Source organism: Enterobacter cloacae complex sp. IR5422 (assembly GCF_049238165.1).
Classification (GTDB): Bacteria; Pseudomonadota; Gammaproteobacteria; order Enterobacterales; family Enterobacteriaceae; genus Enterobacter; species Enterobacter roggenkampii.
This window is the reverse complement of sequence record NZ_JBMKHT010000012.1, coordinates 1-57,219: the sequence shown is the minus strand read 5'-3', so window position 1 is coordinate 57,219 and position 57,219 is coordinate 1. Positions and strand designations below refer to the sequence as shown.

Below are 57,219 nucleotides of genomic sequence, written 5' to 3'. Positions count from 1 at the left end.
AGCCGTCACCGCCGATAACCACCAGGGCGTCCAGTCCACGTTTTTTCATGTTCTCGATAGCCACTTCACGAACGTGTTCATCACGGAATTCCGGGAAGCGCGCAGACCCAAGGAAGGTACCGCCACGGTTGATCATGTCAGACACGCTGTAACGGTCGAGCTGAACCATACGGTCTTCATACAGACCCAGGTAACCATCATAGATACCAAAAACTTCCAGACCTTCCGTCAGCGCCGCGCGGACAACCCCACGAATTGCCGCGTTCATGCCCGGCGCATCACCGCCGCTTGTCAACACACCGATTTTCTTAATCATGACTACCTCTGAACTTAGGAATGCAAAATTGAAATCTGTTGCCGGAAGAAACTTATCGACCAACGAATACTGCAAATAGTATATCAATCCCTTCCAGCTGAATTGATTCAGGTCAGACCAAATGGCGGTAATTTATACACAAAATGCTGGCCTGGCTCACTTTTTTACAACGAATTACGAAAGCCCAACATGTCCGGGTACAACCGAGCAGGGATCCTGGTGAATGATGACGTCTGAACCAGGAAAACGCTGCAAAATCGCCTGCTCGACCTGCTCAGCAATCACGTGAGCCTGAACCAGTGGCAGGTTGTCTTCCATTTCAATATGAATCTGAATAAAGCGGGTCGGCCCTGACTGCCGCGTTCGAAGATCGTGTGCACCGCTGACGCCGGGCCAGGCGGTCACGATAGAAAAAATTTCATTACGTTCTGAGTCCGGGAGGGCGCGGTCAAGCAGCGATTGCACTGCTTCATACCCCATCCGCAGGGCGCTATATAAAATATAGATACCAATCCCTAACGCAAACAACGCATCGGCCCGATGCCAGCCATACCAGGCCAGACCGAGCGCAATAAGAATAGCCCCATTCATCATAACATCAGATTGATAATGAAGCATATCCGCCCGTACGGCCTGACTTTGCGTTTTGCGAACGACCCAGCGCTGGAACGTTACCAGAACAAGTGTGCAAATAAGTGCAACGACCGTCACAACGACGCCGACGCCAGGATCGTTCATCGGCGTCGGCGAGACGAGATGCTGTATGCCGGTGAGAAACAGGAACAGCGCAGAACCGGATATAAACATGCTTTGCGCCAGTGCGGCCAGCGACTCCGCTTTACCGTGCCCAAAGGTGTGCTCTTCATCCGCTGGCTGCAGCGAGTAACGGACGACCAGCAGGTTGGTCAATGAGGCGGCAATGTCCATCAGCGAATCCACCAGCGCCGCCAGAATACTGACCGAGCCGGTATACCACCAGGCAAAGATTTTAATCAGTAACAGGCTGGATGCCATGACGGTCGCCGCGATGGCGGCCCGGCTGACCAGTCTTCCATAGGATTGATTCATAAACGCTCCTGTCATGTCATGCCGCTAGTATAACGGAAGCATGTGGAGTCGAAGGATGAATAAACGGTTAACAAACAGAATGTGGGGCAAAAAAAACCCCCACATCATGTGGGGGAAGACAGGGATGGTGTCTATGGCAAGGAAAACAGGGTTTACTGGTTACTACGGGTACTGCTATTGCTACTGAAAAACGAGGTTTCTGAGCTTCGCTGCATCCGTGCAACCTCACGCAGCTGATCCATACGCTGCTGATGTTTGGTGTTCAAAACCGCTTGCTGCTCCGGCGTTAGCAGGTGGAACATCTGGTTGCGGACCTTCGCCATCTCTACCTGGCGAGCAACCTGTTCCTGTGCCATTTTTTCGGCCTGAGCGCGCACAGCGCTTTCGTCAAAATTTTCTGCGGTGACAAGGCGATGCATTGTCTCCATTTCGCTAACATTAACAGGGGGCTGGTCGTGTCTCGCCCTCTGCATCAGATCTCGCATCTGTTGACGCTGATGTTCGGTTAAACTTATGCCGTCAAACATATGGCTTTGGCTGCTGTTCTGCGTTGCGCCCTCTTGTAAGGGACCGTTATCGCTGATGATAGCTACAGCAGCCTGGCTAAACGCACTGAACGCCAGCGTTGAGGCCATGACGGCAGCGGTAACTTTGCGCATCACTTGCTCCCAAAATCTTTCGTGTCGCGATTCAACGAGAGACAGTCTACGATTCAGGCTGCAAACATGCGTCAGGGGGTGTAAAACAACGTAAAGTCATGGATTAGACAGCCTTGATGTCGTAATTTCTGCCTCGGAGGTATTTAAACAATGAATAAAATCCTGTTAGTTGATGATGACCGAGAGCTCACATCCCTTTTAAAGGAGTTGCTCGACATGGAAGGTTTCAACGTCCTGGTTGCCCATGATGGCGAGCAGGCGCTGAGTCTCCTTGACGACAGCATCGATTTACTTTTGCTCGACGTGATGATGCCGAAGAAAAACGGCATTGATACGCTGAAAGAGCTTCGCCAGACGCACCAGACCCCCGTTATCATGCTGACCGCGCGCGGCAGCGAACTCGACCGCGTACTCGGCCTTGAGCTGGGCGCAGATGACTATTTACCGAAGCCGTTTAACGACCGCGAACTGGTCGCCCGTATTCGCGCGATCCTGCGTCGTTCCCACTGGAGCGAGCAGCAGCAGAATACAGACAACAGTTCACCGACCCTTGAAGTCGACTCCCTGAGCCTGAATCCGGGCCGCCAGGAAGCGAGCTTTGATGGCCAGACGCTCGAACTCACCGGCACCGAGTTCACCCTGCTGTATCTGCTGGCACAGCACCTCGGCCAGGTGGTATCGCGTGAACATTTAAGTCAGGAAGTGCTGGGCAAGCGTCTTACCCCGTTTGACCGCGCCATCGACATGCACATCTCTAACCTGCGCCGTAAGCTGCCGGAGCGTAAAGACGGTCACCCATGGTTTAAAACCCTGCGTGGTCGCGGTTATCTGATGGTTTCCGCTTCATGATAGGAAGCTTAACCGCCCGCATCTTCGCCATCTTCTGGTTGACGCTGGCACTGGTTTTAATGCTCGTACTGATGTTGCCAAAACTCGACTCACGCCAGATGACGGAGCTGCTCGACAGCGAGCAACGTCAGGGCGTGATGATCGAGCAGCACGTGGAAGCCGAGCTGGCAAACGATCCGCCAAACGATTTGATGTGGTGGCGCAGGCTGTTTCGCGCTATCGACAAGTGGGCGCCGCCCGGACAACGCCTGCTGCTGGTGACCAGCGAAGGCCGCGTGATTGGCGCCGATCGCAATGAAATGCAGATCATCCGCAACTTCATTGGCCAGGCAGATAATGCCGATCACCCCCAGAAGAAAAAATATGGCCGCGTAGAGATGGTGGGGCCGTTCTCCGTCAGAGATGGCGAGGATAACTATCAGCTCTACCTGATTCGCCCCGCGAGCAGCTCCCAGTCCGATTTTATCAACCTGCTGTTTGACCGCCCTCTCCTGCTGCTGATTGTCACGATGCTGGTCAGCTCGCCGCTGCTGTTATGGCTGGCGTGGAGCCTGGCAAAACCCGCACGTAAGCTGAAAAACGCCGCCGACGAAGTGGCGCAGGGCAACCTGAGGCAGCACCCGGAACTGGAGTCCGGACCGCAGGAGTTCCTGGCCGCCGGGACCAGTTTTAACCAGATGGTGAGCGCGCTCGATCGCATGATGACGGCCCAGCAGCGCCTGCTGTCGGATATCTCGCACGAACTGCGTACCCCGCTCACGCGCTTACAGCTGGGTACCGCCCTGCTGCGTCGCCGCAGCGGAGAAAGCAAAGAGCTGGAGCGCATCGAAACCGAAGCGCATCGTCTGGACAGCATGATCAACGATCTGCTGGTCATGTCGCGCAATCAGCAGAAAAACGCGCTGGTGAGCGAAACGGTGAAAGCCAATCATCTGTGGCATGAAGTGCTGGATAACGCGGCGTTCGAAGCAGAGCAGATGGGCAAATCCTTCACCGTTAACTTCCCGCCGGGCCCGTGGCCGCTGTACGGTAACCCCAACGCGCTGGAAAGCGCGCTGGAAAATATCGTGCGTAACGCCCTGCGCTACTCGCACACGAAGATTGAGGTAGCGTTCTCGGTGGATAAAGACGGGATCACCGTCATCGTCGACGACGACGGTCCTGGCGTCAGCCCGGAAGACCGCGAGCAGATCTTCCGTCCGTTCTACCGCACCGACGAGGCGCGCGACCGGGAATCGGGCGGTACGGGACTGGGGCTGGCGATTGTGGAAACCGCCATGCAGCAGCACCGCGGCTGGGTGAAAGCCGACGACAGCCCGCTGGGTGGGCTGCGGTTAACGCTGTGGCTACCGTTGTATAAGCGTTCGTAGCTGTTAGTGCCGGGTGGCGGCTTCGCCTTACCCGGCCTACTTTTTACGGAGGTCTATTTACCCCACAATCTCCGGGAATTATCCTCTATCTTGCTGCTTAAACGCCGTTTCTGCATCGTTCTTGTCCAGCTGGTCGACAGCCCCGCTGCCGACAGCAGGCGATGATACTGCTCGTCATCAAACGGCATATGCCACGCAATGGCGCAGGCGTCGTAAACAGACACCTCACTCAGGCGTGATACCAGCTCAAGCGGCGCATCCGCTGAAACCTGCCCAGCCAGCACCACCCGGTACAGCCAGCCGGTTTTACCCGCGCTTTGCATCTGAGCCGACATGTCATGAATGCCGAAATGGTAGTTGAGCTTGAAGCACGGCGAGCGCGGCTGCGTCACCTGAATCAGGGCATCGCCCCAGCGGTAGATATCACCAATAAACACGTTCTTTTCGGTGAGCCCTTCAGTGGAGAGATTTTCACCAAACGCGGGAGCAACGAAGAGATCCGCCTGCTCGGGGAACTCCGCCTTCCAGTACTGATAGTGCTCGCGCGGATAGTGGCACAGCGCGCGCTCCGGCCCGCCGTGGATCTTCTTTTCGGCCTGCTCGTCACCCGCAAGCCCGAGGTCGGTTAACGTCAGCTCACCGTCGACCTGAATTTTGGCGATGGCGCTCGGGCGGCTGCCGTCGTACTCCCTTACCTTGCCTGTAAATACATTCACCGGATAATGCATCGCTGCCTCCATTACGCAGATACAAAAAAAGCGAGCCATCAGACTCGCTTCTCACAGGCGTCAATGCAACCTTATTTTTTAGCGGCGAAACGCGCTGCTGCTTCGTCCCAGTTCACCACGTCCCAGAACGCTTTAATGTAGTCCGGGCGACGGTTCTGGAATTTCAGGTAGTAAGCGTGTTCCCACACGTCCAGACCCAGGATTGGGAAGCCGGATGCGCCAGAGATCGCTTCACCCATCAGCGGGGAGTCCTGGTTCGCGGTAGAAACCACGGCCAGTTTGTCACCTTTCAGTACCAGCCACGCCCAGCCAGAGCCGAAACGGGTTGCAGCGGCTTTCTCGAACTCCGCTTTGAAGTTGTCAACGGAACCGAAGTCGCGCTCGATAGCCGCTTTCAGGTCGCCCTGCAGGGTAGTACCGGTTTTCAGGCCTTTCCAGAACAGGCTGTGGTTAGCGTGACCGCCCGCGTTGTTGCGCAGCACGGTTTTCTTGTCCGCTGGCAGCTGGTCCAGCTTGGTGATCAGCTCTTCAACAGGCAGGTTAGCGAACTCAGGCAGGCTTTCCAGCGCGGCGTTCGCGTTGTTCACATAGGTCTGGTGGTGTTTAGTGTGATGGATTTCCATCGTCTGCTTGTCGAAATGCGGTTCCAGTGCGTCGTAGGCATACGGCAGGGATGGCAGTGTATAACTCATAATCCTCTCCATTATTGTCGGGCGGCACAGCTGTTAATGCCGCGTAAGCAGTTGGTTCATTATAGTTAATTAAATGATATTGAAAATGATTATCAATGCCGTAGTTTTTATAAGGTTATTCATTTTTTGACCAACGCCGGAATAGTGAATGGGTTCAGGGTGTTAATGGACTTCTAGCGCCTTATTGCCCGCCGCTATCTCCTCCCTGCTGCTGAGCGTAAACGCCGACACCACCGTAATCGCCAGCACGAAACAGCCCAGCATCAGGTACGTCTCCTGGAAACCGATCCGGTCATACATATTCCCGGCAAACGCGGAGAGAAAAATCGCCGCCGACTGTTTCGCGAACTGGAAGCCAATCAGATAGATAGTCGCCGAAAGACGCGTATCAAACACCCCGGTGATGTACTTGAAGGCCCCTACCAGCAGGAACGGTACCTCCAGCGCGTGCAGCATCTTCAGGGCAATCACTTCTACGGCGGTGGTGGCAAACGACGAGCCGATAATGCGCGTCGCCATAATCACCCCGGCGATCAGCAGCGTGTTTTTCGCGCCGATGCGGTTAATGATCCACGGTGAACAAAACATGATGATCGCATTGCAGATTTCCCCGGCAGTGGTCGCAAAACCAAAGGCGCGAGTGCCCTCCTGCGGCGTGGCGAAGAACGTTTTGAAGAAGGTAGCAAACTGCTGGTCGAAGACGTCGTAGACGCAGGCCACGCCAATCACGTACAGAATAAACATCCACATTCTGCGCTGACGGAACAGGCTAAAGACCGTTTTCGCGGTGATCTGCGGCTGGTTGGCACCCAGCGCATTCATCACCTGCGCCGTCTGATTGGGTCTTGGCTTTGCGACCACCAGCAACAGCATCAACAGCAGCGCCGCCCCCGAACCCATCCAGAAAACATACGACGGATCGATGCCGAACAGGATCCCGCCCGTTGAGGCGCACAGCCCCCAGCCGAGGCAGCCAAACATGCGCGCCTTGCCGTACTCAAAGAAACTGTTACGGCTCACGCGTTCAATGTAGGCCTCAATGGCCCCTGAGCCCGCCGAAAAGACAAAGCCGATATAAATGCCGCCGCTCAGCGCGCCCAGCCAGATGTTGGCTTTCAGTAACGGCGCAAAGACGTAGAGGAAGAAAGGGGCAAACAGGAACAGCAGCACGGAGATGATCCACAGCAGGTGTTTTTTCAGCCCCAGTTTATCCGAGATCACCCCAAGCACCGGCTGGAAGGCAATGGCCGAGAGTGAGATGCAGGAGAAGACGATGCCGGTATGGGTTTTATTGAGGCCGATGATATCCGACAGCCAGATCGGCAGGAACGGAAAGCAGGTGGCCATGATGAAAAAGTAGAGAAAGAAGAACAGCCCGAAAATCCAGAAATTAGGGTTGTCTTTGTGGGTACAGGTTGTTGTGTTCATTATTTTTATCCTCAACGGAGGGCCAGTTTCCCGGCCCGTCACCTTTACACGCGTTCCACGCCAATCAGGATGGCGCTTTCCGGATCGAGAATCGGCAGCGCAATGCCCGCCTGCATCAGCCACTCACCGCTCGCCGTTTGCGGCGTTTCCATCCATGCCGGCAGCTTGCGCATGGTATGGCCTCCCTCACCGGTGATGCGAATCTCAGGGTGATCGAGCAGCGAAATACGATACTGCGCGCTGGCCTCAAGCCCCGGCATGCGCAGCGGCATCATCAACGTGTAGTCCGGCATGGCGAGCTGGCTCACGATAAACAGTCCCTGCGTTTTATCTTCGCTCACAATACCCTGTGCCAGCGTAGTGGCATCCGGCATATCCACGCGCCAGTGGGTGCCCTGATGGATAACCTCGCGCCACTGCTTATACAGCGCGGCGTAACGGCGATAACCTTCGCGCTCCTGCTCATCAACGGTGAGGGGATCCAGTTCCAGCCCCATATGGCCAAACAGGGCCGTCAGACCGCGGAATTCAATGCTGTGCTGGCGGAAGGTGGCGTGGCATTTATGATGACCGATATGCGCCCCCATCACCTCCGGCGGGAAGAAGTAGCTCATGCCGCGCTGGATAGCGTTGCGCTCCAGCGCATCGTTGTTGTCCGAGGCCCAGAAGCGGTGGCAGCGCGTCAGCACCTCATAATCAATTCGCCCCCCGCCGGAGGAGCAGGATTCAAATTCGACGTGCGGGAAACGCTTGCCCAGCACGTCCAGCAGGCGATAAAACTGGCGGGTTTGCGCGTCGGCGGCGGCCTTCCCGTCGTGACCCGGCTGTACCAGCTCACGGTTCATGTCCCACTTCACGTAGTCGACCTCATGTTCACCCAGAAGCCAGCTCATGCGCTCCACCAGGTAATCAAACGCCTGCGGAATGTTCAGGTTAAGCACCAGCTGGTGCCGCCCGGTATGTTGCCTGTAACCGGGCAACGCCAGCACCCAGTCGGGATGCGCACGATAAAGATCGGAATCCGGGTTAATCATCTCCGGCTCAACCCAGATGCCAAACGCCATGCCGAGCTGTTTCACATGGCTGATGACCGGCGTGAGGCCGTTCGGGTACTTCTTCTCGTCCAGATACCAGTCACCCAGCGCGGCGTAGTCGTCGTTGCGACCTTTGAACCAGCCGTCGTCGATGATAAAGCGCTCCACGCCCAGCGCGGCCGCCTCGTCGGCCATGCGCATGATGTAGTCCGGGTCGTGATTAAAGTAGATGCCTTCCCAGGTATTGAGGTGGACCGGGCGCGGTTTGTTTTCGGGGAAGCGGATAACGTTGTCGCGAAGGTAATGGTGAAACTGCTGGCTCATGCCGTTCAGGCCCTGCGCGGAGTAGCTTGCATACAGGCGCGGCGTCCAGAGCGTGCCGCCCTCCTCAATCGCCATTTCGCCCGGCAGGTAGAGGGCTTCAGCCTGCAGATAGCGGCGGCCGTCGGTTTTGGCTTCCGCACGCAGGCGGTGGTTGCCGCTCCAGCCCAGATGCACGCCCCAGACGTCGCCGTGCATTTCGCTGAATGACGGCTTACCGGCAATCAGCGCCGGGAAGTGCTCGTGGGAGGTTTTACCCCGGCGGTTTTCAATCACAAAGCTGTCGTGCTCAAGCGTCACGCGGTGCGGCTGAAATTCCCGGATCCAGCGCCCGTGGAAGGCCATCACCTCCCGTGCGCGTTCGGCCACGGGTAGCGTTATGGCAAAACGGTCCACCTGCCACGCCTGCGCTTTCAGGTTGGTTAAGCCGTGACGCACCGCCAGCACGCCGCTGGCGTCCAGCGTCAGCTCGCTGGTCAGCCGCAGGCCCGCATGTTCATCTTCTGCCGTAATCGTCAGGGTTTGGCCCTGCTGCTGGACGTCTGTGGTGCTAAAGAGAGGTGAACCGTCCCGGCCCAGACGATGCCCTTCAATACCGGGCGACCCAAACAGGCCGTGCCCCAGCTCGGCCATCAGCGTGACCGGAGAATCCACATCCAGCCTGCCGTTGGCAACTGGCCGGGAAAGGGTTTCTGCATTCTGCGGCGAAAAGTACTGAAGATGCGGCCCCCAGTAGATAATTTCAGCGAACGGGTGGGTTTTTATCACCACATCCACCGTCGCGCTTTCGAGTCGTAAAATGGAATCTTGCATCAGACATCTCCTGTCATGGGATGCCTTGAGTTTTGATCCGAAACGTTTCGGATACAAACCAAAACGTTTCGGATTTGTGATCGGGTTTAGAAAATAGAGAGATTCAGGCCGTCTGGCCGGGAGAGAATTCGGGCTGCCAGAGCACCTGGAGCTGCTCGATCGCCTCGCCGTTGATCAGCTGGCGAACCATATCGGCAATCTGTTTCCCGACGCCCTGACGGGTGGACTGGATCACTGCCGCCACGTCAGCATCGACGATGCTGTCCTGCGGAAGCCCGTCATAAACCACCAGCGCAACGGCGTTCTCGCCGGTCAGGCGGCCCAGCTCCGCCAGCGCCATCGCCGCGCCGTCGCCGTGAGTGTTGCAGTCGGTAATGATGGCCGTGGGCGGCTGCGATAGCGAGAGAAGCTCTTTCGTGGTGCCATACCCCACCCGGCGTGAAGGGGGCATGGCGCGCAGCCATTCGCTGGAAAGCCCGGCTTCCCGCAACGCGTCCAGATAGCCCTGACGACGCTGGGTGATGAATGCCTGATTGTTGCTTTCGCCCAGCAGGGCAATGCGCTGATGGCCTTTTCCGATCAGCCAGCGGGTCGCATTGTACGTACCGGCATAGTTGTCGAAGTCGAACCACGCGTACGGCTGCGGCAGCTGGCTGCGACCAAGCGCCAGAAAGGGGAATCCGGCGGCCTGCAGTTGCTCAAGACGGGGATCGCGATCCAGCGTGTGGGCCACGATCAGCGCATCCACGCGGCGGCTTTGCACCATGCGCATATAGCTGTGTTTATCGGCCAGATCGTCATCGGCAATCAGCAACAAATCGATTTCATGTCGCGCCAGTTCGTGGCTAATTTCGCCGACCATGTCCATAAATACGCTGTTATTGAGCGGAACAGGATGGACCGGGAACACCAGCCCAACGGCGTCAATTTTGCCCATCTTCAGGCGGCGGGCGAAGGTGTTAGGCCGATAGCCGCGTCGCTGGGCCTCCGCTTCTACGCGAGCGCGCGTCTCGTCAGAAACGTCGTCATATCCGTTAAGGGCGCGGCTGACGGTAGTAACAGAGAGCCCCAGTTCTTTAGCGATGGCTTTGAGCGACATGATTTTCCCTATCTTCGTTAGTTTTGTTCCGCCACCAGCAGCGCGTAAGTGTCTGGCTCCAGGGCCTTGAAGATGTGCGGCTGGTCGGCGGGATAACAAATGTAATCCCCTGCGCCGAGCTCTTCCGCCGCGTCGAGCAGGCCGACCAGCGCCCGCCCCTGCGTCACAACAATATGTTCCACCGAGCCCGGCGGATGCGGCTGAGAAAGACGGTCTGCACCCGGTTGGGTCATCAGAAGATAGACATCGCGGCGCGCGCCGGGAGGGCATGCCGCCAGTAAAATGGCTTCATAATTAGCCTCTCCGGCGACCACTTTCGTCCCTTCACCACGGCGTATCACCTGCGTGGTCGGTAGCTGCGGCTCAAGCAAGCGGGCGAAAGGAATATCCAGCGCCACGCAGAGCGACCACAGCGTTTCCAGGCTAGGGTTACCGTTGCCGGACTCCAGCTGGGAAAGCGTGGATTTTGCGATCCCGGCACGGCGGGCAATTTCCGCCAGTGAAAGCCCGGTTCGCAGGCGTTCTCGCACCAGACTTTTGGCGATCAGGCTGATCGGCTGCGTCATATAACGGCCTCTTGTTCTATAAAACGAACGAATCGTTCGCCTTGAAAATCAGTTTCGTTGCGTTCATTATAATGGATACACGTTCGATATGGCTAAAATTGTATGAAGCATCATCTCTCTTGTCTGAAAGGCGACACCATAAAAGCAATCATTCTGGTCTGCCTCGCGGTGGGCGTGGTCGGGATGTCCTACGGATCGCTGGCAATGGCCTACGGTTTCCCGGTCTGGGTGCCGTTTGTGCTCTCCATTACCGTGCTGGCGGGCGCGTCTGAATTTATGTTTATCGGCATCGTGGCGAGCGGCGGCAATCCGCTGGCGGCCGCGGCGGCAGGTTTGCTGGTCAACGCGCGCCACGTGCCGTTTGGCGTGACGGTGCGTGAGCTGGTGGGCAAGCGCGGTTTGAGCCTGCTGGGCTGCCACATCATGAACGATGAAAGCGTGGTGTTTGGCCTGTCGCAAAAAACCGCCGAACAGCGTAAAGCCGCCTACTGGCTGTGCGGCTTAGGCGTTGCCATCATCTGGCCGCTGGGCGCGCTGCTGGGGGCCATGGTCGGCAAACTGTTGCCCGACCCGGAAACCATCGGGCTGGACGCGGTATTTCCGGCCATTCTGCTGGCATTAGTGGTTCCCGCATTTAAGAACCGTACCACGCTGATCCGCGCCTGCAGCGGCGCCGTGTTATCGCTGGCCGCCGTGCCGTTTGCCCCGGTGGGATTACCGGTACTGCTCTCTTTACTCGGTCTTGCCGCGAGGAAAAAATAATGGAAAACATGACGGTCTTTATTCTCGGCATCGCCATTCTTTCTGCCGGAACCTATTTAATGCGCCTTGGCGGCGCCAAACTCGGCAACCGGCTGGCGTTGTCGGAGCGTTCTCAGGCGCTGCTGTCAGATGCGGCAACGGTATTGCTGTTCTCCGTGGCGCTGGCGACCACCTTTTATGAGGGAGACCACTTCGCGGGCATGGCGCGCGTGCTGGGCGTGGCGTTTGCGGTGTTTTTGGCCTGGCGGAAAATGCCGTTAATCGTGGTCATTGTGGCTGCGGCGGTGGTGACGGCATTGCTGCGCGTGGCGGGCATAAACTAAAAAAGCGCCCCGGGGGCGCTCTTTCGACAGTGTGACTCGCTTATTTGTTCAGTTCAGCAGTCATGTGTACGCGGTTACCGGTGAATGCCTGGGTAATTTTGTACGAAGACGCGCCCGCTTCCTGAGCCTAAGCCGCGATTTTCGCTTCTGCACCATCAATGGTAGAGGCGGTTGCGGTCACAGTCTGCGCAGCGAAAGAACCGAAAGAAGCAGCCAGAGCGATTACAGCGACAAAAGTTTTGATGCTTTTCATGATTTAAACCCTTTCATTAAGTTGTTTAGGTAAGGCACCGTGCCTTGATGAGATAAATACTAGACCTCATCGCGAACAACTAAAAGCGGAAGGATTTGCCAATATCATTCAAAATTACTGATCAACTATTAATCGCTGAGGATGGGTATAAATCGTCGCCCTTCCCGGCTTGCAGAAGCCCACCAGCGTCAGGTTGCAGCGCTCGGCCACCTCCACCGCCAGCGTCGTTGCCGCCGACACGGCAAACAGGATCTCCACCCCGCACATCGCCGATTTTTGCACCATCTCATAGCTGGCTCGGCTGGAAACGAGCGCGGCGCCCTGCTGCCAAACCTCACTTTCACGTGCACGACGACCGAGCAGCTTATCCAGCGCCACGTGGCGGCCCACGTCTTCATGCCCACCGGCAATCTCTCCCGACGGCAATACCCACGCCGCCGCGTGCGTGCAGCCGCTGAGCTGGCCGATAGGCTGTACATCGTTGAGGTGCTCAAGCGCAGGGTCGAGGTGCGCCAGATTAAAGGTCTGAGTAAACGGCAGTGGTGAAACAGGTTTGCCAATATCGTTGAGCTGCTCAACGCCACACACGCCGCAGCCGGTACGCCCGGCCAGCGCGCGACGACGCTCTTTCAGCCCCATAAAGCGGCGGCTGGAGAGCTCGATTTGCACTTCCAGGCCGTTGCAGGCCTGCACCACGTCCATGCCATAGATATCTTGCGGATGCTCAATGATGCCTTCCGAGAGGGAAAAACCGATGGCGAACAGCTCAAGATCTTTCGGAGACGCCATCATCACCACATGCGAGATGCCGTTGTAAACGAGCGCAACGGGCACTTCTTCGGCCAGAAAATCGGGTATGGCATGAGTTATGTGGGGCGGTCGGTGTACCGACAGTTCCACTATGCCGGCAGGCAGGGGTGACGAGTGGGGATCACGGTTTTGTTTAGACACAGCGGTATTCCTGAACAACCACGGAAGCGAGCGTGCTATTGCAGCATAAACCACAGGCTGTACGCATAGTATGGATCAACTTTTCGACAACCATTCTCCTACTCATTTAGCAGGGGTGCAACCTGCCACCGGCTACACCGCTTTAACATGCAGAGCTGTTAACGTGATCGATATCACACTTTATAATCAACATGGTGATAATACGTTCACTTTGTATTAACGCCATTAGAACAGCTGTACCGACAATGTGGTATTCTGATGATATCCCTCGTGGAATTGAGGGATTAACGCAAATTTTTTCCTTTGCGGTCATTCTTCAACCGCGAAGTCAAAACTACATATGTAAGCAATGTCGAAACAAGGAGTGACCCATGCAGGTCAGCAGAAGGCAGTTCTTTAAGATCTGCGCTGGCGGTATGGCAGGCACCACGGCAGCGGCACTGGGCTTTGCACCCGGCGTAGCGCTGGCGGAAACGCGGCAGTATAAACTGCTGCGCACCCGTGAAACCCGTAATACCTGTACGTACTGCTCTGTCGGTTGCGGGCTGTTGATGTATAGCCTCGGCGACGGTGCTAAAAACGCCAAAGCGTCTATTTTCCATATCGAAGGCGACCCGGATCACCCGGTTAACCGCGGCGCATTGTGCCCGAAAGGGGCCGGTCTGGTGGACTTTATCCACTCCGAAAGCCGCCTGAAATTCCCTGAATACCGCGCGCCGGGTTCCGACAAATGGCAGCAAATCAGCTGGGAAGAGGCGTTTGACCGCATCGCTAAACTGATTAAAGAAGACCGCGATGCCAACTTTGTTGAGAAGAACGCCGACGGCGTCACGGTCAACCGCTGGCTCTCCACCGGGATGCTGTGTGCCTCTGCTTCCAGCAACGAAACCGGTTATTTAACCCAGAAATTTACGCGCGCACTCGGTATGCTCGCGGTCGACAACCAGGCGCGTGTCTGACACGGACCAACGGTAGCAAGTCTTGCTCCAACATTTGGTCGCGGTGCGATGACCAACCACTGGGTCGACATCAAGAACGCCAACCTCATTGTGGTGATGGGCGGTAACGCCGCTGAAGCGCACCCTGTCGGGTTCCGCTGGGCGATGGAAGCCAAAATCCACAACGGTGCGAAACTGATTGTGATCGATCCCCGCTTCACGCGTACTGCGTCAGTGGCGGATTTCTACACCCCTATTCGTTCAGGTACTGACATCACTTTCCTGTCAGGCTTACTGCTGTACCTGATGACCAACGAAAAATACAACCGCGAATACACCGAAGCTTATACCAACGCCAGCCTGATCGTGCGTGAGGATTACCACTTCGAAGATGGTCTGTTTAGCGGTTACGACGCCGAAAAACGCAAGTACGACAAAACCAGCTGGAACTACGAGCTGGATGAGAAAGGTTTTGCGAAGCGTGACACCACCCTGCAACACCCGCGCTGCGTGTGGAACCTGCTGAAAGAGCACGTCTCCCGCTACACGCCGGAGGTTGTCGAAAACATCTGCGGTACGCCGAAGGCGGACTTCCTGAAGGTGTGCGAGCTGATCGCCGAAACCAGCGCGAAAGATAAAACCGCGTCGTTCCTGTACGCCCTCGGCTGGACGCAGCACTCCATCGGCGCGCAGAACATCCGCACCATGGCGATGGTTCAGCTGCTGCTCGGCAACATGGGGATGGCAGGCGGCGGCGTGAACGCCCTGCGCGGTCACTCCAACATTCAGGGTCTGACCGACCTCGGCCTGCTGTCTCAGAGCCTGCCGGGCTATATGAACCTGCCAAGCGAGAAACAGACCGACCTGCAAACCTACCTGACGGCCAGCACGCCTAAACCGCTGCTTGAAGGCCAGGTGAACTACTGGGGCAACTATCCGAAGTTCTTCGTCTCAATGATGAAAGCGTTCTTCGGGGATAAAGCGACGGCGGAAAACAGCTGGGGCTTTGACTGGCTGCCGAAGTGGGACAAAGGTTACGACGTTCTGCAGTATTTCGAGATGATGCATCAGGGCAAAGTGAACGGCTATCTGTGCCAGGGCTTTAACCCGGTTGCCTCGTTCCCGAACAAGAACAAGGTTGTTGAGTCGCTGTCGAAACTGAAGTTCCTGGTGACGATTGACCCGCTCAATACCGAAACCTCGACCTTCTGGCAGAACCACGGTGAATCGAACGACGTCGATCCGTCGAAGATTCAGACCGAAGTGTTCCGTCTGCCATCGACCTGCTTTGCGGAAGAGAACGGCTCTATCGTCAACTCCGGGCGCTGGCTGCAGTGGCACTGGAAAGGCGCGGACGCCCCGGGCATCGCCATGAACGACGGCGAGATCCTGGCCGGTATCTTCTTACGCCTGCGTAAGATGTATGCGGCTGAAGGCGGCGCGAACCCTGAGCCTGTGCTGAACATGACCTGGAACTACTCGACGCCGGAAAACCCAGCGCCGGAAGAAGTGGCGATGGAGAGCAACGGTAAGGCGCTGGCGGACGTTATCGACCCGGCCACCGGCACCGTGCTGGCGAAGAAAGGCGATCAGCTCAGTACCTTCGCGCACCTGCGTGACGACGGCACCACCTCCAGCGGCTGCTGGATCTTTGCCGGTAGCTGGACGCCGAAAGGCAACCAGATGGCCAACCGCGATAACGCCGACCCGTCGGGTCTGGGCAATACGCTGGGCTGGGCATGGGCATGGCCGCTCAACCGCCGTATCCTCTATAACCGCGCGTCCGCTGACCCGCAGGGCAACCCGTGGGATCCGAAGCGTCAGCTGCTGAAGTGGGACGGTGCGAAATGGGGCGGCGTGGATATTCCGGACTACAGCACTGCCGCACCAGGCAGCGACGTCGGGCCGTTTATCATGCAGCCTGAAGGGATGGGGCGTCTGTTCGCTATCGATAAGATGGCGGAAGGTCCGTTCCCGGAACACTACGAGCCGTTTGAGACGCCGCTGGGCACCAACCCGCTGCACCCGAACGTGGTTTCTAACCCGGCAGCCCGTATCTTCAAGAGCGATTTTGAAGCGCTGGGTAAAAAGGACAAGTTCCCGTACGTGGGCACCACTTACCGTCTGACCGAGCACTTCCACTACTGGACCAAACACGCGCTGCTTAACGCCATCGCGCAGCCGGAACAGTTTGTGGAGATCGGCGAGAAGCTGGCGAACAAGCTCGGCATTGCCCATGGCGATACCGTGAAGGTCTCCTCTAACCGCGGCTACATCAAGGCCAAGGCGGTGGTGACCAAGCGTATTCGCACGCTGAACGTTCACGGTCAGCAGGTGGATACCATCGGCATCCCAATTCACTGGGGCTATGAGGGGGTGGCGAAGAAAGGGTTCATTGCGAACACCCTGACGCCATTCGTCGGTGATGCGAACACGCAGACGCCGGAGTTTAAGGCCTTCCTCGTGAACGTGGAAAAGGTGTAACGGAGACGACTTATGGCTTATCAATCTCAAGACATTATCCGTCGTTCCGCGACTAACGGTTTCACGCCCGCGCCTCAGGCGCGGGACCACCAGCAGGAAGTGGCGAAGCTTATCGACGTGACCACCTGTATCGGCTGTAAAGCCTGTCAGGTGGCCTGCTCTGAGTGGAACGATCTGCGTGACGAAGTGGGCCACAACGTCGGGGTGTACGACAACCCTGCGGACCTGACCGCCAAGTCCTGGACGGTGATGCGTTTCTCGGAAGTGGAGCAGAACGACAAGCTGGAATGGCTTATCCGCAAAGACGGCTGTATGCACTGTGCGGATCCGGGCTGCCTGAAGGCATGTCCGTCAGAAGGGGCTATCATTCAGTATGCCAACGGCATCGTCGACTTCCAGTCCGAGCAGTGCATTGGCTGCGGCTACTGCATCGCGGGCTGTCCGTTCGACGTACCGCGCCTGAACCCGGAAGACAACCGCGTCTACAAATGCACCCTGTGCGTGGACCGCGTTACCGTCGGCCAGGAGCCAGCGTGCGTGAAGACCTGCCCAACCGGCGCCATCCACTTTGGTTCTAAAGAGGATATGAAAACGCTGGCGGCAGAGCGCGTGGGCGAGCTGAAAACCCGTGGTTACGACAACGCGGGCCTGTACGATCCGGCCGGGGTTGGCGGTACGCACGTGATGTACGTGCTGCACCACGCCGACAAGCCGAACCTGTATCACGGCCTGCCGGAGAACCCGGAAATCAGCGCCACCGTGAAGTTCTGGAAAGGCATCTGGAAACCGCTGGCAGCGGTGGGCTTTGCTGCCACCTTTGCAGCGAGCATCTTCCACTACGTCGGCGTCGGTCCGAACCGCGCGGAAGAGGAAGACGACAACCTGCATGAAGAGAAAGACGAGGTGCGCAAATGAGAAAACGTGACACCATCGTGCGCTACACCGCGCCGGAACGCATCAACCACTGGGTCACTGCCTTCTGCTTCATGCTGGCGGCGATAAGCGGGCTGGGGTTCTTCTTCCCGTCCTTCAACTGGCTGATGCAGATCATGGGGACACCACAGCTGGCGCGCATCCTGCACCCGTTTGTGGGCGTCATCATGTTCGCGTCGTTCATCATCATGTTTTTCCGCTACTGGCACCATAACCTAATCAATCGGGATGATATCTTTTGGGCGAAGAATATTCGTAAGATCGTCGTCAACGAGGAGGTGGGTGACACCGGGCGTTATAACTTCGGCCAGAAATGCGTATTCTGGGCGGCGATTATCTTCCTGGTCCTGTTGCTGGTCAGCGGCGTGATCATCTGGCGTCCGTACTTTGCGCCTGCTTTCTCAATCCCGGTGATCCGATTCGCGCTGATGCTGCATTCATTTGCCGCAGTGGCGTTAATTGTGGTTATCATGGTGCATATCTACGCCGCCCTCTGGGTGAAAGGCACCATTACCGCGATGGTGGAGGGATGGGTCACCAGCACGTGGGCGAAGAAACATCACCCGCGCTGGTACCGTGAAGTCCGCCAGAAACAGGAAAAGTCATCTGAATGAGTATTCGCATAATCCCGCAAGATGAGCTGGGGTCGAGCGAGAAACGCACGGCGGATTATATTCCGCCGTTGTTATTCCCCAGACTCAAGAACCTCTACAACCGCCGCGCAGAGCGTCTGCGCGAGCTGGCAGAGAACAACCCGCTGGGTGATTTTCTGCGCTTTGCCGCGCTGGTCGCCCACGCGCAGGAAGTGGTGCTGTACGACCACCCGCTGCAAATGGACCTGACCGCGCGGATCAAAGAAGCCAACGCGCAGGGCAAGCCGCCGCTGGACATTCACGTCCTGCCGCGCGACAAGCACTGGCAAAAGCTGCTGCATTCGCTGATTGCCGAGCTGAAGCCGGAAATGAGCGGAACCGCGCTGGCGGTCATTGAGAATCTGGAAAAAGCGTCCGAACAAGAGCTTGAAGAGATGGCGAGCGCGCTGTTCGCGTCCGACTTCTCGCTGGTCAGCAGCGATAAGGCGCCGTTTATCTGGGCAGCCCTGTCGCTCTACTGGGCACAAATGGCAAGCCTGATCCCGGGCAAAGCTCGCGCCGAATACGGCGAGGCGCGCCAGTTCTGCCCGGTATGCGGCTCTATGCCGGTATCGAGCATGGTGCAAATCGGCACCACTCAGGGGCTGCGCTACCTGCACTGCAACCTGTGTGAAACCGAGTGGCACGTGGTGCGCATTAAGTGCAGCAACTGCGAGCAGACCCGCGATCTGAACTACTGGTCGCTGGAGAATGAAGACGCGGCGGTGAAAGCCGAAAGCTGCGGCGACTGCGGCACCTACCTGAAGATTCTCTATCAGGAAAAGGACCCGAAAGTCGAAGCGGTGGCCGACGATCTCGCCTCGCTGATTCTGGACGCAAAGATGGAGCAGGAGGGCTTTGCCCGCAGCTCGATCAACCCGTTCCTGTTCCCGGGCGAAGGGGAGTAATTCCCTGTGACAGTGCCGGGCGGCGCGTGCTTGCCCGGCCTGTAATTCGACAGCAATACCCGCCGCCTTTCATGCCAGATACTCTCCATTCTCGTTGAGAGACGCGTTATCGCCTTTGCGAGCCGCTTTCCAGGTTGTTGCCTTCAACACTATTCTTGTTTTCTTTTGAATCAAACCAGGCTATAAAACTGTTCATCCATACAGTAAAAGGGATTATTCATGGCGCTGGAAAAGGGTATTGCACAGCTGGTTCAGGGATTTATCGCTGCAGGGCGGCCCTCGTCACGTCGCCAGAGCATTGAGGTGCGACGAGCAGGCTATATTGCCAGCACAGGGCTTGCCGGGGAGACCGAAACGCGCGTTCAGGTGGAGACGCTTGTTCTTGAGGGTCTTACCATTCGGGTATTTTCACCTCTCAATGCGCCTGAACTATTGCCTGCTGCCATCTACTACCACGGCGGATGCTTTATCAGCGGCGGCTTTGATACCCATGACAACCAGCTCCGTCAGTTAGCCTGCTACGGCAATTGCCGGGTGGTTGCGATTCAATACAGGCTGGCGCCGGAGCATACCTTCCCCGCCGCACATGACGATGCGGAAAGAGGTGCAGATCTGGTCTGGCAATATGCGGATAAACTGGGCGTGGATAAAAACCGGATCACCTTTTGCGGAGACAGCGCGGGGGGACATCTTGCGCTGGTAACGGCGCTGCGGCTTAAGGCTAAAGGGCTCTGGCAGCCTGTACAGCTTATTCTTATCTACCCCATGCTCGACGCCACGGCCAGTTTTGAAAGCTATACCCTCAACGGCATGGATTACGTAATTACTCGCGATACCCTGCTGAGCGGCTATGAAATATATCTGGCTGGAGCCGACCGTAAGCATCCTGAAGTTAGCCCGCTGTGGCGAGAAGACTTCAGCGGCCTGCCAGCTGTCCATATCGTTACCGCTGAGTACGATCCGTTATGCGATGAAGGTGAGGCGCTGTTTCAACGCCTCACGGAGCAAGGAGTGACGTGTACCGCTCAGCGATGGCTGGGAGTAATACATGGCTTCTTCCAGCTTGGTGGAATTAGCCAATCAGCGCGAGATGTTATGCAGGATATCGCCGGGCGGATTCAGCACGCCCGGGGAGCGTAAACAGGAGATTACTCCTCCTCGTTCCCGCCCTCTTCATACGCGCCAAAAGGCTTCGCCGGAAGAACAATGTAGGTGCCTTCAAACACCGCGCCCGGCGTTTTATCGCCAAACAGTTCGACCTGCATTTGTACGCGCGCCTTGCGACCGCGTGCCAGACGGTCAAGATCGCCACCCAGTGATCCCAGATCGGCCACGGCGGTCGGCTTGCCGCTTATCGGCGCGCTATAGCGAATGTGGGCATCGGCCAGAATGATGGTCCCGCCCAGATGGCGCTCGCGCAGCATCAGCCAGATAAGCCCCCAGCCGGTGAGCGTGGCCAGTGAGAAAAGACTTCCGGCAAACAGGGTGTGGTGCGGATTCTGGTTGCCGGTTTCCGGCATGGTGGTAATAAATTTTTGTCCGGTGTACTGCTGAATGCGTACGCCCATTTTTTCGCTGAGCGGAATGTGCTGATACCAGGCCTGCTGCAGCTGTCCGCACCAGTCGGCGCGATGCAGAATATCGTCCAGCGTGGCGATGGGTTTGATCATCAAAAAATGACGAATCGGCGTGGTTTGCGGGGTTGTGATTTCACCCTGATTCACAAAACCGAGTTTAGCGAAGAATTCCACGGCATCTTCGCGGGCGCTACAGGTGACGCGCTTAACGCCTTCCTGACGGGCGACGGATTCCAGGGTCATCGCCATTAGCGTCCCCAGACCTTTGTCCTGCAGGGAGGGATGAACCGCCATAAAGCGAATAGACGCTTCGTTATCGGCGTTGATATACAAACGCCCGACGGCCACAAGGTTGCCCTCTTCGTCCATCACCATCTGATGGTGGGCCATCGCGTCCCAGGCGTCTCGCTCAGAGCCTTTTGGCTGATGTAATGGCTTGCGTAGCATTTCCCAGCGGAACTGGTAATAGGCTTCTAACTCTTCTTCCGTTTGCGGTACTCGAAGGTGATACATAGCTGTACTCTCTCTTGTTACCCGCGGCCACGCCGTAAGTATGCTCATACCTGGAGCCAGAATGTGACGGGGCCATCGTTCACCAGCGATACCTGCATATCTGCAGCGAATCGTCCGGTTTGCGTATTCATTTCCTGCTGGCGACAACGCTCAACAAAGTACTCGTAAAGTGCTTCTGCACGATCCGGCGCGGCGCCTTTCGAGAAACTCGGGCGCATGCCGCGCTCGGTATCCGCTGCCAGCGTAAACTGGGAAACCACCAGCACGCTGCCGCCCGCCTGCTGGACGTTCAGGTTCATCTTGCCTTCCGCATCGCTGAAAATACGGTAGCCCAGCACGCGCTCACACAAGCGGTTGGCTTTTTGTTCGTCATCATCCTTTTCGACACCTAACAACACCAAAAGTCCTGGGCCAATTTCACCCGTCACCTCTCCCTCCACGGTGACGCTGGCACGGGTTACGCGCTGTATCAATGCAATCATGGTTGGTCTGCTTCTTGTTGTTTTTCAGCTTCTGCTGCTTTTTTAAGTTCGCGGTATACACCGAGAGTGACAGTTATTTCAGCACCAAGCAAGACGATACACCAGGTCCAGTAGACCCAGACAAACAAAATGGGGATCACCGCCAGCACGCCGTAAATCAGCTGATAGGACGGAAACATGGTGATGTAAAGGGCAAACCCTTTCTTACCGAGCTCAAAGAGCAACGCCGCCACCAGCGCCCCCACGACCGCATCGCGGTTAGGCACGCGCGTGGTCGGCACCACGCTATAGAGCAGCCAGAACGAGAGCCACGACAGGATCAACGGAAAGATGCGAAGCACATTATCAATCACGCCGTTTAAATCGCTCGCCCAGCGCAGGGAGAGCAGATACGAACTGATCGCGAGGCTCGCCCCGGCCAGCAGCGGCCCCAGCGTGAGGATCATCCAGTACACGGCAAAGGAATAAACCTTTGGCCGCGCTTTTTTACTCCGCCAGATCGTGTTCAGCGCGTTATCGATGGCGTACATCAACAGCAGCGCGGTGACAATAAGACCGCATGCCCCCACTGCCGTCATCTTGCTGGAGTTAGCAACAAACTGCTCAATGTAGTTCTGGATGACATCCCCGGTTGCCGGAATGAAATTCGCGAAGACAAAATGACGAAGCTGCAGGCTGACGTCCGCAAACATCGGAAAGGCGGAAAACAGGGCAAAGATGACTGCCACCAGAGGCACTAATGAGAGCAACGACACGTAGGCGAGGTTACCCGCCAGCGTGGTCATATTGTCCTCATCAATCCGGTGCCAGAGCAGTTTCAGCCAGGCCCGCAGCGGGCGAGTATGGTGCGTGGCTTTTTGATGAACGGTTTTTAGCATAGCTGCTTCGCAAAGTAGTCTGGTATCGTCTCTTTTCCGGTCACCAGAATTGACGTAATACCCAACTGGTTAGCTCCCTCTATATTATCGGCGTTGTCGTCGAAAAAGACCGCATCGGCCGCGGTGAATCCCTCTGCCTGCAGAACAGCCTGATAGATTCGCGCTTCAGGCTTACGCATCCCCATCTCCTGCGAGAGGTAGATCTTATCCGCCGCCGCCTTAACTTCAGGGTATTCTTCAGGCCAGAACGTGGTGTGCAGACGGTTGGTATTTGACAGCACAACGACCCGATGTCCCTGCTCGCGCAGTTTGTGCATGATGTCGATCACCTCAGGGCGAACCGCCACAAATACCGCCTGCCAGCCGTGGGAAAACTGTTCATAGCTTAACGAAAGCCCCATCTCCTGGCAGAAACGTTCAGCGAATGCTTCATCGCTGATTTCACCGCGCTCATGCTGGTGGAAGGTCTCGCCCATCGCGAAATTCTGCTTTAAGGTCGCCAGCGGCACGCGGCTAAAATCGCTCCATGCACCCAACACGCGATTAAAATCGATATCGACGATGACGTTTCCTAAATCAAAGATATAAAGCATGTTTATCTCCTGCTCGCCGTGGAGAGGTAACTGTAGCGGGAATAAAGAGATTTGACTATGGATGCGGTCTAAGGTGTGCGATCGATTTTTACGGCGCGTTTTTACGACAGTAAAGCGAAGGGACGTTTGACGCGGCAAAAATCCAGGCCCCCCGATACTCATCGATCATCAGGCTCAGCTCCCTACCCGGCGTGCGGTAAAAACCCGGTAGCGTTGCGTTGATATCAGCCTCATCCGCATTATCGGCAAAGGTTTTAACAATACGATTGTTATTTAACACGCGCGCGTTCTCATGGTCACTGTAGTGAAAATAGATGGTACGATTAACTTCAGTAACCGTCTGACCAAATAATTTACCGTTAATAACCGTAGACCCCTCCCGATGCTGCATCCGCCAGGAAACCGTACCCACAAATCGGTTTTTACCAATCGTCCATTCCACATCTCCCGTACAGCGTATCGGCGTACTCGATAAATGCGAATAAGCTAACCAGCCACTGGTAATAGCGGCCGCCAGAAATGCCGCCAGCAAAATGATACGGTTCCGGAGAGTCATCATTTTTCGTGCGCCCAAAAATAATGGGTGGTACATAACGCCGTCGCGTCCCTTCGCGCATCGTTATTACAGACAAACGCCGCGATTCGCTCCGTTTTACTATAGCCGACGAGAAAAACGTATCGTTTTTCGGCACACAGACCGGGATTATTGTTTAGCAGGCGCACGTAATGATCCTGAATATGTTCGTTAGGTGCATAAAAAAGTTGGCAGGCCTGGGTCGTGCTGCCCGTTGAAAGGGGAATGTAGTGACTAAACGGCATGTTCTGGTGCTTTTTATATAATATTCCCCCGTTGATAAGCGCGATCAACAAAAGCGTTGCGGTCGTTATTATCAGCCAGGCTGGCCTCTGCCTTGCGGCGCCATTGGCAACGACCACGTCTTTATTGGCTATGACTGGCTCAGCGGTTGGGACAAATAATTCAACCTCGGTAGCCTCGGAAAGCATAAGCCCGCGACGCGAAATCGTTTTTACCGTATCGCGCGGTAAGCCCACCTCAGCGAGGGCATTGCGTAATGTCAAAATAGCCTGGTAAAAGGTATTCGGCGTAGTGACGTCATTGCGCTCCCCCCATCCCACCACCATTAACTGGTTTTGCGAAATTATTTCTCCGGGATGGGTGATGAGATAAAGAAAACAGAGGTTGGCAGGAAGCTGCAATTGTATCGAGCGCCCGGTAATATGATTTACCAGGTTTTTGTTTTCTGGATCATACTCGACCACTTTGTTAATAAGATACAATTTTCCTTTCCTCAGCAATAACAACCCTTAACTATATACACCAGAAAGATATACGTATATTTAACAACAGTATAGGTCAGAAGGATCAGGACGCGATACCACCCCAACTAAGATTAAGAATAACACATTATTTTTCAATCGGTTAAAAGACAGTTTTCTTAGGTTTCTCTCATCTAAAACGACATAATGAGATTTCATTACACTTCGCCCGGCCCACTCATTATATTGAGCCCCAAGTCGCGAAAAGACTGTCGTTACGGCCGATTTAAGAAACGAATCTTTAGCTATTAGTGCTATTTCGTAAATCGTCCTCCGGGATTTTTTTTGTCGAATAATCTTAAGGGGCTGAAGAATAGTCCTGGAATACGATGGCCAAAGTATGTCCTTTCGCTATGGCTACGGCCTGACAAAATAGACATCACCAGGAATTTATATTCTTCACCACTATTTATCATAAACAAGAGAGGGGCACGGGATATGTTTCAAGATTGACACATTTGGATGGCAGTGAAATATTGACAGTGAAAATAAGACAGGAGTGGACTGGATGATGACATCGTCGCATAAGGTTGTCCGCTGTATGAGCTGTGAATTGTCCTGTCAGTTATTTCCAGATAACGCAGTACGTTCACAATATTGTGGAAATGCCTCATTCGCAGTTTGGCCAGGTGGTAACCATTTCCTGCAGATTGCAGTAGAAAATAAAATATTGCAAGGAAACAAGAATCACTTATTACGCGGCTTTATATTTGTAGACTTTTCGTTTTGCAACCTGCGCGTACTTGCCGATCCGCAATGGATTGAACGTCTGGTGAGAACTAACATGAACATCGTGATTATCACAGACCGCAAGCTGGAAGCATTGGCCAATTATTTTTTCATGCAGCGCAGTGAAATAAAGGGAATTATTTATTCGAATGATAACGACATTATATTAAAGGAAAAAATCAGCCATCTTTTCTCCGGGAGACGGGTAAATAGCAGACGCGGCAGTATGTTGAACGCTGTTGAATTTACGTTACTGAACAGATTTTTGTCAGGTGCGTGCCTCCAGGAGATTATAAAATCAGACGGCATTGATGTTAAAAAAATTTATGTTCATAAAATACGACTTGAGAGGAAGTTAGGCACCAGTATTCATAAAATTCTCGTTTCTATTTTGTAATTTCAACCTGTTTACCTACCCACATCTAATGGTGTGGAGGATGTTCTACGCCTGAAAGAAAGGGGGCAGTCATGCCATATTTAATGAAACACTCACCAGTCGCCGCTGCGATTTCGCTGGCGTTAACGTCAGCACTATTTACCGCACATGCAGCGGTAATAGATTTTGCTAATTTACCTGCCTCCGGAGCGGTAACGGATTTACCTGCAGAAATACAGGCACTGATACCTGCAACGGCAAACGCGAACTTTAGCAAAAATACCGGCGATCCTAACTATGTCTACCAGTACAGCCCGGGGAATATCCCGATTTACGGAGATGGGATCACCCTCGAAGGGCCTGGGGCGGAAGCCTTTGAGCATTCCGTTACCGTTATTCAGAACTCCACGTCCGGCAGCCCGGGCGTGATATTTGGTGACGATCTGACTATTCGCACCCAGTCAAAAGTGGCTGCCAATAATGGTAAAGACGTCGACGGTATTCGTACCCACGGGATGAACACGCCGGCCAACCCGGTATTTATCATTACCGGCGACCGCACCCACATCTACGTTAATGGCCAAAGCGGTGACGGCATCAATGCCGGGTACAGCTCCTTCAGTCAGGGTTCTCTCGGCTCCGCCAATATTTATGTGGGTGACGATCTCTATATCGAAACCACGGGCAGCACCGGGCGCGGGATTAGCGCTTATGCACTGAATGATGCCTCAAAGGCAAAAAATAACGTTATCGTCGGCGATCGTGCGCATATTGTGACGCGCGGGACTTACGCTGAGGGAATTCGTACCAACCAGAGCGGCTCATACGTCCGGCTGGGCGATGTGGCGACCATCGAAACGTACGGCACATCGGCCTATGGCCTGTACGCGGGCTCTGCGTCAAAAATTGAGCTAGGCAAAAGCGCGACGATTACCACCGACGCGGCCAGTGCCTCCGGGGTTTATTCTACCGGCTCGTCAACCATCACCCTTGATGAAGGCGCCACCATCACGACCAACGGTGCCAGTGCGCACGGCGTCTACGCGTACACCGGTGCGGTGAATCTGGGAGATAACGTCACCATTGCGGTAAACAGCAGCGAGAAAACCAGCAGCTCCGCGCAGGCGCCGCACGGGATGTATGCCTGGTCGCGCGGCGTGATAGCGCTCGCGGGTGGTGCAACCATTACCACCGCAGGCCAGCGCGACAGCGGTAGCTATGCCCTGAACGCCAGTAACGGCGGGGTGATTGATGCGTCCGCAGGAGGCAAGTTCATCCTCAACGGCGATATCCTTTCCGCAGGCGGCGTCGCGGCCACCAGCTCGCTTCCGGCACAAAACAGTACCATTACGCTGACTATGGATGACAATTCCCTGTGGAACGGAGCGTCCTTCATTGAGAGCAACGCCGCGGGTACCGGTACTATCGCACTGACGATGAATGATGCCGTCTGGAATCTGCGCGACAGCTCCACGCTGACCAGCCTGACGCTGAATGCGGGCGGCACGATTAATTTCCAGCATGCAGAGGACGCGGCGTGGCAAACGCTGACCATCAAGGATGATTTTATCGGCAACGGCGGCAAGCTGGTCTTCAATACCGTGCTGTTTGACGACACTTCGGAAACGGACAAACTGATCGTTGAAGGCAACACCTCCGGTCATACCGGGGTGGAAGTGAACAACATTGGCGGTGCCGGCGCGCAAACCGTAGAAGGGATTGAAATTGTCAGCGTTGGCGGCAACTCTGAGGGGACGTTTGAGAAGGCCAGCCGTATCGTGGCGGGGGGCTATGACTATAACGTTGTGCAAAAAGGTAAAAACTGGTTTTTGACCAGCCTGGTCGAGCCCGTTGATCCTGTAGACCCACCGGTCGACCCCGTAGATCCACCTGTTGACCCAGTGGACCCGGTAGATCCGCCCGTTGACCCGGTGATCCCGCCGCAAGAGCCGGTTCCCCCAGCTGCACCACCGAAAAGCGAGCACCAGTATCGCCCGGAATTTGGCAGCTATCTGGCAAACAGCTATGCGGCCAATACGCTGTTTATGACCCGTCTGCACGATCGTCTGGGTGAAACGCAATACACCGACATCCTTACGGGCGAGCAGAAAGTGACGAGCCTGTGGATGCGTAACGTCGGCGGTCATACGCGTTTTAAAGACGGCAGCGGCCAGCTAAAAACCACCGCCAATCGCTACGTGCTGCAGCTGGGTGGCGATGTCGCCCAGTGGAGCACCGATGGCCTGGACCGTTGGCATCTCGGCCTGATGGCAGGCTACGGCAACAGCCAGAGCCGGAGCGCTTCCAGCCTGACCGGCTACCGCTCACGCGGTGAAGTGAATGGCTATAGCGTCGGTCTGTATGGTACCTGGTACGCAAACGAGGCGGATAAAAGTGGCACCTACGTTGATAGCTGGGTGCTGTATAACTGGTTCGACAATAAGGTAATGGGACAGGATCAGGCCACTGAGAGTTATCGTTCCAGCGGCGTGACCGCCTCTGTCGAAGCGGGCTATAGCGTTAAGGTGGGCGAAAGCGACCGCAACAGCTACTGGATCCAGCCGAAAGCGCAGGCCGTTTGGATGGACGTGCAGGCTGACGATCATCGCGAGCGCAACGGCACGCGGGTGAAAGACGAGACTCAGGGCAACCTGATGACACGTCTCGGCGTGAAGGCCTACATCAGCGGACATAACGCGATTGACGACGGTAAATCACGGACCTTCCAGCCGTTTATCGAAGCGAACTGGATCCACAACACCCAGACCACGCGTATCCGCATGGATGACGTCAGCAATGACATGCATGGTTCGCGCAATATCGGTGAACTCAAGACCGGCGTAGAGGGGCAGATTACGCCGCAGCTTAGCGTATGGGGCAACGTGGCTCAGCAGATAGGCGATAAAGGCTACAGCGATACGCAGGGGATGTTAGGGGTGAAATACAGCTTTAAATAACAATATTTAAGCCGCTGTTTGCTCAGCGGCTTTTTTTGCTTCAGGCAATATCATCGCTGGTACTGGCCAGGATGATTTCAACCTTACTGGATTTCAGGTGAGTTTGCAGAGCCGAGCCAGGCATCTCATCGGTGAAGAGTGCCGTGGCCTGCGCCACGTTGCCAATCTCTACCGCCGCGGATGCGGTAAATTTCGTATGATCGGCTGCGAGCAGAATGTGGCGAGCGTGGGCGATCATGGTTTTCACCACGCTGGCTTCATTGACGTCAAACTCCATCATCGCGCCGTCGTGCTCAATTGCCCCCACGCTGGTCACGAGATAATCCGCCCGAAAACCAGACACAAACGCCGTTGCCGCAGGCCCGATAATCCCGCCATTGTGCGGGCGCAGCGTGCCGCCAGGCACCATCACTTCAAAGCGCGGATTCTTATACAGAATATGCGCCACCCGCAGGCTGTTGGTGATAATGCGCAGGTGGTTATGGTTGAGCAGCGCCCGGGCAACGTGCTCCACGGTCGTGCCGATGGTGATGAAAATAGTCGAGCCATCGGGAATATAGTCCGCAATGGCTTCGGCAATCGCCCGCTTCTCTTCGGTAAGCGAGACTTCACGCTGCTCGAACGCCGTGTTCACCACGCTGGATGCCCTGCCCGCCCCGCCATGATGACGCGTGATCAGCCCCTGCTCGCTGAGCTTACGGATATCCCGGCGCACGGTTTGCGTGGAGACATCCAGCAGCTGCGCCAGTTCATCAATGTTCATATAGCCGCGATCGGCAATCAGCGTCAGCAGCTGATCGTGACGCGGGTTGCCGGTCAGTTCGGTAAGGCTCATGGGCTGTCCTCTGAAAACCATCACGCCCCGCATTTTATACAAAAAGTGACAAAAAAGAGCGGGTTTGATCACAGTCAGGTATACCCGCGCGCCCGCCGGGCTTCGTGCATTTCAGCGCTGCGACGGCGCTGGCAAAACGCACGGCGTCTGCGGCGGGCAATTGCTGCCCCAGGCTGACCGCCAGCGCACCGTGGAACACGTCGCCCGCCCCCGTGGTATCCACCACGTTCACCTCAAAGCCGGGCTGATGGCACAATGCGCCGTTTTCCAGCCAGAAGCACCCGTCTCGCCCCTGCGTAACATACACATGTCCATTTGTGAGCGTTTGTGCTTTTCTCAGGGCATTTTCTGTTTCGTCCCGCTGCGTAAGGCGCCGCAGCCCCGGCGCGGAGAAGGCCGCGTGGTCGCTTAAGGCGATCAGCTCCGCGATGTCCTGCGGGGTGACATCCGCATCCAGCAACGTCGGAACGCCCTGCTGACGGGCCAGGGTAAATGCCTGTTTTGCCCCGTCATGCCAGCGCACGTCGGCTAAGACAATATCCCACTGAGAGAAGTCGATTTCTTGCAGCCAGTCTGCCGCCGCAGGGAGATCGGGGCTGGGGTAGTTGGCAATCACGCGCTCTCCGCCTGCGTCCACCAGCACCGCCGATTGTGACGATCGGGCACCCTTAAACACGCGCGTGTAGCGGGTCTTCACCCCCAGGGATTCCAGCTCCGCGAGCAGCCGTCTGCCGGTATCGTCATCACCCACCCGGCCAATAAAATCCACTTCCGCGCCCAGTTTCGCCGCCGCCACTGCCGCCGTTGCCGCCGGGCCGCCGCCCACCTCCGTATAGTCTTTTGCGACATATTTTCCACCTTCTTTTGGTAAATCATCGAGATACCAGATGCGATCCAGCACGGTAATGCCGACACAAACGATGCGAGTCATGGTGATTCCTTCTGCGATTTCTGATGCCTTCATTTTAATTTCACCAAATGTTTAAAAAGTGACCCGTGTCAATTTTTTGACTATAAATTACAAATACGATCAAAAACAGACAACATAAACGCACAAAAATTGACACGATGTGACAGGAGAAAGGCATGTCAGCAATCGCATTTATCGGTTTAGGGCAGATGGGCGCGCCAATGGCGAAGAATCTGTTGAAACAAGGTCACCAGCTTAACGTCTTTGACGTGAACCCGCAGGCGGTTCAGGCGCTGGCAGAGAGCGGCGCTCGGGCGGCGGCAACGCCCGCGCAGGCAGCAACGGACGCGGAATTCGTGATCACCATGCTGCCAAACGGCGACCTGGTACGCAGCGTCCTGTTCGGCGAGCACGGCGTGTGCGAAGGGTTATCCCGCGACGCGCTGGTCATTGATATGTCCACCATTCACCCGCTGCAAACCGACGCGCTGATACGCGACATGGCTGAGCAAGGCTTCAGCCTGATGGACGTGCCCGTCGGGCGCACCTCTGACCATGCCATCGCCGGCACGCTGCTCCTGCTGGCGGGCGGCACGGCGCAGCAGGTTGAGCGCGCCACCCCGGTCTTAATGGCGATGGGCAATGAGCTGATTAACGCCGGCGGGCCAGGCATGGGCATTCGCGTGAAGCTTATCAATAACTACATGAGCATTGCCCTGAACGCCCTTTCCGCCGAGGCCGCCGTGCTATGCGAAGCGCTTGGCCTCTCCTTTGACGTGGCGCTCAAGGTCATGAGCGGTACGCCTGCGGGTAAAGGCCACTTCACGACATCCTGGCCGAACAAGGTGCTGAAAGGGGATCTTTCTCCCGCCTTCATGATCGACCTTGCGCATAAAGATCTGGGGATCGCCCTCGACGTGGCCAACCAGCTCCACGTTCCGATGCCGCTGGGCGCGGCTTCCCGCGAAGTTTACAACCAGGCACGCGCCGCCGGGCGCGGGCGCGAAGACTGGACGGCCATTCTTGAACAGGTTCGCGCATCTGCCGGGCTGAAAAAAACACACTGATACGAAAGGACTGAGGAATGACGATGTACACCCTGAAAGATATCACCCGACCTTCCGGCGGTTTTGCGATGCTGGCCGTGGATCAGCGCGAAGCGATGCGCATGATGTTTGCTGCCGCAGGCGCGCCGGTACCGGTAACCGACCAGCACCTGACCGATTTTAAGGTCAACGCGGCAAAAATTCTGTCGCCGTACGCCTCCGCCATTCTCGTCGACCAGCAGTTCTGCTATCGCCAGATTGTCGAGCAGCAGGCCGTGGCCAACAGCTGCGCGATGATTGTGGCCGCCGACGAGTTTATTCCGGGGAACGGTATTCCGGTCGACAGCGTGGCGATCGACAAGAACGTCGACGCGCAGGCGGTCAAACGCGATGGCGGCAAAGCACTGAAGCTGCTGGTGCTGTGGCGCAGCGATGAAGATCCGCAGCAGCGCCTGGAGATGGTGAAAGCGTTCAATACGCTGTGCCACGATAACGGTCTGCTGAGCATTATCGAGCCGGTGGTGCGTCCGCCACGTCGCGGTGCCGCGTTTAACCGCGAACAGGCGATTATCGACGCGGCCAAAGAGCTGGGCGACAGCGGTGCCGACCTTTACAAGGTGGAGATGCCGCTGTTCGGCAAGGGCACGCAGCAGGAACTGCTGACAGCCTCGCAAAAGCTGAACGAGAACATCGCCATGCCGTGGGTGATCCTCTCCTCCGGCGTGGACGATAAGCTCTTCCCGCGCGCCGTAAGCGTCGCCATGCAGGCGGGGGCCTCAGGCTTTTTAGCCGGTCGCGCCGTCTGGTCCTCTGTGATTGGCCTGCCGGACACCGAGCTGATGCTGCGTGATATCTCCGTCCCCAAACTTCAGCGTCTGGGTGAGATCGTCGACGAAATGATGGCTCGCCGTTAAGAAAGGATCCGAACATGAAATGGTTTAACACCCTGAGCCATAACCGCTGGCTCGAACAAGAGACCGACCGCATTCTTGATTTCGGCAAAAATGCCGCCGTGCCGACCGGCTTTGGCTGGCTGGGCAATAACGGGCAGGTGCGCAGCGATATGGGCACGCATCTGTGGATCACCGCGCGTATGCTGCACGTTTACGCGGTGGCGGCGAACATGGGCCGTCCCGGCGCGTATGCCCTGGTTGAGCACGGCATTAATGCCCTCAACGGTCCGCTGCGCGACAAGCAGCACGGCGGCTGGTACGCCTGCGTAAACGATGAAGGCGTCATTGACGCCTCCAAGCAGGGCTATCAGCACTTCTTCGTCCTGCTGGGCGCGGCGAGCGCCGTGACCACGGGTCACCCGCAGGCGCGTAAGTTGCTGGACGATGCCATCGAGGTGATTGAGCGCTACTTCTGGAGCGAGCAGGAGCAGATGTGCCTGGAGTCCTGGGATGAAGCCTTCAGCAAAACGGAAGACTATCGCGGCGGTAACGCCAACATGCACGCCGTGGAAGCCTTCCTCATCGTCTATGACGTGACCCACGATCGTAAGTGGCTCGACCGCGCCCTGCGCATCGCCTCGGTGATTATTCACGACGTCGCGCGCAAAGGGGAGTACCGCGTTAACGAGCATTTCGACACCAGCTGGAACCCGATCCGCGATTACAACATTGATAATCCCGCCCACCGCTTCCGCGCCTACGGCGGCACGCCGGGGCACTGGATTGAGTGGGGCCGCCTGATGCTGCACCTGCGCGCCGCGCTGGAAGCGCGCTTTGAAACCCCGCCGGAGTGGCTGCTGGAAGATGCAAAAGGCCTGTTCCACGCCACCATCCGCGACGCCTGGGCACCCGACGGCGCCGACGGGTTTGTCTATTCCGTGGGCTGGGACGGCAAGCCAATCGTCCGCGAACGCGTGCGCTGGCCGATCGTCGAGGCGATGGGCACGGCCTATGCCCTTTATACCGTGACCGGCGAGGCGCAGTACGAAGCCTGGTATCAGAAGTGGTGGGATTACTGCATCAAATACCTGATGGATTATGAGAACGGATCCTGGTGGCAGGAGCTGGACACCAACAATGAAGTGACCACCAAAGTCTGGGACGGCAAGCAGGATATTTACCACCTGCTGCACTGCCTGGTGATCCCCCGCCTGCCGCTGGCCCCGGGCTTAGCCCCTGCCGTCGCCGCCGGATTACTGGATAGCCAGGCCAAATAATTAAGACGGAGTGTTTATGCGTACCCTACACAATATTGACCTGAAAAATAACGAAAGTGGCTTCACCCTGCGCTGGCAGGACCGTCTGATTTTATCCCACACCGCGGATGCCCCTTGCCTGTGGATTGGCGCAGGCGAGGCGGATATCGAGATGTTTCGCGGCAACTTCAGCATCAAAGACAAGCTCAACGAAAAGATTGCCATGACGGACGCGACCGTCACGCAGCAAAACGCGGGCTGGGCGATCCGCTTTACCCGCGGCGATGCGGTAAGCGCGACGCTGCTGGTGGGCGTGGATGCGGAAGGCCGTCTGGAGCTGAAGCTGAAAAATGACGCCGCCAGCCATAACCGCATCTGGCTGCGGCTGGCGGCGCAGCCAGACGATCATATTTACGGCTGCGGCGAGCAGTTCTCGTATTTCGATTTGCGCGGCAAGCCGTTCCCGCTGTGGACCAGCGAGCAGGGCGTGGGCCGCAATAAGCAAACCTACGTCACCTGGCAGGCCGACTGCAAAGAGAACGCGGGCGGCGACTACTACTGGACCTTCTTCCCGCAGCCTACCTTCGTGAGCACCCAGAAGTACTACTGCCACGTGGATAACAGCTGCTATATGAACTTTGACTTCAGCGCGCCGGAGTTCCACGAGCTGGCGTTCTGGGAAGATAACGCCACGCTGCGCTTCGAATGTGCGGAAACGTACGTCGATCTACTGGAAAAACTGACCGGACTGCTGGGGCGTCAGCCAGAGCTACCGGACTGGGTGTACGACGGCGTGACGCTGGGCATTCAGGGCGGCACTGAGGTGTGTCAGCAGAAGCTCGACACCATGCGTAACGGCGGCGTGAAGGTCAACGGCATCTGGGCGCAGGACTGGTCCGGCATTCGCATGACCTCCTTCGGCAAGCGCGTGATGTGGAACTGGAAGTGGAACAGCGCGCTCTATCCGCAGCTTGATGCGCGGATTGCGAAGTGGAAAGAGGAAGGCGTGCAGTTCCTCTCCTATATCAACCCGTACGTCGCCAGCGATAAAGATCTCTGCGAAGAGGCCGCGAAACGCGGCTATCTGACCAAAAACGCCAACGGCGAGGACTACCACGTCGAGTTCGGCGAGTTCTACGCGGGCGTTATCGACCTGACCAACCCGGCAGCCTACGACTGGTACAAAGAGGTCATTAAAAAGAACCTGATCGAACTGGGCTGCGGCGGCTGGATGGCCGATTTCGGGGAGTACCTGCCGACCGACACCTTCCTGCATAACGGCGTGAGCGCGGAGATCATGCATAACGCCTGGCCTGCCCTGTGGGCCAAATGTAACTACGAAGCGCTTCAGGAGACCGGCAAGCTCGGCGAGATCCTGTTCTTCATGCGCGCGGGCTATACCGGCAGCCAGAAGCACTCGGTGATGATGTGGGCGGGGGATCAGAACGTCGACTGGAGCCTGGACGACGGTCTGGCGTCCGTCATCCCTGCGGCGCTGTCGCTGGCGATGACCGGGCACGGCCTGCACCACAGCGACATCGGCGGCTACACCACCCTGTTCGAGATGAAGCGCAGCAAGGAGCTGCTGCTGCGCTGGTGCGACTTCAGCGCCTTTACGCCGATGATGCGTACCCATGAGGGCAACCGTCCAGGCGATAACTGGCAGTTCGACGGCGACGCGGAAACCATCGCGCACTTCGCGCGCATGACCACCGTCTTCACCACCCTAAAGCCGTACATCAAAGCCGCGGTCGCGCAGAACGCGAAAAGCGGCCTGCCGGTGATGCGTCCGCTGTTCCTGCACTACGAGGACGACGCGCGCGCCTACACGCTGAAATACCAGTACCTGTTTGGCCGCGACCTGCTGGTGGCGCCGGTTCATGAAGAGGGGCGCCGCGACTGGTCGCTCTATCTGCCGCAGGACAGCTGGGTGAATGCGTGGACCGGGGAAATCTGCCGGGGCGGTGACGTCACCGTTGATGCCCCGCTCGGCAAGCCGCCGGTCTTCTACCGCCAGCACAGCGAATGGGCAGATCTGTTTAGCACCTTACGTCATATCTGATAAGGCTCGCCCGCGGGGCAACCTGCGGGCAGACGGAGAACAATAATGAGTCAACATACTTCCGATCCGGCAACCCTGCGCCTGCCGTTTAAAGAAAAACTCGCCTACGGGATGGGCGATCTCGGCTCAAACATCCTGCTGGATATCGGCACGCTTTATCTGCTGAAGTTTTACACCGACGTGCTGGGCCTGCCGGGCACCTACGGCGGAATTATCTTCCTGATTGCGAAGTTCTTTACCGCCTTCACCGATATGGGCACCGGGATCATGCTCGACTCCCGGCGCAAGATCGGCCCGAAAGGGAAATTCCGCCCGTTCGTGCTCTATGCGGCGTTCCCGGTGACCTTACTGGCGATTGCCAACTTCGTTGGCACGCCGTTTGAAATCACCGGTAAAACGGTGATGGCGACGGTGCTGTTCATGCTGTACGGCCTGTTCTTCAGCATGATGAACTGCTCCTACGGCGCGATGGTGCCCGCCATTACCAAAAACCCGGACGAGCGCGCCTCGCTGGCCGCCTGGCGCCAGGGCGGCGCTACGCTGGGCCTGCTGCTCTGTACCGTGGGTTTTGTTCCGGTGATGAACCTGATTGAAGGCAATGACCAGCTTGGCTATATCTTTGCCGCCACCCTCTTCTCGCTGTTCGGACTGTTTTTTATGTGGTGGTGCTACAAGGGGGTGACCGAACGTTACGTCGAGGCGCAGCCCGCTAACCCGGCGCAAAAACCGGGGCTGCTGCAGTCGTTTCGCGCCATCGCCGGGAACCGTCCGCTGTTTATCCTGTGCATCGCCAACCTGTGCACGCTGGGCGCCTTTAACGTCAAACTCGCCATTCAGGTCTACTACACGCAGTACGTGCTGCACGACCCGATCCTGCTGTCGTACATGGGCTTCTTCAGCATGGGCTGCATTTTTATCGGCGTCTTTATGATGCCCGGCGCGGTGCGGCGCTTCGGCAAGAAAAAGGTCTACATCAGCGGGCTGATGATTTGGGTGGCGGGCGATCTGCTCAACTACTTCTTCGGCGGCGGCTCGGTGAGCTTTGTGGCGTTCTCCTGCCTGGCCTTTTTCGGCTCCGCGTTCGTGAACAGCCTGAACTGGGCGCTGGTGTCCGATACCGTGGAGTACGGTGAGTGGCGCACCGGCGTGCGCTCCGAAGGAACGGTGTATACCGGTTTTACCTTCTTCAGGAAGGTCTCCCAGGCGCTGGCGGGCTTCTTCCCGGGGATCATGCTCACGCAGATCGGCTATGTGCCCAACGTGGTGCAATCCAGTGGCACGGTTGAAGGGCTGCGGCAGCTGATATTTATCTACCCGAGCCTGCTGGCGGTTATCACCATCGTGGCGATGGGCTGCTTCTACAACCTCAACGAGAAGATGTATGTGCGCATCGTCGAAGAGATCGAACTGCGCAAACGTACGGCATAATGACGTGATAGAGCGCCCTGCGGGGCGCTTTGAGGATCGACCATGACACATAATACTGATCCGTTAACCCTGAAATTGAGCCTGCGAGAGAAGTGCGCCTACGGGATGGGCGATTTTGGCTCGAACCTGATGCTGTGTATTGGCACGCTGTATCTGCTGAAGTTTTACACCGATGAACTGGGCATGCCCGCGTTCTATGGCGGCATTATTTTCCTGGTGGCAAAGTTTTTTACCGCGTTTACCGACATGCTGACCGGGGTGCTGCTGGACTCCCGACGTAACATCGGCGCGCGGGGAAAATTCAGGCCGTTCATTCTTTACGCCTCCGTTCCGGTGGCGCTGGTGGCGACGGCGCAGTTTATGGCCAACGACTTTAGCCTGACGGTGAAAACGGCCCTCGCCACCGTGCTCTTCATGATGTTTGGCCTCTGCTATAGCCTGATGAACTGCGCCTACGGTGCGATGGTCCCGGCCATCACCAAAAACCCGAACGAGCGCGCGCAGCTTGCGGCGTGGCGTCAGGGCGGCGCAACGGTAGGACTGTTGCTCTGCACCGTCGGCTTTATGCCCATTCAGGCGCTGTTCGTCCACCAGCCCTCACTCGGCTATCTGGTGGCCGCGCTGGTGTTCGTTACCGGCGGCCTGTTCTGCATGTGGTGGTGCTACAGCGGGGTGAAAGAACGCTACGTCGAGCTTACGCCCGATCACCATAAGCCCGGCATTCTGAAATCATTCTGCGCGATTTTCCGCAATCCACCGCTGCTGGTGCTGTGCATCGCCAACCTGTGTACCCTCGCCGCCTTCAACATCAAGCTGGCGATTCAGGTCTATTACACCCAGTACGTGCTGAACGATCTGCATCTGCTGTCGTGGATGGGCTTTTTCAGCATGGGCTGCATTCTGATTGGCGTGTTTCTGGTGCCCAGCGCGGTAAAGCGCTTTGGCAAGAAACCGGTCTATCTGGGCGGGCTGGCGCTGTGGGCGGTGGGCGACGTGCTGAATTTCTTCTGGGGGACCAGCTCCCTGCTGTTCGTGCTGTTTTCCTGCATGGCCTTCTTCGGCACGGCGTTTGTGAACAGCCTGAACTGGGCGCTGGTGCCGGATACCGTCGATTACGGCGAGTGGAAAACCGGCATTCGCGCCGAAGGGTCGGTGTATACCGGCTATACCTTCTCGCGCAAAATCTCCGCCGCGCTCGCCGGTTTCCTGCCCGGCATCATGCTGACCCAGATTGGCTACGTTCCCCATGCCGTCCAGAGCGCGGGCACGCTGCTTGGGTTGCGTCAGCTGATTTTCCTCTGGCCGTGCGGCCTGGCGATTGTTGCTGCCGTGACCATGGGGCTGTTTTATAAACTCAACGAAGCGCGCTTCGCCTTTATTATCGAGGAGATTGGAAAACGGAAGAAACAAACTGCGAATACCCCTGAGATAACCACCAACAATAAAGCGTCAGCAGTCACTTTATAACAATAAATCCGGCCACTATGTCCTTCCTGTTTATCAGGAGGGAGGCCTTTCTGTACCTGATACATGGACAAATTATGAAAAGAATCATCACTGTACTGATCGTGTCGTCTGTGTCCTGCCCGGTATTTGCCGGGGCCTATGTCGAAACACGTGAAGCCTACAATACGGCCTCAGAGATGCACGAGGTGATCCTGCGTGCGGGCTATAACTTCGATATGGGCGCGGGACTGATGTTCACCAACGCCTATAACGTGGGTAAATGGGATGAACTTAAGCACAGCTATAACGAAATCGAGGGGTGGTATCCGCTCTTTAAGCCGACCGATAAACTCACCTTCCAGCCCGGCGGGTTGATTAACGACAGCAGCGCCGGTTCGGGTGGCGCGGTTTATTTAGATACCAACTACAAATTTACAGACTGGTTTAATCTGACGTTCCGCTATCGCTATAACCATAACAACTACGATACGCCGGACTATAACGGGCAGATGGATAAGAACGACACGCACGAATTTGCCAACTACTGGAATTTCAAAGTAACGGATGCATTTTTCTACACCTTTGAACCGCACTTTTTCCAGCGGGTGAATGACTACCACAGCAAAAATGGCAAAGACCATCACTGGGAAATTACCAATAAGTTTAGCTATAAGATCGACAGAAACTGGCTGCCGTACCTCGAACTGCAGTGGCTGGACAGATGGAATGATTACAACCGGGAGCAGTACCGGATCCGTTTAGGGCTACGGTATTCGTTCTAATAAAAAAAAGCCGCTGATCGCTCAGCGGCTTTTTCGTTGCCGGGTGGCGCATGCGCATACCCGGCCTACGGCATAACCGAATTACTCTTCTTTCGCACCGCGCATAGCACGTTTACGATCGTTCTCGGTCAGGTGACGTTTACGGATACGGATAGACAGCGGAGTCACTTCTACCAGTTCGTCGTCATCGATGAATTCCAGAGCCTGCTCCAGGGTCATCTTGATCGGTGGAACCAGAACCGTTGCTTCGTCAGTACCGGACGCACGCATGTTGGTCAGTTTCTTACCGGTCAGGCAGTTTACGGTCAGGTCGTTAGAACGGCTGTGAATACCGATGATCTGGCCTTCGTAAACTTCAGCACCGTGACCCAGGAACAGCTTACCGCGATCCTGGAGACCGAACAGCGCAAACGCAACCGCTTTACCCTGACCGTTGGAGATCAGTACGCCGTTGTTACGCTGGCCCACTTCGCCCGGACGCACGTCGTCGTAGTGGCTGAAGGTGGAGTACAGCAGACCGGTACCAGAGGTCATGGTCATGAACTCAGAACGGAAGCCGATCAGGCCACGGCTTGGGATCACGTAGTCGAGACGTACGCGGCCTTTGCCATCTGGATTCATGTTTTTCAGGTCGCCTTTACGCTCGCCCAGCGCCTGCATCACAGAACCCTGGTGCTGCTCTTCAACGTCCAGCGTCACGTTTTCGAACGGCTCTTGTTTACGGCCGTCGATTTCGCGGAAGATAACTTTCGGACGGGAAACCGCCATCTCGAAACCTTCACGACGCATGTTTTCGATCAGAACAGACAGGTGCAGCTCACCACGACCGGATACGCGGAAGGCATCAGCGTCTTCGGTTTCTTCAACGCGCAGCGCAACGTTGTGCACCAGCTCTTTGTTCAGGCGGTCAAGGATCTGACGAGAGGTAACGAACTTACCTTCTTTACCACAGAACGGAGAGGTGTTGACGTTGAAGAACATGGTAACGGTTGGTTCATCAACAGACAGGGCTGGCAGCGCTTCCACGTTCTGCGGGTCGCAGATGGTGTCAGAGATGTTCAGCTCGCCCAGACCGGTGATCGCGATGATGTCGCCCGCTTCAGCCAGATCGCTGTCGATACGCTCCAGACCCAGGTGAGTCAGCACTTTGCCAACTTTACCGTTGCGGGTTTTGCCTTCGCTATCGATGATAGTAACCTGCTGGTTTGGCTTCACTTTACCGCGTTTGATACGACCGATACCGATGACGCCAACGTAGTTGTTGTAGTCCAGCTGGGAGATCTGCATCTGCAGTGGACCATCCAGATCAACATCCGGTGCCGGTACGTGATCGACAATCGCCTGATACAGCGGGGTCATGTCTTCCGCCATATCTTCGTGGTCCAGACCCGCGATACCATTCAGCGCCGAAGCGTAAATGATAGGGAAGTCCAGCTGTTCGTCGGTCGCGTCGAGGTTAACGAACAGGTCGAATACCTGATCAACAACCCAGTCAGGACGTGCGCCAGGACGGTCAACCTTGTTGATAACAACAATTGGTTTCAGGCCATGGGCAAATGCTTTTTTGGTCACGAAGCGCGTTTGCGGCATTGGGCCGTCAAATGCGTCAACCACCAGCAGCACGGAATCCACCATGGACATCACGCGCTCAACTTCACCACCGAAGTCGGCGTGCCCTGGGGTATCAACGATGTTGATACGGTAGTCATTCCATTTAATAGCGGTGTTTTTCGCGAGGATAGTAATCCCACGCTCTTTCTCCAAATCGTTGGAGTCCATCACACGCTCTTGAGTTTCGGCACGTGCATCAAACGTACCGGATTGCTGCAGCAGCTTATCAACCAGGGTAGTTTTACCATGGTCAACGTGCGCGATGATGGCGATGTTACGCAAATTTTCGATCACAACTTTGCCTCAGGCATTAGAAATAGCGCGTTATTGTACACGGATTAATCGCACTACAAAACAGGATCACAAACATCCTCCGCAAACAAGTATCGCAGAGATGCTTTGTGATCGCTTTCACGGAGCGAAAAAGGGCACTTTAACGAAAATTGCACCAATATGGTGCTCGGTGTTCACACTGAAGCACTATACTGGTGCAACATTACCATTGTGGTGCAGCCCTTTTGCACTATGGTGCGCATGATAACGCCTTTTTGGGGTGTTTTAAAAGTTGGCACAGATTTCGCTTTATAAAAATTACATGGCAACAGCCAGTACAAACAGAAACTGAAGACCTCGTTACCACGACGACAATGACCAATCTGGAGAGTTAAGTATGTCCGCTGAACACGTTTTGACGATGCTGAACGAACATGAAGTGAAGTTTGTTGATCTCCGCTTCACCGACACCAAAGGTAAAGAACAGCACGTCACAATCCCTGCTCATCAGGTGAACGCCGAATTCTTTGAAGAAGGCAAAATGTTTGACGGCTCCTCCATTGGTGGCTGGAAAGGCATTAACGAATCCGACATGGTTCTGATGCCAGATGCAACCACTGCGGTCATTGATCCGTTCTTCGAAGAACCTACCCTGATCATCCGTTGCGACATCCTCGAGCCAGGCACGCTGCAGGGCTACGACCGCGACCCACGTTCTATCGCGAAACGCGCTGAAGAGTACCTGCGTTCTACCGGCATCGCGGACACCGTTCTGTTCGGGCCAGAGCCAGAGTTCTTCCTGTTCGATGACATCCGTTTTGGTGCCTCTATCTCTGGCTCCCACGTGGCTATCGACGACATCGAAGGCGCATGGAACTCCTCCACCAAATACGAAGGTGGTAACAAAGGTCACCGTCCAGGCGTGAAAGGCGGTTACTTCCCGGTTCCTCCGGTCGACTCTGCACAGGACATTCGTTCCACCATGTGTCTGGTGATGGAAGAGATGGGCCTGGTTGTTGAAGCGCACCACCACGAAGTGGCGACTGCGGGTCAGAACGAAGTGGCTACCCGCTTCAACACCATGACCAAAAAAGCGGACGAAATTCAGATCTACAAATACGTTGTGCACAACGTTGCGCACCGTTTCGGTAAAACCGCGACCTTCATGCCAAAACCAATGTTTGGCGACAACGGTTCCGGTATGCACTGCCACATGTCTCTGTCCAAGAACGGTACCAACCTGTTCTCTGGTGACAAATATGCCGGTCTGTCCGAGCAGGCGCTGTACTACATCGGCGGCGTAATCAAACACGCTAAAGCGATCAACGCCCTGGCGAACCCAACCACCAACTCCTACAAGCGTCTGGTCCCGGGCTACGAAGCGCCAGTGATGCTGGCCTACTCTGCGCGTAACCGTTCTGCTTCTATCCGTATCCCGGTGGTGGCGTCTCCTAAAGCGCGTCGTATCGAAGTTCGCTTCCCGGATCCAGCGGCTAACCCATACCTGTGCTTCGCAGCACTGCTGATGGCCGGTCTGGACGGTATCAAGAACAAGATCCACCCAGGCGAAGCGATGGACAAAAACCTGTACGACCTGCCGCCAGAAGAGGCGAAAGAGATCCCACAGGTTGCTGGCTCTCTGGAAGAAGCCCTACAGGCGCTGGACGCAGACCGCGAGTTCCTGACCGCAGGTGGCGTATTCACTGACGACGCTATCGATGCTTACATCGCCCTGCGTACTGAAGAGAACGACCGCGTGCGCATGACTCCGCATCCGGTTGAGTTCGAACTGTACTACAGCGTTTAATTAAGTTGTTTTACCCGGCGTGACAAGCGCCGGGAGTAGTTGCCGTGGAAACTTTTAGCCCATCTCCGGATGGGCTTTTTTCTCCACCAACAACCTGATCTCACGCGCTTTTGACGCCGAAAACGCTATACTGCACTAAATTAGTGCAAACGACTCCAGGAGACTGCTGAATGGCAACTGGCACGCTGCCCGATGCTGGGCAGATCCTCAATTCTTTGATTAACAGCATTTTGCTGGTGGATGACGAGCTGGCCGTTCATTACGCCAACCCGGCGGCACAGCAGCTGCTCGCCCAAAGCGCACGCAAACTGTTCGGCACCCCGCTTCCGGAACTTCTGAGCTATTTTTCGCTGAATATTGGCCTGATGCAGGAAAGTTTACAGGCGGGCCAGGGTTTCACCGATAACGAAGTGACGCTGGTGATCGACGGGCGCTCGCACATTCTGTCGCTGACCGCGCAACGTCTTCCCGAAGGCTTGATCCTGCTGGAAATGGCGCCGATGGATAATCAGCGTCGCCTGAGCCAGGAGCAGCTTCAGCATGCGCAGCAAATTGCCGCCCGAGACCTGGTGCGCGGCCTGGCGCATGAAATCAAAAACCCGTTGGGTGGGTTACGCGGCGCGGCGCAGCTTCTGACCAAGGCGCTGCCCGACCCTGCGCTGGCGGAGTATACCAACGTCATCATCGAGCAGGCGGACCGCCTGCGGAATCTGGTTGACCGTCTTCTCGGGCCACAGCAGCCGGGAATGCACGTCACAGAAAGCATCCATAAAGTGGCCGAGCGGGTGGTGAAGCTCGTCTCGATGGAGCTGCCAGAGAACGTCACGCTGGTGCGTGATTACGACCCAAGCCTGCCGGAACTGGCCCATGACCCGGATCAGATTGAGCAGGTCCTGTTGAACATTGTGCGCAATGCCCTGCAGGCGCTGGGACCGGAAGGGGGCGAGATTATTTTACGCACCCGTACCGCCTTCCAGCTCACGTTACACGGCGTGCGCTATCGGCTTGCGGCCCGTATCGACGTCGAGGATAACGGCCCCGGTATTCCATCGCATCTTCAGGACACTCTGTTCTACCCGATGGTCAGCGGCCGCGAAGGCGGAACCGGCCTGGGCTTATCCATTGCCCGCAGTTTGATCGACCAACACTCTGGAAAAATTGAATTTACCAGTTGGCCGGGACATACCGAGTTTTCGGTTTTCCTGCCGATTAAAAAATAAAGGTGACGTTTATGCAACGAGGGATAGTCTGGGTAGTCGATGACGATAGCTCCATCCGTTGGGTGCTTGAACGCGCGCTCACAGGGGCAGGATTAAGCTGCACGACGTTTGAGAGCGGCAGCGAAGTGCTCGACGCACTCACCACTAAAACGCCCGATGTTCTGCTGTCGGATATCCGTATGCCGGGCATGGACGGGCTGGCGCTGTTAAAGCAGATCAAACAACGCCACCCTATGCTTCCGGTCATCATAATGACGGCTCATTCCGATCTGGATGCCGCGGTGAGCGCTTACCAGCAAGGGGCATTCGATTATCTGCCCAAACCGTTTGATATCGACGAAGCGGTGGCGCTGGTTGAGCGCGCGATTAGCCATTACCAGGAGCAGCAACAGCCGCGCCACGCGCCCGATTTTGGGCCAACCACCGACATCATCGGCGAAGCGCCGGCGATGCAGGACGTGTTTCGCATTATTGGCCGTCTGTCCCGCTCGTCCATCAGCGTCTTAATTAACGGCGAATCGGGCACCGGTAAAGAGCTTGTGGCGCATGCGCTGCATCGCCACAGCCCGCGGGCAAAAGCGCCGTTTATCGCCCTGAATATGGCGGCGATCCCGAAGGACTTGATTGAATCCGAACTGTTCGGCCACGAAAAAGGGGCGTTTACCGGCGCAAATACCATTCGCCAGGGGCGCTTCGAACAGGCTGACGGCGGCACGCTGTTCCTGGATGAGATCGGCGATATGCCGCTGGACGTTCAGACCCGTCTGCTGCGCGTGCTGGCCGACGGGCAGTTTTATCGCGTGGGCGGTTATGCGCCGGTGAAGGTGGACGTGCGCATCATCGCCGCAACCCACCAGAACCTGGAGCAGCGCGTGCAGGAAGGCAAATTCCGGGAGGATTTATTCCATCGTCTGAACGTCATTCGCGTTCATCTGCCGCCGCTGCGTGAACGCCGGGAAGATATTCCCCGCCTGGCGCGTCATTTCCTGCAGGTGGCTGCCCGCGAGCTGGGTGTGGAAGCTAAGCAGCTTCATCCCGAAACCGATGCCGCTCTGACGCGTCTGGCGTGGCCAGGCAACGTGCGTCAGCTGGAAAACACCTGCCGCTGGTTAACCGTGATGGCTGCCGGTCAGGAAGTGCTGATTCAGGATTTACCGGCCGAGCTGTTTGAGGCGACCGCGCCGGAAAGCAGTAGCGGACACGCGCTGCCGGACAGCTGGGCGACGCTGCTGGCGCAGTGGGCTGACCGCGCGCTGCGTTCCGGTCATCAAAACCTGCTGTCAGAGGCTCAGCCTGAGATGGAGCGTACGCTGTTGACCACCGCGCTTCGTCATACCCAGGGTCATAAGCAGGAAGCCGCTCGCCTGTTAGGATGGGGACGCAATACCCTGACGCGCAAGCTGAAAGAGCTGGGAATGGAGTAATATCCGCGTTTGTGTAAAGGTTATTAATTGAGCGCAAATTGCCGTTATTTTGCGCTTTACTGTTCCGATGAGTTTTGTATGATCGTGCCCGGAAATTGGGGGTGAACATCATGCTGGAAACATTCGTGAATATGCTCTCTAGCGGAGCCGCTGAAAGCCACACGCCACAAACCGCCGTTGCGGCGGTGCTGTGTGCGGCGCTGGTTGGGCTGTTTAGCTAGCGAGTTGGCGATGAAAAGCCGGGTGGCGCTTCGCTTACCCGGCCTACATTTCGCACTTTTGTAGGCCGGGTAAGGCGAAGCCGCCACCCGGCATTGCAGTTTAAATCACCCGCGAGAACTGCTGCATACGCGCTTTCTGACGCAGATATGCGTCAAAGCACATGCAGATATTGCGGATCAACAGACGCCCTTTCGGCGTGACCTCAATCGCGCTCTCCGACACGTCCACCAGCCCGTCTTTCGCCAGCGGCGCCAGAAGCTTCAGATCTTCCGCGAAATAATCGCTGAAGTTCAGCGCCCACTGCGCTTCCACGTCGCTGAAATCGAGACGGAAGTTGCAGATAAGCGCCTTAATCACATCGCGACGGATGCAGTCGTCACGGGTTAATGCGATGCCGCGCCACAGCGCGTTGCCGGTCTCATCCACCTGCTGGTAATACAGCTTTAGCTCTTTCTGGTTCTGCGCGTAGCAGTCACCAATCATGCTGATGGCGGAGACGCCCATGCCGAGCAGATCGGTATCGCCCTGGGTCGTATAGCCCTGGAAGTTGCGGTGCAGTACCCCTTCGCGCTGAGCAACGGCCAGCTCGTCATCAGGACGGGCAAAGTGATCCATGCCGATAAACTGATAGCCGGTGTCGGTCAGCGAGGTGATGGTTTCCTGCAGGATATCCAGCTTCTGCTGGGCAGAAGGCAGATCGGCATCTTTGATTTTGCGCTGGGCGGCAAAGAGCGTCGGCAGATGCGCGTAGTTAAAGACGCTCAGGCGGTCCGGACTGAGTTCAGCCACGCGCTTCAGCGTAAAGGCGAAGCTTTCCGGCGTCTGCTTTGGCAGGCCGTAAATCAGGTCGATGTTGGTCGAGGTAAAGCCGATGTCACGTGCGTGGTTGAGTAAGGCGAAGATAAAGTCTTCGTCCTGCTCGCGGTTCACCAGACGCTGAACCTCTTTATTGAAGTCCTGCACGCCCATGCTCAGGCGGTTGAAGCCTTCTGCGCGTAAGTGATCCAGCACATCCAGCTCAATTTCGCGCGGATCGACTTCGATCGAGATTTCAGCGTCGTCGTTAAAACTGAAATTGCCGCGCAGCAGGGTCATCAGGCGGCTTATTTGCGCCTTATTCAGATAGGTTGGCGTACCGCCGCCCCAGTGAAGCTGGCTGACGTGACGGCCTTTAAACAGCGGCGCGCGATGCACAATTTCCTGTTCGAGCGCGTCAAGATACTGGTCGGCTTTATGCTGCTGGCGGGTCACGATTTTATTGCAGCCGCAGAAGTAGCAAAGCTTGTGGCAGAACGGAATATGGACGTAGAGCGACAGCGGACGCTCAGGATAGCGCGCGACAGCCTGCTGAAAATCCTCCTCGCCGAAGGCATCGGAGAACTCCAGCGCGGTGGGGTATGACGTATAACGCGGCCCGGAATAGTTATATTTCTGGATTAGGGCCAAATCCCAGTCGATAGTTGGTGCTGACATGCTCACTCCTTCCGTTGGTGTCGCGTTCGTATACGGCGGCCCGCTCTGACCCCATTGCGGGCCATCATTCGGGTGCGCAGCCACTTCTGTCGCCGCGACAACCGCCGTAGTTTAACGAATAACCACACCAGATAACATATAACCGGAAGGGTTATAAGCAGGACTATCGAGCCTGCCGGGTGCAAATGTTAGTTTCCACCCTTCAGAAGACGCATCATATCTTCCTGCTTTTCGTCTTCTTCTTCGTCGTCTTCGTCATCGTAAGACAGACCCAGCTTCTGCATCAGCTCGTCGATGCGATCCAGTTTGGCATCCACCCATGACTGCTCTTCAGCGGTCAGGGTTTCACCCTCTTCAAGACGTTCCAGCAGCGCGTCCAGGCGCTCATCGTTCTCCAGCAAATCCAGCTCAGCCTGCGGTGAAAGCATAGGTTTCTCGCTCTTTGGTTTGTGCTGCTTAGTGACCGGGGTGTCTGTCACGCCCAGTGGAATGGGAGTTTTACTGCCGATACGAGGATCTTTCTGCTGCTTGCTTTTTGCAGAAGCGCCCGCTGCACCACCACCGTTGGCACGGCTACCCGCAGCATGACCGCGATGTTTTTTGTCGCGTTTGCGGTCGCGCGCTTCCTGGTTCAGTTCTTCGCGCGTTTTGCGGCGTGCTTTTGCAGGGCGTTTCGCGCCCGCAGCGGAGGTTGGTTTTTTCATGATGTTTTATCTTTAAGTCGTTTTCTTCAGTATAGAATTGCGGCGAAATCTAGCAGAAAGCAAGCAAAGAAAAAAGGCGACAGAGCAATCTGTCGCCTTTTTTCCTGACTCACAACCCTTAGCGGGTCAGACATTCCATGTTTGCCAACAACAAACCCTGTTTATCCCTTGGCTAATACCGTCCGTGATACGGTTCCATTTCCTGTTAAAACGCCTCCAGGCGCTGGTCGTCCTGACAATCCTGCGTCTTCGCCTCCTGGCGCTCCTGACCCTTATCCTTAAGTCATCATCCTGTTGGCTTCCTCGCCTTGCCGCATACTTTACCGTGTTCGCTTAAACTAACAAGCAACGAAACGGTACAAAAACGGATTTTCAGATAATTACCTGGAAATAAGCTGATGATTTAAAACAGTTTGCCTTTTTCTTGCTCCTGCGATTTCTCTGAAATCTCCCATAGTACGTATAGCCAATCTCTCACAGCGGCCAGGGCTTAAGCCTACAGGCTGAGTGCAATGAAAAAAGTCTTTTGCCCGCATTCAGGTATAATCCCCCTCAGATTACGATTTTTGGAGACGACCACGTGACTACCTGGAACTACCAACAGACGCATTTTGTCACCAGTGCGCCCGATATTCGCCACCTCCCCTCTGATACCGGTATTGAAGTGGCCTTTGCTGGCCGCTCTAATGCGGGGAAATCCAGCGCCCTGAATACGCTGACCAATCAGAAGAACCTGGCGCGTACCTCAAAAACACCTGGCCGTACCCAGCTGATCAACCTGTTTGAAGTCGCAGAGGGCAAACGCCTGGTCGACTTACCGGGGTACGGTTATGCGCAGGTACCCGAAGAGATGAAAATCAAATGGCAGCGTGCGCTGGGTGAATACCTCGAAAAACGCATGTGCCTGAAAGGTCTGGTGGTATTGATGGATATTCGCCACCCGCTGAAAGATCTCGATCAGCAGATGATCGACTGGGCGGTGGCAAGCGATATCGCCGTGCTGGTGCTGCTGACGAAAGCCGATAAGCTGGCAAGCGGCGCGCGTAAAGCGCAGGTGAATATGGTTCGCGAAGCGGTGCTGGCGTTCAACGGCGATGTGCAGGTTGAGCCGTTCTCCTCGCTGAAAAAGCAGGGCGTGGACAAGCTGCGTCAGAAGCTCGACACCTGGTTTAGCGAGCTGGAACCCGCGACGGAAGCGGAAGAAGAGTGATACCGAGCGCGGCAATGGCCGCGCTTTTTTTTGCCGGAACATTTCTTTGCCGCAATAAAAAACGCCCCAGTCATTACTGACTGGGGCGGCTAAAATATTCAGCCAAATCCGATTACGTGAAGTAAAAGGTCTGAAAGATAGAACATCTTACCTCTGTACCCTACGCCGATAACTCTACCCCTTTTTGTGTTGCAGAAAAAGCACTTTTTGTAGTTTTTTTTCATTCTTTACATAGGGAATTCTAATGATCGTCACAAAACGCGCGTTGCCATGTTGCAAACTTACATAAAAAGCGCGTTATGCGAAGAACCCTTAGTGAGCCTGATCCCAGTTTTCACCACTTCCCACTTCCACCAGCAACGGCACGTCCAGCGTCATGCTGCTTTCCATCAGTTCGTGGATCTTCTTCGACACGGCGTCGAGGTCGTCCTTGTGCACTTCAAATACCAGTTCATCGTGTACCTGCATGATCATTTTCACACGCGGTTTCTCTTTCTCGAGCCAGGCATCCACGGCGATCATTGCACGCTTAATAATGTCCGCCGCGGTCCCCTGCATCGGGGCGTTGATCGCGGCACGCTCTGCGCCCGCGCGGCGCGCCGCGTTGCTGGATTTGATGTCCGGTAAGTAGAGACGGCGGCCATCCAGGGTTTCAACGTAACCTTTCTCTTTCGCCTGCGCGCGGGTACGTTCCATATATTCCAGCACGCCCGGGTAGCGTTCGAAGTAGAGATCCATATACTTCTGCGACTCTTTACGCGGAATATTGAGCTGGCGTGAAAGGCCGAACGCGCTCATGCCGTAGATCAGACCGAAGTTGATCGCTTTAGCGCTGCGGCGCTGTTCGTTGGTCACGCTGTCCAGCGGCAAGCCGAAGACTTCCGCCGCGGTTGCCCGGTGGATATCCTTCCCTTCGGCAAACGCGGTCAGCAGGCCTTTGTCGCGGGACAGATGCGCCATAATGCGCAGCTCAATTTGCGAGTAGTCAGCAGAGACAATCAGATAATCCTCTGGTGCGATGAAAGCCTGGCGAATACGGCGGCCCTCTTCGTTACGTACCGGGATGTTCTGCAGGTTGGGATCGGTTGACGAGAGACGACCGGTCGCCGCGACAGCCTGATGATATGAGGTGTGCACGCGGCCCGTTTTCGGGTTGATCATCAGCGGAAGCTTATCAGTGTAGGTAGACTTCAGCTTCGCGAGACCACGGTACTGCAGAATCACTTTTGGCAGCGGGTAGTCCAGCGCCAGCTCTTCCAGCACCTCTTCAGAGGTTGAAGGCGCACCGCCAGGGGTTTTCTTCAGCGGCTTGATGCCCTGCTTTTCAAACAAAATGGTTTGCAGCTGCTTCGGTGAAGAGAGGTTAAACGGCTCGCCTGCAAGCTCATGCGCTTTTTGCTCCAGCTCGGTCAGGCGCTGCGCCAGCTCCCCGGAGTGATTATGCAGCACCGTTGGATCGATTTTCACGCCGTTGCGTTCAATGCGGGACAGCACGGGTACCAGCGGCATCTCAATATGCTGGAACACATTCAGCGGACCTTCGTGCTTTTGCAGTTTTGGCCACATCTTCAGGTGCAGCTGCAGCGTAACGTCAGCGTCTTCCGCCGCGTAGCGTCCTGCCTCTTCGAGAGCAATCTGGTTAAAGGTGAGCTGATTTTTCCCTTTGCCGGCAATCTCTTCGAAGGTGATGGTTTTGTGCTTGAGCCAGCGGTCAGATAAGGAATCCATATCATGGCGGCCCGCGACGCTGTCCAGAATGTAAGATTCAAGCATGGTGTCGAAGGCGATCCCGCGCAGTTCAATGCCGTAGTTTTGCAGAATGCCGCGGTCGTACTTGAGGTTTTGCCCAACCTTAAGCGCCTTTTCATCTTCCAGAATCGGCTTCAGCAGTTCAAGCACGCGTTCACGGGAGATCTGTTCCGGCGCATCCAGGTAATCGTGCGCCACGGGAACATAGGCCGCATGACCTGGCTCTGTCGCAAATGACAGGCCTACCATATTGGCAGAGATGTTATCGAGACTGTCCGTTTCGGTGTCAAAGGCAAAGACCGGCGCCTTTTTCAGTTTCTCGATCCAGGCAATGAGCTGTGACTCTTCAAGAAGGGTTTCATAATTGTCGAAGGAAAGCGCCACGGCTTCTTCTTCCGCCTGCTCTTCTGCATCAACGACAATCGTCTCCTTCGGCTTTGTGGAAGGTTTTGCCCCTTTTGCCTGCAGCCATTTACCGGCTTCCACGTCAGTGGTCCAGCGCTTAAATTCGTATTTCTTAAACAGGCTTAGAAGCTCGTCCGCAGAAGGCTGCTGCACTTCCAGCTGTTCACAGCCCAGTTCGAGCTCGACATCGGTTTTGATTGTGGCCAGCTTATAAGAGAGATAAGCCACCTCTTTGTTCTCTTCCAGCTTCCCAGCCATGGTTTTGGCGCCACGGAAGGAGAGACTGGCGATTTTGTCTGATTCCGCGTAGAGCGTATCCAGCCCGCCCAGCCCCTGAAGCAGCGCCTGCGCGGTTTTCTCACCGACGCCAGGGACACCAGGAATGTTATCCGAGGAGTCGCCCATCAACGCGAGGAAGTCGATAATCAGCTCTGGCGGCACGCCATACTTTGCGACCACCTCTTCCGGCCCAAGAATGGTGTTGGTCATGGTGTTAATCAGGGTAATCCCTGGCGTCACCAGCTGCGCCATATCTTTATCACCGGTGCTAATCAGTACCGGACGACCCATCTTTTCGGCTTCACGCGCCAGCGTACCGATGACGTCATCCGCTTCAACCCCAGAAACGGCCAGCAGCGGCAGACCCATCGCTTTCACCATCGCATGCAGCGGCTCTATCTGCGCACGCAGATCGTCAGGCATTGGCGGACGGTGGGATTTGTAATGTTCAAACAACTCGTCGCGGAACGTTTTGCCTTTCGCATCAAACACGACGGCCGCATGGGTTGGCTGATACTGAAGGATCAGGCTGCGCAGCATATTCAGCACGCCATACATTGCGCCGGTAGGTTCCCCTGCGCTGTTGGTCAGAGGAGGAAACGCATGGTACGCCCGATACAGGTAAGAAGAGCCATCGACGAGAATAAGAGGGTTTTCTGGGATCTGAACCATAATGTCCGTGCCTTTAATCAATTTATGCGTAAAGGATGCCACAGAAGGATGAAAACATCAGTTATTCAGGCCCGATACAGGAAAAGATTTTGCGATCGTGAGGATCGCTCGTAAAAATCAAACTGTGGATAAGTTTGTGAGTATTTTCACTTCACATGAATAACAGACGTAAAAAATACATATAAGGCAATATTTAGATCTTAATTATCAGATTGTTATGTTATGAGATCGCCTCTATATGGCCAACTGATGACAATTTAGTCTATGTGGATATAAGCCTTGATTTACGCAGAACAACAGCGAAATCTTCTGCGCCGGGGTAAAAGCCGCCAATTCACCCTGTGAAAGCGCCATTCATTTGTCTGTTTTCTGGTAAAATCAGCGCCCAGCGTCGACTATCCGGTCGCTCACTTACAGCTAACCACCTGAAAAAGCTCATCATGTCGAGATTGCTCGCTGCAATAACATTACTGCTAAGCATCATTTTAACTATCCTGGTGACGATCGCCTGTTCCGTACCGATCATTCTCGCCGGGATCATTAAACTGCTGCTGCCTGTACCCGTGGTGTGGCGAGCCGTGTCCGCATTTTGTAATTTCATGATGTATTGCTGGTGCGAAGGACTGGCGATCCTGTTGCGCCTTAACCCGCACCTGAAGTGGGATGTCAAAGGGCTGGAGAACCTTAACAAAAAGAACTGGTACCTGCTGATCTGCAATCACCACAGCTGGGCGGACATCGTGGTGTTATGCGTTCTTTTTCGCAAACACATCCCGATGAACAAATATTTCCTGAAACAGCAGCTCGCCTGGGTGCCTTTTATCGGGCTGGCCTGCTGGGCGCTCGATATGCCGTTTATGAAACGCTATTCGCGCAGCTATTTGATTCGTCATCCGGAACGTCGCGGTAAGGATGTGGAGACCACGCGCCGCTCCTGTGAAAAGTTTCGTGCGCATCCAACGACCATCGTGAACTTTGTTGAAGGCTCCCGGTTTACGGAAGAGAAGCGCCAGCAAACGCGCTCTCCGTATCAGCATCTATTGCCGCCAAAGGCAGCGGGGATTGCGATGGCGCTTAACGTGCTGGGAGCACAGTTCGATAAACTTCTTAACGTCACGCTCTGCTATCCGGAAAACGATAAGACGCCGTTCTTCGATATGCTCAGCGGCAAACTGACGCGTATTGTCGTGCACGTCGACCTGGTCCCGATTGACGCTGAACTGCACGGTGATTACGTAAACGATAAGAACTTCAAACGTCGTTTCCAGCAGTGGCTTAATACGCTCTGGAAAGAGAAAGACGAACAGATAGACAAGATAAAATCTTCATACAAAAACGCCGGTCAGTGACCGGCGTTTTTACATTAACGAAATTACTTCTTCTCAACCAGGTATTTCACGGTATCTGCATACTGCTGTACGAAAATATCCATGCTGCTGGTGTCCATGCCCTGCATGTTCAGCTGATATTTGCCGTTAACAAACATCGCCGGAACGCCCTGAAGCTGGAGGTCAGCAGCCGCTTTTTCCTGCTGGGCAACCAGTGATTTCACCACGAAGCTGTTCCATGCGGCATCGTACTCTTCACCTTTCACGCCGGCATCAACGAACACTTTACGGATATCCGCAGTGGTCTGAACGGTCTGGGTTTTCTGTACGGCTTCAAACATTGGCGAAGTGATCTTATCTTCTACGCCCAGTGCCATCGCCACCGCCCATGCCTGAGTCAGGTCTTTACCCAATGGGCCCAGGAACTCGACGTGGTACTTGGTCATTTTTGTGCCTTCCGGCAGCTTTTTCTTCACGTTGTCAGAGACATGCAACACCTGCTCGAACTGGTAACAGTGTGGGCAATAGAACGAGAAGAACTCCAGTACCTGTGGCTCGCCAGCGACCGGCTTCTCCAGCGTGATGTACTGTTTGCCGTCGGTAAACTGTGCAGCAGAAGCGCTAAATGCCAGAATCATACCTGCCAGCGCCAGCCAAATTTTTTTCATGATTAACTCTCTCCTGGGTGTGTCCATTAATACATCGGCGTTAATTGCAGAGGGGGCTCCTGAAGAACCTTAACCTGCTCAGTAAATGTAGATATCTGGCTACGCCAGTAATCCTCTCCGGTAAGCCACGGGAAATTACGAGGAAATGCCGGATCGTCCCAACGCCTGATTAACCATGCGAGATAATAAACAAAACGCATCGCACGTAAAGGCTCAATCAGGGCAATTTCGTCTGAATTAAACGGGCTAAATTCTTCATAAGCTTCAATAATGGTTTCAAGCTGCATGCGTTGCTCGGCTTTGTCGCCATTCAGCAGCATCCACAGGTCCTGAACCGCTGGCCCCATACGCGCATCATCGAGATCGACAAACAGCGGGCCGTCACGCCAGAGAATATTCCCGGCGTGACAATCGCCATGCAGGCGCAGGACGGAAATATCATCACGCCAGCAGGTTTTCACTGCAGCAATAAGCTTATCGGTGGCGTTGAGGAAATCATCCTTTAGCGCTGCGGGGATCATTGCAGACGTTTCGAATATTGTGCGCGGTTCAAGAAGGTATTCCTGAATCCCCATAGTCGGGCGGGCAATAAAGGCTTTTTTGCGTCCCGTCTGGTGTATACGCCCAAGATAGCGGGCAACCCACTCCATCTGATCGATATTATCCGCTTCAAACTGACGGCCACCCAGACTTGGGAATACTGCGTAGTAATACCCTTCGTGCGTAAGGAGCGTTTGGTTATTGAATTTCAGCGGTGCGGCAACGGGGACATCGTCATCCAGCAGATCGTGAGCGAACTGATGCTCTTCCTGAATTTGTTCAGCGGACCAGCGTTCAGGACGATAGAATTTTACGACATAGCGCTGACGATCCTCGTCCTGAAATTGATAGACGCGGTTTTCGTAGCTGTTTAACGGTGTTAGCCCGGAATCCACCCGAATATCCTGTTCAAACAGGGCATCCATAATGGTGTCCGGGTGTAATGTCTGGAAAGTAAAAGCCTGGTCGTTCATCCGATCATCCGGAAATTATACGAATGATTCAGGATATCATCTTGTGGCGATTTCGGTGCCGCCGCTTACAAGCTTTTACTCTTTAATTACGCCTCGGGCGCGCAGCAATGCAGTCTTAAAATCTTCCTCATAATCTTTCTGAATACCAGGAATAACAGCATCTTTGGCAGAGTCGCGCATTTTAAGGTGGTAGATCAGGATGTCGTCAGAAAGGTCTGCCAGATCGCCGTCAAAACCTGACTCTTTTGCCAGTTTCTGTAAAAATTGCATCAGATTGAGCTCTGGCTCTTTTTGCCAGGCGGGCTGGAGGAGTTCAATAACTTCATTCAGACGTTTACATTTCATGGTGGTGCTCCTTTCATTTAGAGTGACACGTTAGCAGGGTCAATCCCACAATAAAAGAGGCGATATTCGTGAATGTTAGCCAGGAAATCATCGGGGTCGTTCTGGCAGGCGGCAGAGCAACGCGAATGGGCGGAAAAGATAAGGGGCTTCAGCTTCTTAATGGAAAATCCTTGTGGCAGCATGTCGCCGATACGCTCGCAGGTCAGGTGACGACTATAGCCATCAGCGCTAACCGGCATATCGACACTTACCGGCGCAGCGGCTACGCCGTTTATCAGGATAGCCTTGAGAATTACCCGGGCCCGCTTGCCGGTATGCTTTCGGTCATGCAACAGTCGCAGGGTGAGTGGTTTATCTTCTGCCCCTGCGATACCCCGTTTATTCCGTCCTGTCTTGTCGAGCGTCTGTTCCTGCTTCGTGGTACAGCGCCTGTGGTTTGGGTGCATGACGGCGAACGTGACCATCCTGCTGTCGCGTTGATGCATCGATCGCTAGCGCCTGCTCTGCAGGCCTACCTGGCCGCGGGAGAGCGCAGAGTGATGGTCTTTATGCGTGAGTCTGGCGGCCATTCCGTTGATTTTAGCGATGTGAAATCAGCGTTTGTGAACGTAAATACGAGTGAAGATTTGCAGATGATGCAGGAGAAAAGATGATACCTGTTGTAGCCATTTCCGCCTGGAGTGGGACCGGGAAAACCACGCTGTTGAAAAAGCTCACTCCTGCGCTTTGTGCCAGAGGGCTTCGCCCTGGTTTGATTAAGCATAGTCATCACAACATGGACATTGATACGCCCGGAAAAGACAGCTATGAGCTGCGTAAGGCCGGAGCAGCACAAACGATGGTAGCAAGTCCTCAGCGCTGGGCGTTAATGACAGAAACGCCGGATGAGGCGCCGCTGAATCTCGCTTATCTCGTTAGCCGGATGGATCACTCCACGCTGGATCTGGTGCTGGTTGAGGGATTTAAGCATGAGGCCGTGCCTAAGATCCTACTTTTCAGAAGCGATGCCGGGCATGATTTGAGCGAGTTAACGCTGGATGAGCATGTGATTGCGGTGGCCAGCGATGTGGCAGTGGAACTTGAGGTTCCGGTGCTGGATTTAAATGATGTGGACGGGATTGCGCAGTTTATTGTGGCGTGGAGTGCGGTCTGACTTGCCGGGTGGCGGCTTTGCCTTACCCGGCCTACCGTTTTTTGGCGCAGAAACGCAAAAAGGCCATCCTTTCGGATGGCCTCTTCACTTGTTTGATGCCTGGCAGTTCCCTACTCTCACATGGGGAGACCCCACACTACCATCGGCGCTACGGCGTTTCACTTCTGAGTTCGGCATGGGGTCAGGTGGGACCACCGCGCTAAAGCCGCCAGGCAAATTCTGTTAATCTGTATCAGGCTGAAAATCTGTCTCTTCGCCAAAACATCTTCGGCGTTGTAAGGTTAAGCCTCACGGTTCATTAGTATCGGTTAGCTCAACGCATCGCTGCGCTTACACACCCGACCTATCAACGTCGTCGTCTTCAACGTTCCTTCAGGAGACTTAAAGTCTCAGGGAGAACTCATCTCGGGGCAAGTTTCGTGCTTAGATGCTTTC

The 57,219-nt window shown here is 55.5% G+C and carries 52 protein-coding genes, 2 rRNA genes and 1 pseudogene (1 of these 55 only partly in view); 26 read left to right on the top strand and 29 right to left on the bottom strand.

The annotated features are described in order from the left end of the window. The 3 genes from pfkA to cpxP form a co-directional block, all read right to left on the bottom strand. On the bottom strand, positions 1–316 hold the start of the coding sequence (gene pfkA, locus ACOTXT_RS08390; protein ID WP_008501816.1) for a 6-phosphofructokinase. 647 nt of this gene lie to the left of the window's left edge; 316 of the gene's 963 nt are visible here — the first part of the coding sequence; it begins with the start codon at positions 314–316; its stop codon lies beyond the left edge, outside the window. A 174-nt stretch (positions 317–490) separates the two neighbouring features. Beyond that, positions 491–1,384: a CDF family cation-efflux transporter FieF gene (gene fieF / locus ACOTXT_RS08385; protein WP_008501817.1), complete on the bottom strand. Its 894-nt coding sequence runs from the start codon at positions 1,382–1,384 to the stop codon at positions 491–493. 152 nt (positions 1,385–1,536) lie between these two features. Next, positions 1,537–2,043, bottom strand: coding sequence for a cell-envelope stress modulator CpxP (cpxP, locus tag ACOTXT_RS08380; RefSeq protein ID WP_021242802.1), 507 nt, complete (start codon positions 2,041–2,043; stop codon positions 1,537–1,539). 150 nt (positions 2,044–2,193) lie between these two features. On the opposite strand from cpxP, the gene cpxR reads away from it, so the two are divergent. Together cpxR and cpxA are read left to right on the top strand one after the other, a co-directional pair. Continuing rightward, positions 2,194–2,892: an envelope stress response regulator transcription factor CpxR gene (gene cpxR, locus ACOTXT_RS08375; protein ID WP_006179159.1), complete on the top strand. Its 699-nt coding sequence runs from the start codon at positions 2,194–2,196 to the stop codon at positions 2,890–2,892. Then, positions 2,889–4,262, top strand: a complete 1,374-nt coding sequence (cpxA, locus tag ACOTXT_RS08370) for an envelope stress sensor histidine kinase CpxA (RefSeq protein ID WP_003862003.1) — start codon at positions 2,889–2,891, stop codon at positions 4,260–4,262. The genes cpxR and cpxA overlap by 4 nt, the downstream gene beginning before the upstream one ends. A gap of 53 nt (positions 4,263–4,315) precedes the next feature. On the opposite strand, the gene yiiM is transcribed toward cpxA, so the two are convergent. The 6 genes from yiiM to ACOTXT_RS08340 form a co-directional block, all read right to left on the bottom strand. Further along, positions 4,316–4,990, bottom strand: a complete 675-nt coding sequence (yiiM, locus tag ACOTXT_RS08365; protein WP_044597446.1) for a 6-hydroxyaminopurine reductase — start codon at positions 4,988–4,990, stop codon at positions 4,316–4,318. A 71-nt stretch (positions 4,991–5,061) separates the two neighbouring features. Next, positions 5,062–5,682: a superoxide dismutase [Mn] gene (gene sodA, locus ACOTXT_RS08360; RefSeq protein WP_003861999.1), complete on the bottom strand. Its 621-nt coding sequence runs from the start codon at positions 5,680–5,682 to the stop codon at positions 5,062–5,064. Positions 5,683–5,844: 162 nt separating this feature from the next. Further along, the gene (locus ACOTXT_RS08355) at positions 5,845–7,110 is read right to left on the bottom strand and encodes an MFS transporter (protein ID WP_021242800.1); all 1,266 of its coding nucleotides are present in this window, start codon (positions 7,108–7,110) and stop codon (positions 5,845–5,847) included. Positions 7,111–7,154: 44 nt separating this feature from the next. Further along, the gene (locus tag ACOTXT_RS08350; protein WP_333164963.1) at positions 7,155–9,278 is read right to left on the bottom strand and encodes an alpha-galactosidase; all 2,124 of its coding nucleotides are present in this window, start codon (positions 9,276–9,278) and stop codon (positions 7,155–7,157) included. Positions 9,279–9,381: 103 nt separating this feature from the next. Continuing rightward, complete coding sequence (locus ACOTXT_RS08345) at positions 9,382–10,377, bottom strand: LacI family DNA-binding transcriptional regulator (protein WP_021242798.1); 996 nt, start codon at positions 10,375–10,377, stop codon at positions 9,382–9,384. A gap of 17 nt (positions 10,378–10,394) precedes the next feature. Continuing rightward, positions 10,395–10,943 (bottom strand): helix-turn-helix domain-containing protein, encoded by a 549-nt coding sequence (locus ACOTXT_RS08340; protein ID WP_046092212.1) that lies wholly within the window; start codon positions 10,941–10,943, stop codon positions 10,395–10,397. A gap of 102 nt (positions 10,944–11,045) precedes the next feature. On the opposite strand from ACOTXT_RS08340, the gene ACOTXT_RS08335 reads away from it, so the two are divergent. Continuing rightward, complete coding sequence (locus ACOTXT_RS08335) at positions 11,046–11,705, top strand: AzlC family ABC transporter permease (RefSeq protein WP_045909098.1); 660 nt, start codon at positions 11,046–11,048, stop codon at positions 11,703–11,705. Then, positions 11,705–12,028 carry an AzlD domain-containing protein gene (locus tag ACOTXT_RS08330; protein WP_021242796.1) on the top strand — a complete coding sequence of 108 codons (324 nt, stop codon included), beginning with the start codon at positions 11,705–11,707 and terminating at the stop codon, positions 12,026–12,028. The genes ACOTXT_RS08335 and ACOTXT_RS08330 overlap by 1 nt, the downstream gene beginning before the upstream one ends. Before the next feature lie 40 nt (positions 12,029–12,068). Here the strand turns inward: ACOTXT_RS08330 and ACOTXT_RS08325 are convergent. Continuing rightward, positions 12,069–12,281, bottom strand: a pseudogene (locus ACOTXT_RS08325) (DUF1471 domain-containing protein). 114 nt (positions 12,282–12,395) lie between these two features. Then, positions 12,396–13,232, bottom strand: a complete 837-nt coding sequence (gene fdhD, locus ACOTXT_RS08320) for a formate dehydrogenase accessory sulfurtransferase FdhD (protein WP_055321895.1) — start codon at positions 13,230–13,232, stop codon at positions 12,396–12,398. 371 nt (positions 13,233–13,603) lie between these two features. Here fdhD and fdnG point away from each other — a divergent pair, with 371 nt between their 5' ends. The 5 genes from fdnG (at position 13,604) to ACOTXT_RS08295 (ending at position 20,267) form a co-directional block, all read left to right on the top strand. Beyond that, positions 13,604–16,654: a formate dehydrogenase-N subunit alpha gene (gene fdnG / locus ACOTXT_RS08315; RefSeq protein ID WP_100245871.1), complete on the top strand. Its 3,051-nt coding sequence runs from the start codon at positions 13,604–13,606 to the stop codon at positions 16,652–16,654. A gap of 12 nt (positions 16,655–16,666) precedes the next feature. Next, positions 16,667–17,569, top strand: a complete 903-nt coding sequence (gene fdxH, locus ACOTXT_RS08310) for a formate dehydrogenase subunit beta (protein ID WP_008501831.1) — start codon at positions 16,667–16,669, stop codon at positions 17,567–17,569. Further along, positions 17,566–18,201, top strand: coding sequence for a formate dehydrogenase cytochrome b556 subunit (gene fdoI / locus ACOTXT_RS08305; protein ID WP_008501832.1), 636 nt, complete (start codon positions 17,566–17,568; stop codon positions 18,199–18,201). Before fdxH ends, fdoI begins: the two co-directional genes overlap by 4 nt. Continuing rightward, complete coding sequence (gene fdhE / locus ACOTXT_RS08300) at positions 18,198–19,127, top strand: formate dehydrogenase accessory protein FdhE (protein ID WP_008501833.1); 930 nt, start codon at positions 18,198–18,200, stop codon at positions 19,125–19,127. Before fdoI ends, fdhE begins: the two co-directional genes overlap by 4 nt. Positions 19,128–19,346: 219 nt before the next feature. Beyond that, the gene (locus ACOTXT_RS08295) at positions 19,347–20,267 is read left to right on the top strand and encodes an alpha/beta hydrolase (RefSeq protein ID WP_055321893.1); all 921 of its coding nucleotides are present in this window, start codon (positions 19,347–19,349) and stop codon (positions 20,265–20,267) included. A gap of 8 nt (positions 20,268–20,275) precedes the next feature. Here the strand turns inward: ACOTXT_RS08295 and fabY are convergent, their stop codons facing one another. From fabY to ACOTXT_RS08265, 6 genes are all read right to left on the bottom strand, one after another. Then, complete coding sequence (gene fabY / locus ACOTXT_RS08290) at positions 20,276–21,217, bottom strand: fatty acid biosynthesis protein FabY (RefSeq protein WP_333164956.1); 942 nt, start codon at positions 21,215–21,217, stop codon at positions 20,276–20,278. A 44-nt stretch (positions 21,218–21,261) separates the two neighbouring features. Continuing rightward, on the bottom strand, positions 21,262–21,699 hold the full coding sequence (dtd, locus tag ACOTXT_RS08285; protein ID WP_008501836.1) for a D-aminoacyl-tRNA deacylase: 438 nt from the start codon (positions 21,697–21,699) through the stop codon (positions 21,262–21,264). After that, positions 21,696–22,577, bottom strand: coding sequence for a virulence factor BrkB family protein (locus ACOTXT_RS08280; RefSeq protein ID WP_021242790.1), 882 nt, complete (start codon positions 22,575–22,577; stop codon positions 21,696–21,698). Before ACOTXT_RS08280 ends, dtd begins: the two co-directional genes overlap by 4 nt. Next, on the bottom strand, positions 22,571–23,170 hold the full coding sequence (gene yihX / locus ACOTXT_RS08275) for a glucose-1-phosphatase (protein WP_008501839.1): 600 nt from the start codon (positions 23,168–23,170) through the stop codon (positions 22,571–22,573). Before yihX ends, ACOTXT_RS08280 begins: the two co-directional genes overlap by 7 nt. An 88-nt stretch (positions 23,171–23,258) precedes the next feature. Then, positions 23,259–23,762: a hypothetical protein gene (locus ACOTXT_RS08270; RefSeq protein WP_227156930.1), complete on the bottom strand. Its 504-nt coding sequence runs from the start codon at positions 23,760–23,762 to the stop codon at positions 23,259–23,261. Then, complete coding sequence (locus ACOTXT_RS08265; protein ID WP_055321892.1) at positions 23,726–24,469, bottom strand: winged helix-turn-helix domain-containing protein; 744 nt, start codon at positions 24,467–24,469, stop codon at positions 23,726–23,728. Before ACOTXT_RS08265 ends, ACOTXT_RS08270 begins: the two co-directional genes overlap by 37 nt. A 547-nt stretch (positions 24,470–25,016) precedes the next feature. Here ACOTXT_RS08265 and ACOTXT_RS08260 point away from each other — a divergent pair. Together ACOTXT_RS08260 and ACOTXT_RS08255 are read left to right on the top strand one after the other, a co-directional pair. Beyond that, complete coding sequence (locus ACOTXT_RS08260; protein ID WP_021242787.1) at positions 25,017–25,634, top strand: hypothetical protein; 618 nt, start codon at positions 25,017–25,019, stop codon at positions 25,632–25,634. 71 nt (positions 25,635–25,705) lie between these two features. Beyond that, positions 25,706–28,570: an autotransporter outer membrane beta-barrel domain-containing protein gene (locus ACOTXT_RS08255; RefSeq protein WP_063930056.1), complete on the top strand. Its 2,865-nt coding sequence runs from the start codon at positions 25,706–25,708 to the stop codon at positions 28,568–28,570. 40 nt (positions 28,571–28,610) lie between these two features. Here the strand turns inward: ACOTXT_RS08255 and ACOTXT_RS08250 are convergent, their stop codons facing one another. Together ACOTXT_RS08250 and ACOTXT_RS08245 are read right to left on the bottom strand one after the other, a co-directional pair. Further along, positions 28,611–29,405, bottom strand: coding sequence for a DeoR/GlpR family DNA-binding transcription regulator (locus tag ACOTXT_RS08250; RefSeq protein ID WP_021242785.1), 795 nt, complete (start codon positions 29,403–29,405; stop codon positions 28,611–28,613). A 34-nt stretch (positions 29,406–29,439) separates the two neighbouring features. Further along, a complete protein-coding gene (locus ACOTXT_RS08245; protein ID WP_055322446.1) occupies positions 29,440–30,336 on the bottom strand; it encodes a sugar kinase in 897 nt (298 codons plus the stop codon). Between the two features lie 155 nt (positions 30,337–30,491). Here ACOTXT_RS08245 and yihU point away from each other — a divergent pair, with 155 nt between their 5' ends. From yihU to ompL, 7 genes are all read left to right on the top strand, one after another. Continuing rightward, positions 30,492–31,382 (top strand): sulfolactaldehyde 3-reductase, encoded by an 891-nt coding sequence (gene yihU, locus ACOTXT_RS08240; protein WP_008501847.1) that lies wholly within the window; start codon positions 30,492–30,494, stop codon positions 31,380–31,382. Positions 31,383–31,399: 17 nt separating this feature from the next. After that, positions 31,400–32,275 carry a sulfofructosephosphate aldolase gene (yihT, locus tag ACOTXT_RS08235; protein ID WP_055322445.1) on the top strand — a complete coding sequence of 292 codons (876 nt, stop codon included), beginning with the start codon at positions 31,400–31,402 and terminating at the stop codon, positions 32,273–32,275. Between the two features lie 14 nt (positions 32,276–32,289). After that, positions 32,290–33,531, top strand: coding sequence for a sulfoquinovose isomerase (gene yihS, locus ACOTXT_RS08230; protein ID WP_021242782.1), 1,242 nt, complete (start codon positions 32,290–32,292; stop codon positions 33,529–33,531). A gap of 16 nt (positions 33,532–33,547) precedes the next feature. Continuing rightward, positions 33,548–35,572, top strand: a complete 2,025-nt coding sequence (locus ACOTXT_RS08225) for an alpha-glucosidase (protein ID WP_055322444.1) — start codon at positions 33,548–33,550, stop codon at positions 35,570–35,572. 45 nt (positions 35,573–35,617) lie between these two features. After that, positions 35,618–37,000 (top strand): MFS transporter, encoded by a 1,383-nt coding sequence (locus tag ACOTXT_RS08220; RefSeq protein ID WP_045336258.1) that lies wholly within the window; start codon positions 35,618–35,620, stop codon positions 36,998–37,000. Between the two features lie 42 nt (positions 37,001–37,042). Beyond that, complete coding sequence (locus ACOTXT_RS08215; protein ID WP_333164947.1) at positions 37,043–38,467, top strand: MFS transporter; 1,425 nt, start codon at positions 37,043–37,045, stop codon at positions 38,465–38,467. A 74-nt stretch (positions 38,468–38,541) separates the two neighbouring features. Further along, positions 38,542–39,228: a porin OmpL gene (gene ompL, locus ACOTXT_RS08210; RefSeq protein WP_032637905.1), complete on the top strand. Its 687-nt coding sequence runs from the start codon at positions 38,542–38,544 to the stop codon at positions 39,226–39,228. A gap of 81 nt (positions 39,229–39,309) precedes the next feature. Here the strand turns inward: ompL and typA are convergent, their stop codons facing one another. Then, positions 39,310–41,133, bottom strand: coding sequence for a ribosome-dependent GTPase TypA (typA, locus tag ACOTXT_RS08205; RefSeq protein ID WP_008501854.1), 1,824 nt, complete (start codon positions 41,131–41,133; stop codon positions 39,310–39,312). Between the two features lie 376 nt (positions 41,134–41,509). Between typA and glnA the strand changes: the two genes are divergently transcribed. The 4 genes from glnA to ACOTXT_RS08185 all read left to right on the top strand — a co-directional run bounded on the left by glnA (position 41,510) and on the right by ACOTXT_RS08185 (position 45,784). Next, positions 41,510–42,919: a glutamate--ammonia ligase gene (gene glnA, locus ACOTXT_RS08200; RefSeq protein WP_008501856.1), complete on the top strand. Its 1,410-nt coding sequence runs from the start codon at positions 41,510–41,512 to the stop codon at positions 42,917–42,919. A 170-nt stretch (positions 42,920–43,089) separates the two neighbouring features. Continuing rightward, entirely contained in the window at positions 43,090–44,139 is a 1,050-nt protein-coding gene (gene glnL / locus ACOTXT_RS08195; RefSeq protein ID WP_008501857.1) for a nitrogen regulation protein NR(II), read from the top strand. Between the two features lie 11 nt (positions 44,140–44,150). Further along, complete coding sequence (glnG, locus tag ACOTXT_RS08190) at positions 44,151–45,563, top strand: nitrogen regulation protein NR(I) (protein ID WP_008501858.1); 1,413 nt, start codon at positions 44,151–44,153, stop codon at positions 45,561–45,563. Between the two features lie 110 nt (positions 45,564–45,673). Next, positions 45,674–45,784, top strand: a complete 111-nt coding sequence (locus ACOTXT_RS08185) for a YshB family small membrane protein (protein ID WP_032622955.1) — start codon at positions 45,674–45,676, stop codon at positions 45,782–45,784. Positions 45,785–45,884: 100 nt separating this feature from the next. Here ACOTXT_RS08185 and hemN read toward each other — a convergent pair whose 3' ends face one another. Both hemN and yihI read right to left on the bottom strand, forming a co-directional pair. Continuing rightward, positions 45,885–47,258 carry an oxygen-independent coproporphyrinogen III oxidase gene (hemN, locus tag ACOTXT_RS08180; RefSeq protein ID WP_055322098.1) on the bottom strand — a complete coding sequence of 458 codons (1,374 nt, stop codon included), beginning with the start codon at positions 47,256–47,258 and terminating at the stop codon, positions 45,885–45,887. Positions 47,259–47,446: 188 nt separating this feature from the next. Further along, entirely contained in the window at positions 47,447–47,962 is a 516-nt protein-coding gene (gene yihI / locus ACOTXT_RS08175) for a Der GTPase-activating protein YihI (protein ID WP_008501860.1), read from the bottom strand. Between the two features lie 580 nt (positions 47,963–48,542). Here yihI and yihA point away from each other — a divergent pair. Next, positions 48,543–49,172 (top strand): ribosome biogenesis GTP-binding protein YihA/YsxC, encoded by a 630-nt coding sequence (gene yihA / locus ACOTXT_RS08170; RefSeq protein WP_008501861.1) that lies wholly within the window; start codon positions 48,543–48,545, stop codon positions 49,170–49,172. Positions 49,173–49,484: 312 nt separating this feature from the next. On the opposite strand, the gene polA is transcribed toward yihA, so the two are convergent. Together polA and ACOTXT_RS08160 are read right to left on the bottom strand one after the other, a co-directional pair. Further along, positions 49,485–52,277: a DNA polymerase I gene (polA, locus tag ACOTXT_RS08165; RefSeq protein ID WP_021242776.1), complete on the bottom strand. Its 2,793-nt coding sequence runs from the start codon at positions 52,275–52,277 to the stop codon at positions 49,485–49,487. Positions 52,278–52,611: 334 nt separating this feature from the next. Further along, on the bottom strand, positions 52,612–52,878 hold the full coding sequence (locus ACOTXT_RS08160; protein ID WP_333165003.1) for a hypothetical protein: 267 nt from the start codon (positions 52,876–52,878) through the stop codon (positions 52,612–52,614). Between ACOTXT_RS08160 and ACOTXT_RS08155 the strand changes: the two genes are divergently transcribed. Then, a complete protein-coding gene (locus tag ACOTXT_RS08155) occupies positions 52,775–53,626 on the top strand; it encodes an acyltransferase (RefSeq protein ID WP_233396673.1) in 852 nt (283 codons plus the stop codon). The two genes, ACOTXT_RS08160 and ACOTXT_RS08155, sit on opposite strands and share 104 nt — an antisense overlap. A 23-nt stretch (positions 53,627–53,649) precedes the next feature. Here the strand turns inward: ACOTXT_RS08155 and dsbA are convergent, their stop codons facing one another. From dsbA to ACOTXT_RS08140, 3 genes are all read right to left on the bottom strand, one after another. Continuing rightward, positions 53,650–54,273 carry a thiol:disulfide interchange protein DsbA gene (gene dsbA, locus ACOTXT_RS08150; RefSeq protein WP_008501864.1) on the bottom strand — a complete coding sequence of 208 codons (624 nt, stop codon included), beginning with the start codon at positions 54,271–54,273 and terminating at the stop codon, positions 53,650–53,652. A gap of 26 nt (positions 54,274–54,299) precedes the next feature. Then, on the bottom strand, positions 54,300–55,286 hold the full coding sequence (locus ACOTXT_RS08145; protein WP_055322097.1) for a serine/threonine protein kinase: 987 nt from the start codon (positions 55,284–55,286) through the stop codon (positions 54,300–54,302). A gap of 75 nt (positions 55,287–55,361) precedes the next feature. After that, positions 55,362–55,631 carry a YihD family protein gene (locus ACOTXT_RS08140; protein ID WP_008501866.1) on the bottom strand — a complete coding sequence of 90 codons (270 nt, stop codon included), beginning with the start codon at positions 55,629–55,631 and terminating at the stop codon, positions 55,362–55,364. Between the two features lie 68 nt (positions 55,632–55,699). Between ACOTXT_RS08140 and mobA the strand changes: the two genes are divergently transcribed. Next, positions 55,700–56,284, top strand: coding sequence for a molybdenum cofactor guanylyltransferase MobA (gene mobA / locus ACOTXT_RS08135; protein WP_055322096.1), 585 nt, complete (start codon positions 55,700–55,702; stop codon positions 56,282–56,284). Further along, the gene (mobB, locus tag ACOTXT_RS08130; RefSeq protein WP_055322095.1) at positions 56,281–56,784 is read left to right on the top strand and encodes a molybdopterin-guanine dinucleotide biosynthesis protein MobB; all 504 of its coding nucleotides are present in this window, start codon (positions 56,281–56,283) and stop codon (positions 56,782–56,784) included. Before mobA ends, mobB begins: the two co-directional genes overlap by 4 nt. Before the next feature lie 97 nt (positions 56,785–56,881). Here the strand turns inward: mobB and rrf are convergent. Next, positions 56,882–56,997: ribosomal RNA gene (gene rrf / locus ACOTXT_RS08125) — 5S ribosomal RNA — on the bottom strand. Positions 56,998–57,061: 64 nt separating this feature from the next. Next, positions 57,062–57,219: ribosomal RNA gene (locus ACOTXT_RS08120) — 23S ribosomal RNA — on the bottom strand; the annotation flags it as partial.

What these genes read in the sequence shown, in the direction of transcription:
- fieF (WP_008501817.1), bottom strand. Translation starts at nt 1,384, where the DNA reads ATGAATCAATCCTATGGAAGACTGGTCAGCCGGGCCGCCATCGCGGCG.
- cpxP (WP_021242802.1), bottom strand. Translation starts at nt 2,043, where the DNA reads ATGCGCAAAGTTACCGCTGCCGTCATGGCCTCAACGCTGGCGTTCAGT.
- cpxR (WP_006179159.1), top strand. Translation starts at nt 2,194, where the DNA reads ATGAATAAAATCCTGTTAGTTGATGATGACCGAGAGCTCACATCCCTT.
- cpxA (WP_003862003.1), top strand. Translation starts at nt 2,889, where the DNA reads ATGATAGGAAGCTTAACCGCCCGCATCTTCGCCATCTTCTGGTTGACG.
- yiiM (WP_044597446.1), bottom strand. Translation starts at nt 4,990, where the DNA reads ATGCATTATCCGGTGAATGTATTTACAGGCAAGGTAAGGGAGTACGAC.
- sodA (WP_003861999.1), bottom strand. Translation starts at nt 5,682, where the DNA reads ATGAGTTATACACTGCCATCCCTGCCGTATGCCTACGACGCACTGGAA.
- ACOTXT_RS08355 (WP_021242800.1), bottom strand. Translation starts at nt 7,110, where the DNA reads ATGAACACAACAACCTGTACCCACAAAGACAACCCTAATTTCTGGATT.
- ACOTXT_RS08350 (WP_333164963.1), bottom strand. Translation starts at nt 9,278, where the DNA reads ATGCAAGATTCCATTTTACGACTCGAAAGCGCGACGGTGGATGTGGTG.
- ACOTXT_RS08345 (WP_021242798.1), bottom strand. Translation starts at nt 10,377, where the DNA reads ATGTCGCTCAAAGCCATCGCTAAAGAACTGGGGCTCTCTGTTACTACC.
- ACOTXT_RS08340 (WP_046092212.1), bottom strand. Translation starts at nt 10,943, where the DNA reads ATGACGCAGCCGATCAGCCTGATCGCCAAAAGTCTGGTGCGAGAACGC.
- ACOTXT_RS08335 (WP_045909098.1), top strand. Translation starts at nt 11,046, where the DNA reads ATGAAGCATCATCTCTCTTGTCTGAAAGGCGACACCATAAAAGCAATC.
- ACOTXT_RS08330 (WP_021242796.1), top strand. Translation starts at nt 11,705, where the DNA reads ATGGAAAACATGACGGTCTTTATTCTCGGCATCGCCATTCTTTCTGCC.
- fdxH (WP_008501831.1), top strand. Translation starts at nt 16,667, where the DNA reads ATGGCTTATCAATCTCAAGACATTATCCGTCGTTCCGCGACTAACGGT.
- fdoI (WP_008501832.1), top strand. Translation starts at nt 17,566, where the DNA reads ATGAGAAAACGTGACACCATCGTGCGCTACACCGCGCCGGAACGCATC.
- fdhE (WP_008501833.1), top strand. Translation starts at nt 18,198, where the DNA reads ATGAGTATTCGCATAATCCCGCAAGATGAGCTGGGGTCGAGCGAGAAA.
- ACOTXT_RS08295 (WP_055321893.1), top strand. Translation starts at nt 19,347, where the DNA reads ATGGCGCTGGAAAAGGGTATTGCACAGCTGGTTCAGGGATTTATCGCT.
- fabY (WP_333164956.1), bottom strand. Translation starts at nt 21,217, where the DNA reads ATGTATCACCTTCGAGTACCGCAAACGGAAGAAGAGTTAGAAGCCTAT.
- dtd (WP_008501836.1), bottom strand. Translation starts at nt 21,699, where the DNA reads ATGATTGCATTGATACAGCGCGTAACCCGTGCCAGCGTCACCGTGGAG.
- ACOTXT_RS08280 (WP_021242790.1), bottom strand. Translation starts at nt 22,577, where the DNA reads ATGCTAAAAACCGTTCATCAAAAAGCCACGCACCATACTCGCCCGCTG.
- yihX (WP_008501839.1), bottom strand. Translation starts at nt 23,170, where the DNA reads ATGCTTTATATCTTTGATTTAGGAAACGTCATCGTCGATATCGATTTT.
- ACOTXT_RS08270 (WP_227156930.1), bottom strand. Translation starts at nt 23,762, where the DNA reads ATGTACCACCCATTATTTTTGGGCGCACGAAAAATGATGACTCTCCGG.
- ACOTXT_RS08260 (WP_021242787.1), top strand. Translation starts at nt 25,017, where the DNA reads ATGATGACATCGTCGCATAAGGTTGTCCGCTGTATGAGCTGTGAATTG.
- ACOTXT_RS08255 (WP_063930056.1), top strand. Translation starts at nt 25,706, where the DNA reads ATGCCATATTTAATGAAACACTCACCAGTCGCCGCTGCGATTTCGCTG.
- ACOTXT_RS08250 (WP_021242785.1), bottom strand. Translation starts at nt 29,405, where the DNA reads ATGAGCCTTACCGAACTGACCGGCAACCCGCGTCACGATCAGCTGCTG.
- ACOTXT_RS08245 (WP_055322446.1), bottom strand. Translation starts at nt 30,336, where the DNA reads ATGACTCGCATCGTTTGTGTCGGCATTACCGTGCTGGATCGCATCTGG.
- yihU (WP_008501847.1), top strand. Translation starts at nt 30,492, where the DNA reads ATGTCAGCAATCGCATTTATCGGTTTAGGGCAGATGGGCGCGCCAATG.
- yihT (WP_055322445.1), top strand. Translation starts at nt 31,400, where the DNA reads ATGACGATGTACACCCTGAAAGATATCACCCGACCTTCCGGCGGTTTT.
- yihS (WP_021242782.1), top strand. Translation starts at nt 32,290, where the DNA reads ATGAAATGGTTTAACACCCTGAGCCATAACCGCTGGCTCGAACAAGAG.
- ACOTXT_RS08225 (WP_055322444.1), top strand. Translation starts at nt 33,548, where the DNA reads ATGCGTACCCTACACAATATTGACCTGAAAAATAACGAAAGTGGCTTC.
- ACOTXT_RS08220 (WP_045336258.1), top strand. Translation starts at nt 35,618, where the DNA reads ATGAGTCAACATACTTCCGATCCGGCAACCCTGCGCCTGCCGTTTAAA.
- ACOTXT_RS08215 (WP_333164947.1), top strand. Translation starts at nt 37,043, where the DNA reads ATGACACATAATACTGATCCGTTAACCCTGAAATTGAGCCTGCGAGAG.
- ompL (WP_032637905.1), top strand. Translation starts at nt 38,542, where the DNA reads ATGAAAAGAATCATCACTGTACTGATCGTGTCGTCTGTGTCCTGCCCG.
- glnA (WP_008501856.1), top strand. Translation starts at nt 41,510, where the DNA reads ATGTCCGCTGAACACGTTTTGACGATGCTGAACGAACATGAAGTGAAG.
- glnL (WP_008501857.1), top strand. Translation starts at nt 43,090, where the DNA reads ATGGCAACTGGCACGCTGCCCGATGCTGGGCAGATCCTCAATTCTTTG.
- glnG (WP_008501858.1), top strand. Translation starts at nt 44,151, where the DNA reads ATGCAACGAGGGATAGTCTGGGTAGTCGATGACGATAGCTCCATCCGT.
- ACOTXT_RS08185 (WP_032622955.1), top strand. Translation starts at nt 45,674, where the DNA reads ATGCTGGAAACATTCGTGAATATGCTCTCTAGCGGAGCCGCTGAAAGC.
- hemN (WP_055322098.1), bottom strand. Translation starts at nt 47,258, where the DNA reads ATGTCAGCACCAACTATCGACTGGGATTTGGCCCTAATCCAGAAATAT.
- yihI (WP_008501860.1), bottom strand. Translation starts at nt 47,962, where the DNA reads ATGAAAAAACCAACCTCCGCTGCGGGCGCGAAACGCCCTGCAAAAGCA.
- polA (WP_021242776.1), bottom strand. Translation starts at nt 52,277, where the DNA reads ATGGTTCAGATCCCAGAAAACCCTCTTATTCTCGTCGATGGCTCTTCT.
- ACOTXT_RS08160 (WP_333165003.1), bottom strand. Translation starts at nt 52,878, where the DNA reads ATGAAATTACAAAATGCGGACACGGCTCGCCACACCACGGGTACAGGC.
- dsbA (WP_008501864.1), bottom strand. Translation starts at nt 54,273, where the DNA reads ATGAAAAAAATTTGGCTGGCGCTGGCAGGTATGATTCTGGCATTTAGC.
- ACOTXT_RS08145 (WP_055322097.1), bottom strand. Translation starts at nt 55,286, where the DNA reads ATGAACGACCAGGCTTTTACTTTCCAGACATTACACCCGGACACCATT.
- ACOTXT_RS08140 (WP_008501866.1), bottom strand. Translation starts at nt 55,631, where the DNA reads ATGAAATGTAAACGTCTGAATGAAGTTATTGAACTCCTCCAGCCCGCC.
- mobB (WP_055322095.1), top strand. Translation starts at nt 56,281, where the DNA reads ATGATACCTGTTGTAGCCATTTCCGCCTGGAGTGGGACCGGGAAAACC.